We start from the raw sequence: 53,930 nt of genomic DNA, 5'->3' as shown, positions 1-53,930 counted from the left end.
TCCCCGCGCTCGGCCCCAACGGTGCGCCCGCCGCGCCGCGTCGCGACCGTGGCGCGGCCCGCAGGCCGCCGTGACATCCGCCTCCATCATCGTGCCAAGCGCCTCGATCCCTGCCGCAAGGCAGAACCGATCGAAGCTCGCCCGCACCTCTGCAAACGCTTCGTCCACAGCCCCAGTCGCCGGCGGACCAGCCGGTGTGATATCTCTCGTCATGGCGTTGCTCTCCTTTGTGGAATCAGCACCCCGAGCCTACCGGCTCAAGGCGGGCAACGCCGACCTCTTCAGAAATTCAACAGGACCCGGGACATCCACCGATAGCGAGTCATGCCCATTTGCCGTCGCGAAGATGACTATCCTCTTTCAAGATGTGCAAGGCTATCTCCCGGATGCAGATGTCTACCCGTCTCTCGCCAGAATACCGCGCTCATTTCTTCGACATGCTGCGGCAGAACGCCGTTGTGAAACGGCAGACACAACACTCGCGACTTCACCTCTTCCACATAAGGCGTCTCGCGAGTTGTATGAACCGGCCACCCCTTGTAGGGCCCGAAGTCCGTACAGATGGGATGGAAGTACTTTCTTGCAAAAACATTCTTCAGCTTTAGCTCAACGTAGAGATCGTCTCGTGTCCGCCCGAATTCTGTTGGATCAACGATCAAGTGATAATATTGCTCGGAATTCAGAACGCCAGGTTGTGCGTAAGGTGTCCTTATTCCCGGCAGGCCCTTGAGCATTTCGTTATAAGACCGGCGAAGATGCGCCCGCACCGAGCGTTCGGCGACAACCATCTTGAGATTGAGCAAGCCGATCGCACACTGCACCTCATTCATTTTCCCATTTATGCCGATCTCGACGACTTCCTCTTCATTCTTGATCCCAAAATTCCGCAAATAATATATTGCATCTCGATCTGCTTGGTTGCGGCTTGTGATCGCGCCACCCTCCATAGTGTTGAAGAGCTTGGTCGCATGAAACGAGAATACTGAAGCATCGCCAAAAGCGCCGATCGGCAGGCCGTTCACAGTCGAACCGAAAACGTGAGCAGCGTCATAGATCAAGCGCAGACCGTGCCGATCGGCGACACGCTGCAACCCATCAACGTCGCACACCGACCCATAGACATGAACCGCGAGGATCGCCGAGGTTTTCGGACTGATCGCTTTTTCGACCGAAGCTGGATCGAGTGTGAGCGTCGTCGGATCGATGTCGGCAAACACCGGTTTCAAACCATTCCATGAAATGGCATGCGGCGTCGCGGCGAAGGTGAGCGGCGTGGTGATCACCTCACTTTGCTGCGCCAAGTTCATCAGCTTGAGCGCGACAAGCAATGCAACAGTTCCGTTGTTGAAGAGCATCGCGCACGGAACGCCGAGATACTCCTCCAACGAGCGCTCCAAAGTTTGATGGAGCGGCCCATTGTTACTTACAGTTCCAGTCTTCCAAATCTGCTGCAAATACGGCTGAAGGTCATCGAGGTCAGGAAGGAGAGCTTTTGCGACATAAAGCGGCTCAAACATTTAGTCCCCCAAGACAATTCGGAAGCGCGCCCGTAGTGCTGTAACTCTGTCGCTTCAAGAACCCGTCGTACGCACGCAACAAATGATCTGTATCGGGATACTCAGTAAAAAGGATCCCGGCCCTGTTTCCTTGTCTTGCGAGAAGCTCATCGCCCATTTTTGCAATCGGAAAAAACGCGACGAATGGCGCCGATGGAAATGTGTAAAGACCGCCGAAAATCGACTTACTATCAGCTGTCACGGTGTGTCGAAGAATGTAGCGCCTGTTCATTCTACCCGGCGTGAACTCGTAACCTGCAGCGCACGCCGCATACTTCGCGGCATACGGATAGCCGGTCGCGTACTCAATCAAGAGCGAATATAAATCTCCGGGACATCGGCGGGTGACCTCTACAATGGATGGTCCCCCGTCGCTCATCAGAAACTGGGTATGCAGAAGTCCATCCTTCAGCTCGAGATGACGCGCGAGACGTTCAAGGCCATCAACAACGAGCTTGAATCCAGAGCTCTGCAGATCATCAACGACGTAGCTCGTGTCGACGGCATAAGGATTGGCCGACATACCTTCGCGGACGAAGAATACTTGTTCGAAGCTATAGGTCTTGAGGAACCCGCTGCAGCTGTAAAGAGGCCCATCTACCAACGTCTCAACAAGAGCCTCACCAGATCGACTTGCAGACTGAGCTGCAGCCAAAGCTGCCCGGAATTCGCCGACACTCTGTCCATCGAACACGGTGATGCCACGTCCGCTGAATGCATCAACGGGTTTGCAAATGTAACGCCCTTGGCGAGGGAACTGCGCGGCTTTTACCAATCGCGGAGCCGGCAGGTTTAGGAGCTCGCACACTTCGCGAAAAGTGCTTTTGTGCGACAGCGCGTAGTTGGCAGCAGCTGTGTCCAATGTGGTATTCTGACGCGAAACCTTCAAGCACGTCTCGAGTGAGATATCCGTGCACCCCGGCACAATCGCTTCGAATTTGAAGTAGTCGATCAATCGTTGCACGATCGCGGCGTCGCTGTAGTCTTCTTGAATCCACCGGTCCGCAGCCGCACGAGCCAAAAGATCATCGGGACGCTTACTTATCACCCATACGTCGTGCCCGGCTTCGATAAGCGCAGCGTAAATAGGCGCAGCACCGAATGCAGCATCTACCAAAAGAACTTTCATCCCCACGATTCGCCTGGTTATGAAGCGTCTGGCGCTATCTGCACAATCTCGCCGCTTGCGATCGAATCTTTCAGCGCTTGAACAACCAACATATTACGGTATCCATCTCGGGCCGACACGCGCGGCGACGCTTCGCCCCTTATAACATCTACAAAGTGATCGAGCTGCAGATGCAGCGGATCCGCACGATCGGTATTCTTCCTTTCAGATTGAAATTTACTCCACCAGGATGGCTCGGCGTTCTTCCTATAGAAACGAACGTGCATGCTCGGAAAATCTAACGAGCCGTTCGATCCGGCGAAGTGATAACAGTTGATATCTGGGTGGTGAGGGTAGCGAGGATTCTCCCCGCTTGTCATCTCCCAACTATTAGCACTAGCAGCAGCATCTGAGAGCAAAAACGTACCCAGCGCTCCATTTTCAAAACGCAAAGTGATCGCCACAGTATCTTCAACCTCGAAGCCGCGCATCTTGTTGGACGCATCGCCAAAAACACTGACGATCTCCCCAAAAAAGAAGCGCATCAACCCGACTTCGTGAATGAAATTTATCAGAATGGGACCGCCGCCGATGCGTGTCCGCCAGGGACCAGCTTCGAAGTAATCCTTTGGCTTGTAGAAGACGGCGCTTCCCTGCAGTGCGACGGGCGTCCCGAAGTCTTCCGACTGCAGAAACGACCGAGCTGTCTTCAGCAAGGGGCTGTACGTTCGGTGATGTCCGACTAGTACGGGTACGGCCTCGGCCTCAGCCTGCTCGGCAAGCCTTCGCGCTGACATCAGATCGTCCGTCAGCGGCTTCTCGATAAGAACCGGAATGCGGCGTGCGATACACGCTGATGCCTGTTCCGCGTGGTTGAGGTTTGGAGAGCTGATAATCGCCGCATCAAATCGCCGCGATTCAATCGCTTCCCCAACGCAGGAGTAGATGGGCACCCCCATCGAACTTGCGTACGATACGTTTTCTTCGCGGTCCGGTGCGACAACAGCTGCAAGGCTGCAGCCGGAATGCTTCTGCACAAGTTGTGCATGCTGCTGGCCGATCAATCCGGGTCCTGACAGCAGAAACTCGAGCGGTTGATCTTGGCGGCTTGATGTAATCATTCGACACCTAGAGCTTGATACCACCGTACTCGCTGGAAAGCGGCATAGGATAATAGTCGAAACGACGGTCCTTGAGCTGAAGTATGCGATTCAGATAATCTGACTTCGAGTAAAGCTGCTCGTAAATGCCCATCATCGACTTGTTCACGCTGTTGTAGAGTTCTGGTTGGCTCTCCAGGGTCCTGATGGTCATCACAATGTTGTCGATCAAATCCTGACTGGATGAAAAGAGATTCTTGAACTCTCGCATCTCACGGAACGGGAAGTACTCGTCGTTATATACGGCGAAGCCCACGCCCCCTTGATAGATCGGCTGCGCCAAGTAACCGTCAAAGCCCTCGCCGAATGTGAGAGAGAATCGACACCTCGTCGCGATATCCATGTATTCGTCAAATGTGATGCCACGGATCTCCTGCAGCCGGTAATCCGGCAGCCCCTCCTGCAAGGCAGCCAGCGCAGCTGCTCGCCAGGGGGCATCATCGGGTGAGTACAAAATCAACTTTTCCTTCTCAGCGAAGGAAATCGAATCATAGTTGCTGAGGTCCGTAAACGCGGGCAACAACATCGTAGGCAAATTGTAGCGATCAGCAAACGACTGCCCGAAATATGCGTGATGTGCCACCGACTGTGTGAGGCCATGACAGATAGCGCGGAGATCTTCGAACTCCTCTTTCTCCGGCATGACCTCCGTTTTTTGATTGAGGATATTTATGAAGAAACGCTGTCGGCTCTTGAGGTAAAACAAAAGGTCTGGATGTAAGCTTTCTACAAAGCTTGGCGCCGCGTATTCAGGTATCTGCAGATAAATTTCCTCGGCTCCATAACATCGCTGGATCTGCTCCAAGCGGAATACGTCTTCGCTATTCCGAAAATTGCGCTGCCTCGTGTACGTCACATCATATTTGTTCGGCCGGGTCATCAGAAGGACGTAGTAATCGTGCTTAAACCGGAGACCGTATAGGGCCCTGGCAATCGAGAAGAACGAGTAGATGCCTCCACTCATCTCATTGTGCTCGGGGACCACAATTACAAAGAGCTTTTTAGCCCTTTCTGCAGCGAGCGGGAACGTTTGATCTTGTGTCATGTGAAAAGCGCGCGCGTGCGCGGACGCGTTTCGATCGACAATTCGATCGACGAAGACTGGAGTTGTGGAGCCTAGGCGGCGCCCCTCCTTCATACCGTACTTTAAATAATGAAAGTACGGATTGATTCCGGCAGCGTTCACATCAGGGTTGTCCTGTAGATAGCCGCGCATGTCGAATCCCGGCGTTGGATCACGGCCTTCGCGCCAGCCGTGTCGCAGGAAGTGAAACAGGGGGATTATTCCCGCCGCCTTTACGTCCGGATTGGCGTTGCGGTACCAGTTCGAATCGAAATGAGGCCAAACCGCCAGCGCGTGACGCGCGAGCCGCACGCCACTCTTGAGTTTGCGGAACACTCCGTCCCCCTACCTGAATACAATGCGAGCGCAAATTATTCCGCTGGCGAAATGATCAGTGCTACTTCCATGATCATGCATCCTTCGCAATATCAATAATTGCTCTGAATACCGAAAGCTGCTCCGACCCGGGGTTATCTCAGAATTCGTGGGAGTGAGGTGGAGTCTGTGTCCGTGCAGCGCCCAGCTATCATACGGCGCGGGGGCCGAGCGCCGATCGGCGTTCAGATTTCACAACACGTATTTCGGACCGATGCCCGGTAGCTCCGCGGACTGAAATGTTGTACCTGCCTGATCGCACCGCGCGTTAGTTACGGTTGGCCGTTACGATGCGCCGAAAGTGCCTAACAATCTGCTGGGACGAAAAAATGCAGGTATGCCAAATGGAAAACGCCGCAAAAAAAGAAACTTCCGAGTTGGAGCGAATCACCAAAATTTCGGAGGAGCATGCTTTTTCTGTTCGGCAACTCATCGCCCAAAGGACGCGGCAATTCAAACTGTTCGAAGTTGCCGGCCACATGATTAGCTTCGACCCCTTGCCGGCGCTTGGCACCGTGCTTACCAGGGTCGAATCCAGTGAATCGCAATTTCTTCAAGACATTTGGGCGCTGCTGTTCAGTGGTGGGAAAAAGGGCGGATTCTTCGTGGAATTTGGCGCCTGCGATGGTCGGCTGATAAGCAATACCTTGCTGATGGAAAATCATTTCGGCTGGACGGGCATTCTCTCGGAGCCTGCAAGAAGCTGGCACTCGCAATTGAAGCGCAATCGAAAGTGCATCATAGACACGCGATGCGTATGGACACGGTCTGGCGACCAAGTGTCGTTCGGCGAATTCAGTGACGATAATTATCACACCCAATCTGCCATTATCGAAGACCAGACATCCACGATTGCCGCGAAATATTCGGTTGAGACGGTCTCCCTGGCCGATCTCCTTCGGCAACACAATGCGCCCAGACTGATCAACTTGATTTCAATCGATGTTGAGGGCGGTGAGTTCGGCATTCTCAAGGAATTTCCATTCGATGAGTACCGATTTGGATTCATGTGCGTCGAGCACATGCAGCCGGAACAGGAAGAGAATATCAAGGGCCTGCTTGGCCGGGCTGGCTACACTCAGGTGCTAAGACAGGTTTCCGGACATGATGGATTCTATGTTCCGGCGGAACGCGCGAAGCAGCTCTCATTGGACTGAAACAGAGGGGTGCGCGCTTCGCCCTATTTCAGGTCATCGAGACAGTCGGCCCCAAGGCCGGCCCCTTCCGGCACTTTTTCGATGTCTGAAGCATCGATGGCCTCACTGCCGTTTTCGCGCTTGTAAATGCCCAGGGATTCCGGGCCAATGTTGAAGCGAATTGATCATCGCGGAAAGTTGCTAAATTTGCATTTATCCAAAAGGTCACTTAACGCCTCTGCAATGAAGGAGAGCGAAAATCAAGATGTTGCTGGCTAAACAGAAATCGACAACGGTCTTTCCAAGTCCCCGTCCTCTTCGGATCACGGGCCGAAGGGGGGCCGGGGCATGGGCCGACGTCCTATCAGGAATCGAGCTGTGGAGACTCTGGGGGAGGCTCGGCTGGAACGACATCCTCCAACGTTACCGCCGCTCGCTACTCGGGCCGCTTTGGCTGACGGCAAGCATGGCAATTATGGTCATCGCTCTGGGCGTCCTCTACGCTCAACTGTTCCAGCAACGTATCGACGATTTCCTGCCGTATTTCTGCGTAGGCATATTGGTCTGGACTTTGATGGCGAGCTACTTGACCGAAAGCGGGACGCTGTTCACGGGATCCGAATCTTACATCAAACAGATTGCTCTGCCATTTTCCGTGTACGTCTATAAGTCCAGTTGGGCGAAGTTGATTATTTTCGCTCATAACTTCGTTATTTACTTCGGCGTTCAACTCTACTTTCGGATTTGGCCAGGGTCAGTCGGACTTCTCGCGCTTCCAAGTTTACTCATTGTGGCCGTAAATGGAACGGCTGCTAGTCTGACGATAGGAATGATTTCTGCTAGATTCCGCGATATTCCCCAGGTTATCGCGTCGGTCGTTCAGATCGTCTTCTTTCTTACACCTATATTCTGGAAGGCCGATTTGCTAAGGGGACGGCATGCTTACGTAATAGACTTCAATCCATTTTTTCATCTTGTGCAGGTCGTGCGCGCCCCCTTGTTAGGTGAGTACCCGACGGCAGCCAACTATTTTGCGGTCCTCTTGATCACTCTGATAAACGTCGGGAGCGCCGCTTGGCTTTTCTCTCGATTCCGAACACGTATCACGTATTGGATCTAAGCTATGGACCGGACGCAAGCGACTTATTCCGAGCCGCAAATCACGCTTCAACAGGTAAGCGTATCCTTTCCGATCTACCACGGTGGATCGCGCTCTTTAAAGAAACATCTGCTGTTTCGCGGAACGGGCGGACAGATAGCGACCGACGCGAATGATCGCATTGTGATTGAGGCATTGAAGAATGTCTCGTTTCAAGCTAGGGCGGGGGATCGCATTGCGCTGATCGGTAGCAACGGAGCAGGAAAAACCACACTGCTTCGCGCTATGGCCGGAATATATGAGCCAATTAGTGGAGAGGTCATCTCTTACGGGCGCGTCTCGCCAATGTTCGATATCGGCCTTGGAATCGACGGTGAACTGAGCGGATACGACAATATCCGTCTGCGCGGCATGCTCCTCGGGCTAAGTGCTAGCGAGATCGAAAGTTACATGCCGAACATTGTGGAGTTTACTGAACTTGGTGAATATCTGGACATTCCCGTTAGAACCTACTCGTCCGGTATGATGACGCGGCTGACCTTCGCTGTCGCCACATGCTTTGCACCTGAGATTCTTCTAATGGACGAGTGGATCATGGCTGGGGATGCTTCGTTTCTCGCCAAAGCTCAACGTCGCGTCGAGTCATTTGTCGAGCGAGCGAGCATCCTGGTTTTAGCTTCCCACAGTCTCGATATTTGTCGCCAATGGTGTACCAAGGCTATCTGGATGGATCACGGAGAAGTCCGGATGGAAGCCAAGCTAGAGGCTGTATTGCAGGCCTATTCGGAAAGCACGCTCACGCGGCGATGAGTCGGATGAGCCGCTCCATCCCTCGGTCTGTGTCCAAAAACAATCTCCGTGGCAATGTTGGCAGCAAACTCGTCGCGCGAACGACCTCCCTCGCAGCAGTATTTGCTTCAAACATCCGAACTTCGCGATTGAAGCCCGACGGCAAACGTTGGGTAAACAGGTAGCTTACCAATCGCAGTTCAACGATTTAACGCAAACCATTCTCGCGCCGAAAAGCCGTTGGCGTGACTCCAATCATTTTTCGAAACACGCGGTTCAGTTGGGATCCATCGCTAAACCCCACCGCGAGCGCCACGTCGGCAATGGATAGATCGCCTTTCAATAACATCTCTTTTGCAACGCTGATCCGCTCGGATAGGACGTACTGATAGGGCGAGCGCCCAACTGAGCTTCTAAATGCCCGAATAAAGTGGAACTGGCTCACTCCGACCAAGCTCGCCAGCTCGGATATCCCGATTCCTCTCGAAATGTGAGCATCAACAAACGCTTTGATGAGTTTCAATTGACGTGCAGATAAACCTCCGCGAACTGGGGTTGGTCGCGTGTGCTTTGGGTCAGCGGCGTGCCGCAGTTCCCATAAAAGCAACAGCCCGAGCGTCTCCGCATATGCATGATCGTCTAAGCCAGAGCCGTCTAAGACGCTTTGGAGTTTTTGGAGCGTAGCCTTAAGATTGTTATTCTCGAAATACAAAGATGGAGGGATATTTGAAATATCGCTTGCGTAGTGATTTGATTTGGGAGGGGCGAGATGGACTGCAAAGACCGACGACACGCGGCCTTTGAAACGATTCCAACCTTCCACGGAAGACCCGATCGGTACGAATGTTAATTTACCTCGGACGTCAGTAAGCGTCGAACGGCTTCCTCCGTTGATAGTCGTCTCCCCATCAGAGCGAACAAAATCATGCAGCGCTAGATAAGCTGCATCTCCCTTCACTCGGTAACCCAATTCCGTTGGCTGAATGCGAACAAGCTCGGCAGAGAGCCACGACCAGGACAGCCGTTTAACTAGAAATGGATGACGTGCGTCAGAGCATCGCTGATGCCACTCGATTTTAGCGACCGGTCCCAAACTGTTCCCCGAACGATTCGATCTTTTTGCAAAGTACCTACCAATAGTTGCTTCGAAATATCAAAAATTGATCAGAACATCAGAAGTTGCGGTGAAAGCTCGCTAACAAATGCACCATTGCCGACTTACAACTTGTACAAAATCGCTTTTCTTCCGCCAAAATAACTTCAACGTTAGCGCTCCTGTTGCCAATCGCAGGTCGGCCATGCTGTCGTTCCGGCGTCGCTGGAACTAAACGTCGTGCGTGATTCAGCGAACGCTCGCCTTCATCATCGCAAGCATCGCGGCGAATTAATACGGAGCTGACTTGTCCACGCCGTAGAGTTGTGTGGGGTATCGGCTCGAGAAGGATCTGCGTCTTCCGTCGCAAAAGAAGTCGCCGCGGCAAAGGCGCCGGCCGGATCCCTTGGCCAACGTCTTCGGCCTGGAGGTCGTGCCGATGCTGAAGGCGGCTCCCGGTGTGCGGCCCGTGGCTATCTTCGAGGAGATACTCCGACGCCATCCTGAGCTGGGCGCCGGAATCCGCCGCAGCCTGGAGCGCCGGATCCGCGCCTGGCGAGCAATCCACGGCGCGGAGCAGGAGGTCATCTTCCGCCAGACCCATGACGTGGGCCAGGTCGGCCTCTCCGACTCGATTTGGGCGAGCTTGGGGTCACCATCGCGGGCGTGCCGCTCGATCATCGCCTCTATCACTTCCGGTTGGCCTATTGCGGATTTGAACACGCCCATGTCGTGCTCGGTGGCGAGAGCTTCGTCGCATTGGCAGAAGGGCTGCAGAATGCCCTGTGGTCGCTCGGTGGGGCACCGCGGGAGCATCGGACCGACAGCCTGTCGGCCGCCTTCTCCAATCTCGACCGCAATGCGAGGGACGATCTGACCCGGCGGTACGAGGACCTCTGCGCCCACTACGGGATTCGGCCTTCCCGCAACAATCGCGGCACCGCCCACGAGAACGGGGCGATCGAGAGCTCGCATGGTCATCTCAAGCGCACGAGCGCCGATGCGCTGCTGTTGCGCGGCACTGCCGACTTCGATGATCTCGCCGCCTATCGGCTTCATCGACGAGATCGTCAGCCGCCGCAATGCCCGGAACACCAAGCGCATCGACCACGAGCGCGCCACCCTGCAGGCGCTGCCAGATCGCCGCACCTCGGACTACGAGGAGGTGATTGTCGGCGTGACGTCAAGCGGCGGCTTCACCTTGCGCAAGGTGTTCTACACCGTGCCGTCGCGTTTGATCGGGCACCAACTGCGGGTACGCCTTTACGACGATCGTCTCGACGTGGTCGTCGGCGGCACCCATCTCGTCACCCTGCCGCGTGGGCGGCCGCATCCCAACGGCAAGCACGACCAGATCGTCGATTATCGGCACGTGATCCATTCCTTGCGGCGCAAGCCCATGGCGCTGCTCAATCTCGTCTACCGTGATCGGCTGTCCCGCGCGATGCCTATCGCCGAACCTTCGATTCCTTGCGCGAACGGCTGCCCACAAGAAGGCCCGCCGGATCATGGTCGATCTGCTCGCACTGGCCCATGAGCGCGGCTGCGAGGCGTCGCAGTCGACATTCGCGCCGCTGGTCGTGGAATCGCGACGATCATCGACGGACATCCCCATAGCAGCATCGAAGACCTCATGCCGTGGCAATTCCGCAAAACGTCAAGCCAGCCTCAATAGGGTTGCGGATAAGCGCTTACCCTTAGCTCGGGTTGCGTCCGCTTTGGCGCCCCGACCAGTCGTGGTGTTTCACTGTTCCAGTCCCTGTCCCAGAAGAACGCGACGTGTCTCGGTCTGTCGAGGGGCATATTGGTTGTAGCTACCCGCTTTGAAGAGCCAAAGCGACCACCACGGGCTACGACTTGCGCTTGGCCCATGGTTTGCCGAACGCGCAAGGATGTAGAGCTATTCGCGCCCCCAACGCTGCCCTGCGTCACGTTCACTTGCCCCTGTAGGGGGGCAAATGTGACGTGACACGTGATTGGCGGCGTCACAGAGCGGCACTGTGGCGAGTTGTGACGTCTTGTGACGGCCAAACGAAGTCGCCCCAAATGCCTATAAAACCCGACTCTTTGAGCGTCACATGGATACGCTTGAATTCCTCGCGCCAGCTACCTTTCGGGTTAATGATCGAGTGTGCTTCGAGCTGACTACGCCACACGCCCATTGTGACGACGCTAGCATCTGCCGGTATTTGATCATCGACAGGCCGGGGAGTTTTGCTATCGGCGATGCATCCAAGCAGGACGCGCAATGCGGCGTCGGCCTTGGTCTTCTTCTTGCGATTGTTGACTGTGCTGGTGCGGATCGGCTCGCCAGGGGCTTCCGACGAAACAATCGCAGTGGTAATTGGATCCCCATCCTCATCCCGGCCGAGTTCGAAAGCTTCAAGCGCGAAGCGCGCGACCTCACGCTCTGGCTGATCATTACCCTTGACGACTTTCGCCACCTTGGTGGTCTTTCCGCTGATCTGCACCATGACGTCGACATCGCCGGCATGAGCGCTGCTGCCGCGCGCTCCACGACTTTCATCCTTTCCAGTATGTCCAACGAGGGCAATATGTACGTTGAGACAAGCGTGTACGCGCCGCAGATTGGCCGCGGCGCGGTTCTGGTCCCTGGCTTTGTCTTCGTCACCACCGCTTGCCGCAATAGCCTTAGCGTAGGTGTCGAAGATGATCAGTCCAACTGCGCAACCAAACTGCCGCTCAGCTGCCCTCACTGTTGAAACGATGATTTCAACACAGTGTGGATCGAGCAGGTCGACGACGGCATCGGCCACTGCGATCGGCAGGCCTGTCAAGCCGTCCCGCTGGCGATAGACACTCAGCCGGCGCTTAAAGAGGTCGCCCCGCTCCAATGCGAGCACTACCACCCCACAACTAGTTTTAACGCGATGTCCTCGCCAGTCGATTTTCGCGGCGCAATGGACAGCGATCTCGGTCAACAGCGCGGATTTGCCAGGGCCTGGAGGCGCGATCCAGGAAGACGTCTCGCCCAGTGCAACAATTCCCTTCAAAATCCATTTCTTATTGGCAAAGTCTCCGCACTTGTCGAAAAAGGTTAGCTTGAGTGGCTGCCTCTGAGTGTCGCCGGTTTCACTAGAAACCATGGCTGGCGGCGCGTCACCCGGGCGATGGTCAAGAGGCGCAATAGCTGCCGACTCGATGAAATTCAGCACAGCATCATTCGCGAGACCGTGCCGTTTACCCATCGCATGCAGGGCATCAACAATTTGCTGATGAAGCTTCGGCTCTACGCTGGCCGATGCGAGCCGCAGACTCTCAATTGCAGCGCGGAGAAACTGCAATGGCAACACCTTACGGTCGGTGCTCGCCAGCGTACGGTCCCAGCTCTTCAGAGTACGGCGCACCTCAAGCGGGACTTCCTCTACGTTTACCTCGACCTCGACACCTGTGGGGCCCCCATCCGGCGAAATTACACTCTGGCCGATCTTCCCGGTTCCAAGCGCAGCTTCGCTTTCCGAGTCGGAAGCAACGGCTTGGTCGATGGTGGTCGGAACGGCCTGGTCATTGTGTTGCAGGTCAAACGACGGAAGTTGATGTGCCGTGAGCGGACAGACGTAGTCCCCACCTTTCTCATCGGTAAGCTGAGCTGCGGATTGGATGGCCGAAAGCATTGATGCTGCTTTCCCGCTTACGCGGCGCCCAGGCGGCGCTTGGCCTCCTCGGCGAGCCGGCGTTCAATGTAGCCCTCGATGCTACGCCACAGGATCTTGCGCGAAGCACCAGCGCGGTAGCTCTCCAACTCACCAGAATTGATGAGCTCATACATTTTTGCGCGCCCGATCTTCAGGGCGATCATTGCCTCGTTCACGCTAGCAACGATTGAGCGCTTACTGCCGAAGGTCGGGCGGATCGCATCGTCAACATTTGATGACATCGAATGTGCTTCCTTGCTTTCGTTGGTTCGAACGTTCGAACGAACATCAAAGAACAACGGCGAATGAGGCGGAATATTGGGAAAATCGTAAGTTGGTCTCTCTATCACCAGGTACCGAGTGTTCGATATCAAGGCTCCGAAGCCACACCCGAACTGGTGCCGTCCCAGTACCGTACCGGTACGGTACTCGTCCCGAACTAGGGGGTACGAGTGTTGACCCAGTGCTAGCCTAGCGCTCGAGCCGACCCGCGACGAATGTCTTTGCCTGCATGATGCTTCGGGCAGAACCTCGTGATTTGACTGGGCGAGCATCGCACTATTGCCGCCGTCTAGGTTCAACCTAGATCCGCTGCGCGCCAGCCCCATACTTCGAGGATACTCCCTCCCCCGAAGTGCCTTGATAGCCTTAATTCCTTTGCTGTTCGGCTTGATAGCTACGGTTGAAAACTACGACCTGGGTCGCAAAGCAGCATCCCTCGTCGAGGGGCGCCGGAACGTCGGCTTTCGGGCCGGGAGCGGACTAAGCTTTCAAAACGCCGCCTGCCCGCTTGTGACGACGCTTAGCGGACACCCGGCGTGAGTGGCGTCGCCATGCTGGTGTTCTCGCTATCTGCACTAACTTCTTGTGCATCTGTTGGATGGGGCGTCAAACCTGCCCGCAGCCCAATCCCGCGCGCGATAGCTCGTCATCGCGGTTGTCACGAGCCTCTTACCCATTCGATGCCAGACCACTAGGTCAATCCATATCAAAAGGGAGCACGCACACGTCGCCAACGGGCCGCACCGGCAGGAGTGCATTCGGCGGATTAAGCTGAATGACGCTTGCACTCACCGGCCTTGGTGCGGGGCGGCGCACAACGAACACCACGCCCGAAATGGTTGCCCGCCTCCATACGACTCGACAGGCAAGCGTCTTATGAAGCCCGCTGAACAACAGGTCAAACTCGTTGGCGAATATGTAATAGGGCGCGGAACGGCAAGCGCCAAAGGCATTGATGTCGCGCACCACACACGGATGCACCCCCATAATTCCATCGAAGGAAAGCAAAGCCGGCACATTAACGATCTCGCGCGGCAGAGCGCGACGTTCCATTGACATTTCAATCATGGCGAGAACTCCGCACAAGCTTCTTCGCTTCAGTTGCCGGTCCCGCCGGACCTCGTCAAACAAGATAGTTCACGCAATCCGCCAGACAAGCAGTTCTGCTGCCTATTTAGAGTTGACTCTAACTCTTCTATAAATGCGAAGAATGGACGGTTCAAAAAATTGGCGCGATTGCCCCGAAGCGGAATCACTGTCCTCCTCAAGCACTAACTTTGCCCTTTAGGCAGAGACACTAGCCGCTCTTAGCGCATTGCAAGAACAATAAATTTTGAGGTGTATGCCACTTCTCGGGGTTAATCCGATGTCTGCTCGATTTGCAGATTTCGTTAGCTAGGGAGGATGCCGATGAAGTTCTTACTCGGAATTATATTTGCGTCATTTTTCACGTTCGCAGCAAACGCCCAAGACTCGCCGTTTCGGAAAGAAGTAAAGCGCGCAGATTTAACGGGTACAAATATGGAGGTCATCACCAGTATCTCCGAGATCAAGCCCGGCGACACTTCAACGCTCCATATCCATCATGGCGAGGAGTCATTTTATGTCTTAGAAGGCGGAACATTGAACTTCCGGACGGCAAACAGGTGCCCTTCCCAACCGGCATTGCTGCCGTAAATATTCGGGATACTCCGCACGGCGCCTTCAAGGTCGTTGGTGACAAGACAGTGAAGCTGCTGACGGTGCACATCGTCGATAAGGGCAAACCGCTTTATGACAGGCCGCCCCAAGTAGGATGATTGGACAGGGGCGCTCATCTTTTCTCATGGTGGGCGCCTCCGCCATGCGCGATGTCGCCACTTGGCCGCTTAGCCGAAGGGCTGCTGGGCGATCGCAACGTCGCCTCTTCGGGCTTTGATCGGACACGAGAAGGCTCGTCTCGGATCGTCGCCTTTAGCCATTTCGGAAGTCCTAGTGTGGTCCCCCTTCTCTGTGAGAGAATGGATCTAACATAACGTCGAGGAGAGGTATCGTCCGATGAAGCGCCGCGCCTTCGTTCTTGGGCTGGCGCTTGCGGCGGTTGTACCGCCGGTGAGCGCGCAGCAACTGCTCAAATTGAAGCGCATGGCCATGGTGTCCCCTGCCGCCCAAACAGCGGACATGACCGCCAACAGCAACACCGGTTATTACCGAGCATTTTTCCAAGAGCTGAGCCGATGGGTATACATCGAGGGCCAGAACATCAACATTGAGCGTTACTCGGGCGGAGGGGAAACTGCCCGTTACGCTCAGCTCGCGGCCGACGTAGTTGCAACACATCCTGACCTAATCGTTGCGACGGGTACTCCCATTGCAATGCAGTTAAAAAGAGTCACCCAGAACATTCCCATCGTATCACTGTTCGGCGATCCGGTTGCCATGGGAATTGTTTCAACGCTAGGCCGCCCCGGTGGAAATAGCACGGGAGCAAGCATCGATGCTGGATTGGAGCTTCACGGCAAACGTTTTCAACTGCTTGCAGAGTTGATCCCGAACCTTTCGAGAGTTCACTATCTCGCATCCGAGGCATACTGGGAACGGGCTGCGGGCGTCGGTGTGCGGTTAGCGGCGCGACAGGCGGGCATTCCAATTGTCGAACTCCCGTTGGGCCGCACTGTCTCGCAAGAAGCCTATCAAGACAGCTTCCGCTCGATCCAACGCAATCAACCAACGGCAGTCATGGTATCGGACGAGGGTGAGCATCTTGCACTTCGTCACACGTTGGTGGAGCTAATCGCGGCACAGCGCCCTCCCGCCGCCTATCCATTCCGTGATTTTGTCGAGGCCGGGGGGTTGATGTCCTATTCCGTCGATCTTTCCGATCTCTTTCGCCTGATGGCGTCGCAAGTTGCTGACATTTTTAGGGGCAGGAAGCCGGCTGAAATCCCGGTGCACCAGCCAACGAAGTTCGAGTTGGCCATCAATGTGAGGACTGCCACGGCGCTTGGCCTCGACCTGTCACCATCCTTCCTTGCACGGGCGGATCAGGTGATCGAGTAAAGCCTCCGTTTTGCCGGGCTGGAGAGCGAGGTGGGTACCCTCGCTGCCGGGGTCGCTTGAAGTCGTATTCTGTCGGCACTCAGAGGCAAACCAGACGCTGATGCAAGCGTGGCGTCTACCGCCGCTTGTGACCCCATTTCGGACATCAGCCCTCAGGCACCCCAGCCGTACGCATGCCCTCGTAGATGCGCTCGCGCCCGGCAAGAAAAGTTGGATGGTCACTCGGCGCATTGGCACGAAAGCGACGCAGCGTGAAGGTCGGATCTAGCGTAAGCCCCACTTTCGCCGCAACTCGCGCTTCCTCCAAACGTCCCAACTGGGCCAGCGCGGCGGCAAGGTTGAAGTGTGCAAAGGGCATATTGCGGTTCGTATCGATGCTCCGACGCAGCCAGACAACTGCCTCCGTGTAGGCACCGAGAAACGATTTGGCGTTACCTGCGAACATCATCCACCAAAAGGCGCCGATATCCCGAGGGGACAGTCGGAGAGCCTGTCTGATATGCCCCTCGGTTTCTGCGGCACGACCGATGTAATTCTTGCCGACGCCAATGCATGCGTGCGCATAAGCCAGATTTCGATCGAGTGCCAACGCTTGCTCACATTCAAGAATACCTTCCGCAGCCCGATTTGAAAGAATTTTGGCAACGCCAAGGAGTGCAAGCGCGCCGGCGTCACGTGGAGACAAGGACAATGCTTTGACCAGGCTCGCCTCTGCGGTCGCAAGGTCCGCGGAGCGGTCGTCAGCAAGAAAACCGCCAACCATGGTCAGATCAACCAGGGCCATCGATACAAGCGCAGGAATATTGCCGAAATCGAGCGACAGGGCACGCTCGAAAAAGCTCCGTGCTCGCAATAAATTCTCGGCAGTGTGCCCCTTATTGAAGCTCGCTCGCCCCAGGAAATACAGGTCCATCGCGTCAGGATCGAGTGTCCTTTCTGATCGTCGTGCCTCTGCAGCCAGCAGCTGCGCCTCCAGTGCTTGAGCGAGCCGGGAGACAATTTCGTCCTGCATATCGAACAGATCGGCCACGGGCTTGTCGAACCGTTCGGCCCAGAGATGATGACCCGCTTCCGCGTCGACCAGTTGCACATTGACCCGAAGTTGATTGCCGCTGCGCTGCATCGAGCCTTCGAGCACGTAGCGGACGTTCAACTCGCATCCGATCATCCTGAGATCGACCGCCTTGTTCTTGTAAGTGAATGCAGTATGTCGGCCGATGACGAACGAGCCGGAGATGCGCGACAAGTCCGTTGTCAGACTCTCGGTCACACCATCGACAAAGTAGTCCTGCCCAGGATCGTCGCTGAGATTAGCGAAGGGCAACACAATGATGGAAAGGCGGGGCGGTGAAAGTGCGTTTGATCCTGCCCGCGGAGACAGCGTCGCTGTGCCGAACCCATCCAGAACCACAGCATAGGCTCGAACCGGACGGTCGATGTTTTTGAGGTTCTGTTCACCAAGATCGGCGAACCTGTCGCCAAACTTTCCCTGGACCTGATCGTAGACAGCCGAAGAGATGCAGATACCGCCGGGTGCTGCGACGCTCTCAAGCCGTGCGGCGATATTCACCCCATCGCCAAAGATGTCGTGGGGCTCGACGATGACGTCACCAATATTAATGCCCACCCGAAAAGCGATGCACCTGTCTTCCGGGGCGCCGGCGGTAAGTTCGCGAACGCGCGCTTGGAATACAATCGCAGCCCGAAGAGCTTCGACGGCACTCGGAAACTCTGCGAGAAACCCGTCGCCAGTGTTCTTCACGACACGCCCGCCATGTTCGGCGATGACGGGCCTGACGCCTTGCGCGAGCAGCGTTGTTAGCTTGGCGTGCGTGGCCTCTTCTTCTTGGTGCATAAGTCGAGAATAACCGGACACATCGGCCGCCAATATCGCCGATAACCTGCGTTCGATCCGATCTGGCCGATCTTGCACCATGGTCGACAAATCCCGCTTGGCACGTTTGTGTGCCGATGAGGGAGGATACCACCTCAGGGCGAAACGGCCATTTGGCTTGTCAGGCTTGAAACGGCAGTTGCACTGACGCGATTTGCAGGAAAGCGAATTCCAGTCTGGAACGCCTCCTTGTGGCTCCCTTAGCTGAAGGTCGCCTGAACCCTCGCGCGTCGGCTTTCAGACGCAAACCCGACGACAATCCGGCATCGCGTCTATTGCTGCTTTTGACCCGAAGCCGCCATTGTTCGTTCGAGGACAACCACTCAACGCGAAATCAACGGTTGGCGAGAAATTCCAACGTGACCTTATTAAAGACCTCTGGATTCCGTGTCTGCATACCGTGCCCTGCATTCGGTATCACAATTGTCGCAGGAAACTCCCGGCACTTCCGCATTTCATTGTAAAAAAACTCGAACTTCTTTGGACTTTTATCTAACCAAATTCCTTGACGTCGGCACATGTGCTGATGGGGCGGCCTTTGTCCCCCAAGGCCGAGTAAATGTTTACCAACACGATCTCTTTCGCGGGTTCGGAATACTTCGCCCATGTGCCAGGGCCGCCGAACATATCAATGAAGATCTTCGCAGCTTTGGCTGGATCTCCAGTTTTCAAGTTTTGCTGCAAGGTCCCGATGACCCGTTTTGTGAAATCCCCGGCTTCTTTGGCCTCGGCCGTCTCGGACACCGGCATTTCGATACTGCCATCCGGCAGCACCAACGTTCGAATAAGCTCGGCGTGCGATTTCGCCACTTCGACTGCAACCGCCCCACCGCGCGAGTGTCCAACGAGGTGCACCTTCCCGAGGTTCAATTTTTTGATCAACGCAGCGACGTCCTCGGCGTGTTGTTCGATTGAAAAATCGGTGCCAGTGCCATCCCAGCGTTCCGGGTAAAAGTGTCTTAGGCTGACCGCAACCACCCGGTAACCGGCACTAAAATCGCTGAATTGGGCGTTCCAAATCCGGTAATCGCTCGGCGAGCCGTGCACCAGCACGATGGGTGTACCTTCACCCGCGTCCCGATAGGCCATGGGATAACCATTGATGGCCTCCCATTTCAGTTCCGATGGAATGGGCCAGTTGGGCTTGACCTCTTGTGCCCACAGCAGTGTGCTCGTGCAGGCGGCAAATAGAAATGACACCACGATGCGGCGCATTGAACTTCCTCCTCAGGCAGGTCTCCGAGAGGACTGGTTTGCCACCAGCATAGTTCTCCACAACGCGCATGGTAGCAAGCGATAAACCCAAGCGCGCGTATTTTCCTTGCCTCATGTGAGTCCGGTTGTGCCCATCGGCGAAGTAGCGGCGCACCTGGTTGAGATCCGCTTATCACGGCGGACTAGATTTGCTCAGGTTGAGTTCTTCGCATTTTGACCTGAACCGCACTTCGGTCGCTTTCAACGCGGCGCGAACTCCGGGGGATCGCGGCTCCGACGGTATCCGGTAACGGCCGAAATGTGGCGCTTGCCGTGCCCACTCGCCTATTTCTTTCCTCTTCTCCGCCCAGCTTGGAGCGCGTTTCGTATCCACGATTGCCGCAAGGGCCCTTGGTGCTGAAGAGAGTTCGTTGCGTCCGGTGGAGCAAGCGATGCGTACGGAATTGTCCTTTCAGCGCAAGCTGCGTCGCATGCTTGTTGCTGTCGCCATCGTTGGCCCCGTGGCGCTGACGCCCGAAATGAGTGCGGCCGAAGGCTTGCTCGATTTCTTTTTCGGTGGCGGCCAAAAGCAACAGCAGCAGTCCTCGTCTTTCAGCAACAATTCGCAATCACCACCGCCGCGGCCGGTCGTCGTAAGCGCGGGACCTGCCTTCTGCGTGCGCAGTTGCGACGGCAAATATTTTCCGCTGATGCGCGGCGCGGCATCGTCGGCGCAGATGTGCCAAGCCTTTTGTCCGGCAAGTCCGACCAAGGTTTTCTTCGGCTCCAGCATCGACAGAGCCTCTACCGCAACCGGCGAACGATACGCCGATAGCGAAAACGCCTTCGCTTATCGGAAGGCCCTGCGAGCCGATTGCACCTGCAACGGCCACAATCCCGCCGGTCTTGCGTCAGTCGATCTCGCGATGGACGGTTCATTACGCTCGGGCGACGCGGTCGCTACCACTGACGGGCTCGTCGCCTATTCCGGCATACGGATCGGCAACAACCAGAACCCAGAGTTCACTCCGTTAGCGTCTTCCGAGTTGACTCGCACGCCGCTTCCGCCGGCGACCATCACGCCGAAGCCGGTGCCCGCGCGCGACTAGCGCGTAGATGCGGATTGATGTGCAATCAAGTCCGACGATCACCTCTTGCAAAGCTTCTTCCGTTGTTGCCCCATCGCGTCCGTGAGCGCAGCGCAGCGACATGTCCGGACTCCGGCGCAAACCGGAAGTCACCGACTGAAGTCAACCGGACCCGATTGACCCGCAAGGGACATTCCTCTGCCGATTGATTGGCGGAGTTGACTACACAGATTGTCTCAGCAAGCCCGAGAGGCGGCGCGCATTACCGTGTTTGGGGTCGGCGGTACCGGTGGCAATGCCGTGAACAACATGATCGCGGCCGGGCTGCAAGGCGTCGACTTCATCGTCGCCAATACCGATGCACAGGCGCTTAGCATGTCGAAGGTCGAGCGTCTCATCCAGATGGCAGATGGGCACGCGGCAAGGTCGGTGAAGGCAGCGGGCGATAGCGGCTGGTTAGGTTTGCGTGATTAATGGGAATCTCTACGTGCTGTGCTGGAGGAGCGTCCGCGCGGCCTCTGGTGCTTTTCGGCTCTGGGCCGATGTGACCGGGCCCAGAGGGGTAGGTCAGGCTTCTGGCGCGGTCACCCTCGCGGACCGCCGCTGAACTTGCACACGCGACGCCGCGGATTTCGCAACTTTTTTTGCACTTTTCTGGAAACCTACGGCGTAGCGCGCCGCACTGTGCGACCGGAAGTTAAGGCGGGCCGGCCGAGAGACCTAAGCGTCCCCCCAACCCACCCTACAGGATGCCGCGGGCACGCATGGCTTCACGCCGACGTTGGGCTGCCTCGTTGTTACTGCATGCCCGGCTAATCTGGGCCGAGGTGCCGTTGCCATACACGCCGAGCCCCTTGCCCATAAACGCGCGCTTCCGGCGCTCAGGTCGAAATGGTGTCTTGGTGTTCATGACAAAACAAAGCCCGGCCGGAGATCGAGTCCCCGGCCGGGCCTTGTTGAAGACTGAGCTGTTGGAGAAGGACGGCCCAGTGATCAACACGATGAGCAGGCTCGCCCGCGCCTTCCTTGATCTACGTCAAGGCACCCGTATCAGAAGGCGCGCTCGATTCCCCCGCATGAAGAAGCCAGACTTGGCATTGTGCGCCACGGTCCAACGCAAGGAGCAAGCCATGATAAATCTGAAAGTTCTTGGCGCGGTCATTATTGCGGCATCCGCCCTGTCCAGCTCTGCTGCACTGGCTCAGACGGCTCTCTCCAATCCGGACGAATGCCAAGCTGAATTCGCCAACTGCACGGGTCTTGGAACCGGGACTACCCCCGTCTATCGATACCGGCGAACGGCGTATCGCCATCATCCGGTGGCGGCGGCCGCTACCGTCGGCGCCTGGGGCAACTCCTACGCCATGTCCGGCGGGATGGGGTACGGCGGCGGGATGGGGTACGGCCAGAACGGCTGGTACGGCAACTGGAGTTCGTATGCTACCCGCAACGGCATCACCTGCAGGCCCGGCACCAATTTCAAGGGTGCTGACGGTCTCCAGCATCTCTGCCAATAGGTGATCCGCTAGAGGCTAAATCAGGCGGGCCCAAAATGGCCGTGTGACTTTTGGCCCCAAACCCGACACGCATCCTGTCGGGTTTGGCATCCTAGGGGCAAAGCGGACGCTATTGAGTACACATGTTAAGCCGCAGCCTGCTCATCCCCGCCTATGGCCGCGTTCAGCGCAGCGACCGCCGCACGAACCTCCTTGCCCGCCATCCTTGCCGCATATTGGCCTGCAAAGCCGAGATATTCGCCTATCTCGCTTAAGGTGCTGTCGGACGACGCCATGTCGAGTATCGCGCACACCTTGTGGCGCAGCTGGCCGCGCAAGGTCTCGGTATCCAGCGCGCGAGCCAACTCCCCTTGGGCATCCGGCATCTCAGCATCCCAGCTCCCGGTGTCGGCCTTGTCGCTTGCCCGATGCCGAACCTCGCCGAACCGTTCTTCGGGACTGACCCAGGCGTGCCCGTCCCAGATCTTAACGAGCTTGTTGCCAATCCAGCGTGCCCGTTTGTTTTCGACCGCCCAAATCAGTTGCTTCGCGCTGACGTCCACCATCTCGCGGTCCATGTTCGGAAGTACGGGCTGCTCGCCGCTCTCCGTATCCGCCTCATCTGGCACCTCATTGTCGTTGGCGGCCATGCGCGGCGGAGCGTTCAAGTCTCGCCAGAGCCGGAGGCCGAAGAACGTAGTCTCATCCCCCGGCCCGCTTGGCCCAGGTCACGCAGGGTGACTGTGCCTTGTGCGCGGCTTGCGTAGCTGGTGCGCTTTCCAGCCAGGCGCGGCGGGCGGCAAGGTCGGTGAAGTTCTCGGCCTGTATCGGGCCGTTGTCGTTTGCTGGTGTCATGAGTCATCGATGTGGCGTGCTGTATCTGGCCGCTTTCCGCGCTCTTGGTGTGGCCTGTGGCTGCACACTTTTAGGAAATCGGCCCCATGGCCAACGCGATCAAGCGCTTACCTGAGAAAACAGGCGCCGAGGAAATCAGCGTCTTCTTGGGTGGAATTCCAACCCGTCTACCAACGGGGTTGGGTGTTCCAACCCAACGGGGGGTATAAGGGGGTTGGAACACACACCCCGTTGGCACCCGTTGGTAGGGCGTTGGTAGACCGTTGGAAGCCTAGTCGGCGGCCATCCGTTTCTGCCGAATCTCGTCTTCGACCACCACCAATCGCTCGCGCAGTCTTGACGGTGGCCCCTCCTTGACGACCGCGATCTTCTTTTCCGCAAACAATCTCGCCATCGACTCTTCCAGCGACCTCTTGCTCGTTCCCCCGCGTTCCGGCATGGCGGCCATCACGGTCGGCGCATATGTGTTGCTCCTTGAAGACGACACCCGCCTGCCGCTTCCGTTAATTGAGGAAAGCATCCTCAAGAACACCTCGTCGGCATGGTTGGCCAACAACGCCGCGTGGGCTGTCGGCTTGCCGTCGTCAAGAATGAAAGCACCCTCATGCCAGCGTAGCTTGGTCTCGGCGCCCTTCTTGCCGTAGTTCGCTTTCATGTTCTTCAGCAGACGCAGATCCTCGTCGGTCTTATCGGGGGTGAAATACAGCCTCGATCGCACCGAGTTGTTCCACGCTGTCGACCCGGAGAGGCCGGTGCCGGACTGCATGCCTTGCACCGATGGGTGCGATAGCAGGAGCACGGCCAAATCACAGTCCATCGCAAATCGCCGCAGCATCGAGACGAAGAAGCGAACTTGCTTGCGGTTGATCTCGTCACCGCCGAATACGTCTGCCGCCGTATCGAGGATCAAAAGCTTTGGTCTGAATTCCGTGAGCAGATCCGTTATCCGTTGGGCCAGGCCAGTAAGCTCAAGCTCGCGGCTTCGGCGCTTTTCGGATACCAGTTCAGCATCCTTTCCAGCCATAGGAATGACCCGCATGCCCCCCTTCAGGTCGGCAAAGGTTCGTCCCATAGCGGTTAGAATGTCATGGCCACGCCGCTTAAGCTCGCCCTCGTCATCTTCCGCGGCGAGGTAGACCACTCGCCCTTGCGCCGGCCTGTACTCGATCGTTTCGACACCTAGCACTCCGGCCAAGCCGATCTGATAGGCCAGCAGACTCTTGCCGGTGCCGCCATCACCGGAAAGCAAGGTGACCTGCCTGTTGGGAATGAGACCCTCCAGGTACCATTGCCGCTCCGGGATTGCCTGCCCCTCCCAATCAGAGGGGTCGATTATCTTGATATCGTCGGCGTGATTGTCATTGGCTGGAGTCGGTCGGGACGATGCTTCGATGATTTCGCGTGCGGCGACGCCCTGCATCACCCAGCCCATGATCTTGGGATCGATTTCCTCGAACGCGGGCGCGTTAGCCGTCATGCCGATCGGCGGCAGTGAGGCGGGTTCCTTGAAGACAAACGGAGTCGCGGTGAAGGGTCTAGCTGTCATGATGGCTACCGCCCCCCGCTGTTACTGCCGCTTTCGCAAGCTCGTTGGCAATGTCGATGTCGAGCCGGCAGCCCTCGCTGAAGACGCGGTAGCTGCCATCCGGCTTGCGGATGAGAGAAAGATCGAGGAGACGGACCCCGGGAGTCACCTCAGCGTCGAATACGGCCATGCGCCGTCGCCCGCTACTAGCGGGGCGGTAATCCAAAATTTTCAAAGGGAGTATCCAGGTAAAAGTGGAGGCAGGTAGTACGCGCTGAAGCGCGTTCTATGTCAGCTGCGCCATTGGCGCGGTGCTCTCGGCATAAGGGCCGATCGAGCGGGCTGTTGCTAACTAGTATGCTTTTGGACCGCCGATACCAAGGATGGCCCTGAACAAATATGGCGCCCGGCACACCAAAGCTGCTGGGAAAATTATGGGGAGGCGTCGTAAGTGGCCGCTCTTTGTTCCCCTAACGCAACCTAAAAGAGATTTATCTGGTTGTGCGGTTGTGTTTGCGTCACAGCCAAGTCCCGAACGCATGCGGAACGCCTCGAACCATTCCGGGACTTTTTCCGGGACTCTGCGTCCTCAATCCCGACCTTTTGCCCAGTTTTGAGCGGTTTTTGTTCGCAGCGCCTCCAATGGCTACGTCAAAAAATGCTAAGGTTTCAATAGCTTTATGGGTGGAAACACGTCTCAAGCATTTGGCGCGTTCAATCTCTGAAAGCTCGGATGCACCAGCGCTTCCGGCGCGACCGCCAGCACGATCAGCGCGGCCACAGCCAGCGTGCGGAAGGTGATGGCGCGGCGATCGACCATCACCGCGATCAGCACCACCGCCGTCATGAAGAACGACCTTTGCGTGGCGACCTCCGCGCCCGATAGCAGCAGGTAGAACGCAGCGGCGACCAGCGCCGCGGCCGCCGACCATTTCTTGATGGCGAAGCCGGCCGCCAGGCCCGGGATCAGAGCGAGCAGCGCGCGCACCGCGAAGAACACGACACCGGCAACGACCGCCATGTGATAACCGGAGATCGGTCAAGAAAAGATTTTATATAGGAAATACAGCGCGTTATGACGCCTTTGCTTCCAAATGTTCCGGCGCGGGAAGCAGATGGGAAGCGGCAATGACGACAATTGGCCTCGGCGCGATAGTTGGGCGCCACCTCGAGCAGCCCTGCTCGCTCCTCCGGCATGGTCGCGTCGGCCGCCAGCTCAATGCAAAGCCGCTCGAACTGCCTGAGCTCGTCGATGATTTGCTGATCCCGCCCCATGATCGGCATCAGACTCCGGAACCCTGGTTGCCGTTTAGATGCACAGCCGGTTAAACGGGTCCCGCTTCAACCAAGCCAGGAAATTCCATGACTAAAGTGCCCGATTACGCCACCGAGTTTGCCACCCTTGAGAAGACCATCGAGTTTGTCGCCAGCTGGGGCGGCAACGCAGACTATTTTCGGATCGAGGCTCTCCGCTATGAAAGCGGGGGCTATACAACTCACGTGTACATGCGACGACCATTCGCGATGAAAGACGCGATGACCATCGAGAACAGCCGAAAAATTCAAGAAGAGGCAGACCGCTACGTTTGGGTGAATTTTCCAGACGCACCATCTTCGCACGGAAAGAGTGCGGACGAAGCTTTGAACCTGCAGATGGCGCTGCTCAGCGATCGCCTGAAACACTCGTAGGCTTGAGCGCTAAGGGGCGCGGGACCGAAGCCCCGCGCCCTGCTTCCGGACGGTCCCGCGGCGCACCAATTTGAACTTTAGCGGAAGATCCGCGTCTACTTGTTGGGGGAAACTTCGAAGAAGCAGGAGGGTCCCGATGAGCACAGAGGCCACCAAGCGCCAGGAGAGCGTCATCCAAATCGCGATGCTCCTAGCGGAAAAGAACGGCTACCCGACGGACGCCTGGCGCCTATTCGAAGCCGAGGCGGATGCTGCCCTCAAGAAGATGGAAGAACACCAGACGCCAGAACGGGCGGCATGACCTAGCGGCCTCCTAGGCGCAGGCGCGGGACCGAAGGGGGTGAACTTTTCCACACCCACGACGCGCAGTAGCTCGCGCGCGTTCTGAACCACTAGTAATCGACAATTTGACTCTTGCCGGCGCCGCGGTTCGATGGCGGCATGCCCCGCCCTGCTCGACGCCACACGCCCACGCACCCCGACGGCCGACCGCTAAAGATCACGTTCGGCGAGATGCGCGAGATGGGCATGCGCGGCGTACTGGTCTATTGCCATTGCGGCCATCACATTGCCATGGACGCGGACCGCTGGCCTGACAGTGTAAGGCTCTCCGATCTCGAGCAGCGCTTCGTCTGCCAAGGCTGCGGTAGCCGGGGCGCCGATGTTCGGCCTGACTTTGCCCCTCCCAAGATGGGGACCAGCGTATAACGCCCGCCAGCGTGAACCAGGCGCATACGAACAGACCACTAAGCCGAGTTATCCTTCAGCTCCGCTAGAACGGCAAGAGACCGGCATCAGCCAGGTTCAGGACGCCGATAGCGGCGAATGCAAAGTAGAGTACAACCATCGCGAGATTCATTTCGCGCTCCAATGCTGCGGATCAAAGCATCGGACTTTATGGTTAACGATCTCCTAGCAAGAGGCTGCCCGCCAGTGTGAACCGGCGGGCCCACATCGTTATTTCTTCAAGCAAAGACCAACCGTCGGTGTCGTCCCGCACTTCGCACCGTCCGCAGCACCGCCGCTGGGGCAGAACACGGACACCAGCGTTTCGCTGCTGTCGCAATTGACTGCGCCATCAGCCTGCACCGCGCGGATACTTACAGTGCCGGGCTCTCCCTTATCTCCCTTGTCACCTTTTGGCCCTTGCGGCCCCTGAGGCCCTTGTGCGCCGGCTGGTCCCTGAGGACCAGGAACGCCTTGAACACCTTGGGCGCCCTGCGGACCGGCCGGACCTTGCGGGCCTGGATCACCCTTGGGTCCGGGCTCTCTGCCACATGCTGCAAGTGCAAGAGCGGCAGCCAGCGCGACCGCCGTTATCATTTTGTGCATTGCGATCCTCCCAATAAACCGCACCATTAAACTGGTCGACGGAGAGCACCGCAATAGAGAAGCCCGCCGACGGTCCGCCGGCGGGCCTCGAGATTACCGCTTCAGCCGGCGGCGGTGCGTCATCAGCCGCTGCCGGTCGCGTTTTCGGTGGATCCTGCGGCGGCGCTTCATGCTCCGGGCTCCTCGCGCACCCGGCGCCTTGGATGTGCGGTCAAAAACTCCTCGTCCTGCTGGATCGCCGTCTCAATTTGCTCGTCCGTGAGCTCGGTGTATCTGTGCTCCTTTGCCGCCAATGCCTTTCGTTTCCATGCAACGTCGGCCATTCGCCAAGCGGGGGTAAGAAGCTGTTTGGCAACCGCCGACCTGAAGAGCCGGACCAACAACATCCAACCCTCCTTATCGTGGTCGTGCTCCTCTTCCAGCGCGCCTTGAGGAAAGGCTCCCCAGAGGCTTGCGCTCTCGATGGCGCTGTGCAGCTTCATCCGGGCAGACCAATACCGGGTGCGCGCCTCGGCTGCGTACCAAGCATCCCGGCGTTGATGGCGCAAACGCACGTTTCTGGCGGTCTCGGTCTGCGGCGGCTCTTGCTCCCAGCGTAATTGCCGTCGCTTGTCCCGCGGCGTCATCTCGACTTCGGCGACGTTTTGGGCGGGCATGGCGCGAGCAACTCGCCGCGCGGACAGTTCGATGATGTTGCTCATGCCCGCACCCCGCTCTGTTCGATCGCCGCGGCAAGGCAGGTGCAAAGCGTCTGCACAGAGGCCATGCTGTTGCTGTCATCGAGCCCTGCAGCCATTTGCCAGTCTTCCAGCGTCGCGATGTATTTGAGCAACGCGACCACGCCGGCAATGGTTGTCGGCCTGTAGCTGAAAATGAGGTCCATTTGCTCGAACAGCGCGGCGGAGGTCCGTGACGCTTCCTCCTCGGCGTCCCAAAGGTCGGGGTCATCGTCCTCAAGAGGCGCCCTCCATTCCACGGCAGCCGTGTATTCGACGGAAAGCGCCTTGTAGCGCTCGATCGCCGCGTAGACGGGATCGGGTACCGCCGCGGCGGCTGGCCATGCAACGGGAAGCACGGCCAGTGTGCCGAGCATGATCCGGCGGGATAGGCCCTCAGCGGGCTTGCGGGACTCGCTGGTGCGTTCGGGGTTTTCCCGATGTCCGGTGGCGGGTTGAGGCGAAAACGAATCCACGGACTCCGCTCGCGGCGGAAACATGGGTCTTTCGATGGTCATGGTGGTTGGTCCAGGTTTTGGGCTTATCAAGGCCCGTGCTCGGTGTCAGACCGGGCAGCCGGGGGTTGATAACCAGCCTGGACGACTGGCCGGCAGCGCCTTTAAGGGTCGCCCCTCTGGACATAGCGCACCGCCCCCGGCCATAATGGCCAAGTTGGTGCGCCGCCAAGCGCTACCGATGAGCGCCTGAGGAAACCCGCCAAGGTCTCCTACGCGCAATCAGGCAAACCCCGCCAAGGGTCGCCCTAGTCCAAGTCCGGGTTATCAAGCCCACGGACATGCTGCACCTGATTTGCTTTAAAATCCACTCCCGATTCGGGAGAAAAAATCGCATGCAACCTAAGCCGACAAACCAATTTGACTATAGCTCCAGCGCGTTCCGACCTCGCGGCGATGGCGTGGCGTCTGCATGGGTCAAAATATTAGAGCACAACGGATCAGAGAACGTCCGAAGCAAATTAGCTAGCCTCGAAGCGCGGATTGGACCAGGCGCCGCTATTCCGATCGGAACTGAATCGGCTTTCACGGTCGGTTTCGCTCAAGAATGGTTGGCATGGACTGATCGACAAAAGGCCGCCGCCGAGCAACGTCGTAACGACGCGATGAAATGGGCCACCATTTGGGCGGCAATCGCGGCGGGCTTGTCTGCCCTAGGCGCGATCGCTCAGGCGGTTGTCGCGGTTGTGGCATACCTGAGGCCGCCACATTGAATAACGTGAGCGAAGACGCTGATTTCATAATCAGCGCCGCCTCGCGGCTCGCCGGGATTGCGAAATTAGCCGCCATATCTTTTGGTTTGGCAGATGGTGTGAACGAGGCCATGAAGGCCGGAGGTGAGCGGCTTAACGACTACGCTTGGGTTCAAGCATCCAGGGGGTTTCAGGACGGCGCATTGATGATTGCCGTGATCCGATCGTGCATCGTGTTAGATGCGGACCCCAAAACGGTAAGTTTTCAGGGAGTCTATAAGCGTCTTAAACTGCCTGCTGTGCAGCGCGCCCTTATCGATAGGGTCTATGACGGGCATGAGGAATCCCAAACAATGTTTGGTCCGCCACCAACTGAGATGGTCGATCAGTTTCTCGCGACGTATCGAGAAATAAATTGGGACGTTCACTCGCGGTTGATCCATTTCCGCAACTATGGTGTTGCGCACCTGTTGGATCGGAAGAATTGGAAGTCGATCACCTATGACGAAATGCGCGATCTCGTTTCGTTGGTCGTTCGCTTGGGCGACAAGCTGATCCAGCTTTGTCACCTGCCCCTTCCGCCGATCGACGACACGGTGCGCGAGTACACTGATTTCGCCAAGCAGGCCCTTGCCAAGGATTGACTGCGACCAGTCCCAAAGTCCGCGGGTTATACAATCACCCCTGGTGCCACCCCCATCGTCGAAGATCGCCTCGTCCAGCGACACCACACTCCTCGTTCGAACGACAGGCTTGGACACGGGACATCCCTCGCCTCCACAAAGCGCGTGATTGCGCTCGCGGAGCCGGCTTCCTGAGTCGCGGCCGGTCAAAGGCTCAAAGGTGCCGATCCACCTGTTGTTGCACCGCGTTTTGCTTGTGCTCGCGCACCGGTTGCGCTTGGATGCGATCGGCTCGGGGGGAATCATGCGCAATCTGACATTTGCCGCGTTTGCGGCTTTGATCTTAGCTGCCTGTTCGTTCGATACGATCAAGCAGGGAATGAACGATCTTAAGGGCCAGCCAATCAGTGCAGCTATCGCCAAGCTAGGCATTCCCAACGACGAAAGAGAGATCGCGGGGCAGAAGGTCTACACTTGGTACAGCAGCACATTTGATGAAGGCACTCAGCTGCAATGCAAGATCCGAGTGATGATGGCTGGGCAGGTGATCGACAAATACGAGTTTGAAGGCAACAATGGCATGTGCGCGAGATATGCGGCGAGACTCCGCAGCTGATGCCAGAAGCCCATGCGCCGGCTAGTCGAGCTGGGGCTCAAGAGGCGTCCTCACGGCGGCTTTCGCGCCGTCGCTATTTTGCTCGATCCTTAAGCCTTGGAACACTCACTCCCTCAGTTCGATTACCAGAAAGAGCGGGAATGGCGCATTGGACATTTTTCGGAAAGCTTCATCCGGAGCGCATTCCGATCAGTCTTGGAACGCCTCTAGAAGGAAAGGCTGTGCAGCCGTTCACCGGCTTCGCGTTCAACTTTCGGTTGGTTGTGCATTCAAGCCAACTGATCGTCGACCTTTGGTTCGAAACAGGGAATTTGGACATATTTTCGCTACGAAATTTGGCGGCGGATATTGCTCGATCGTTCGCCGATCTGGTTGGCTATTTGAATGGTCTTTATTTTGACGTAGAACTCCACTCGGCTGTGGAACAGGCAACCAAATCCTGGCAAGTTTTCGGAATTGATATCCCTGTGCTGGCCGCGCGGAGGTCTGCTGCAGATCGCGAAATAAAAACTGATCTTTTGATTGCAATCGGCGAGAGCCCTGCGGCCGACATGGTACTGTCCGACTTTCGGAGAGCCATGAGGGATCCCATAGGATCCGGCTTCTATTGCTATCGAGCAATCGAAACAATGATGCAGTCGATGAAAATGAACGATGCTGAAAAGGACGCTATAGGTTGGGAGAAACTGAGGTCAAACTTGAATGTTGATCGAAGTGCGATCGACTGGATAAAGCGCCATGCTGACTTACCGCGGCACGGCAAACCTTCCGGAATAAGCGATGCCGATCGCGCTACAGTTTTTGAATTGACAGACGAGATTATCAAGCGCTTTCACGCCTTTCTGTTGGGCGGAAAGGTACCGCTGCCTGCGAACGAGTTTCCGGCTTTCAGTGCACACCCTCAAAGCGCCGAATCCTAACTCTGCTCTTCCGGATGCACCCAACTCTCACGATCCACTTTTTGTTTCAGCCGCAGCCCTCTACACGATCTCGGGAGTCGCATTGCGAGACCGTTCAATGACTTGCGCTGACGAACGCACGCGCCGGCCGCGGGATTAACACGGCGCGGATTTGGTGATTCGATGCTGGCCTTCAGGGGGCTAGAAAATGATCTACGTGTTGATCGTTGTCATCGCGCTGGGATTCGTCGCCACCGTTTGGGCCATCATGCGGATTGAGAAGGCATTGTTGAAACAGCGGGACGATGCGGTCAATTTCCCTTACGTCCCGCTGCCCTGAGCGAGACTGCCCCACACGATCAGTTGTAAATGTGTGAACGCGGTCCCCATAATCTTGCCCACTCTCCGACCTCACATTTGGGGGCTGCAGGACAGTCTGCAGGGAAAGCGCCCACCGGGGCGTGAACGTGAGGCCAGGTCATTCATGGGAATAATCATCGCGGGCAGTGCGGCGGTGGCCGCTACCGCCCTTTGGATCCGGTTCATCGGACACATCGAGAAGGCAATGAAGGAGGCGGACCGGCGCTAGGGCACGACGCCGGCCAGTCAGACGCTACTGCGTCGCCGTTCCCATGTTGTTGCCGGTGCCGCCATTGACGTTTGAAGCTGAGCTAGCGCCGCTTCTATACCGATTCTGGGAAACGCCTGTGTTCGACGATGCAGCGGTCAAATTGACCGGTGTCGCGCACTGGCTGAATGAATTCCCGAGAATGATGCCGTTAGTCCCGGCGGAGGCGATGCAGAACGTTCCGGTCGGGGAGCCAAACAGGTTGAAGTTGTTCCCGATAATGATCGGATCAAGACTGCCTGCTCCCGAAATCAATACGCCTGAGTTTCCATTTCCGGCAGTCGTGATGGTGCTCGACATCAGCGTGAAATCGAGAACGGGCTGGTTTAGGTTGATTTGAGCGCCGCCCGCGCCGCAATTGAACTGGCTGTTCGTGAAATTCAGGAGCACGTTGGTCCCGCTGGCACCGTTCGCGAGGACGCAATTATTGCCAACCGCACCGTTGAAGTTGCACGCTTCGCAGGTGATCCCCTGCCAATAGCTTCCAAGCAGCATGCCCATGACGTGATGATTGAACGACGAGCGGGCGATATTGATAATCGTGGCGTAGGATCCCGTACCGGAATCACCTTCAATGTTTATTCCGGTCCCGCCTCCGGCTGACGCTGGCGCCTGATGAGGGCCGTAAGTGTTGGTGTTGCTGATGTCGATGGCGGCCCAATTGTGGATATAGATCGCAGTTGACCAGTAATGCAGCGTCGGCGTGCTGGTGCCGATGTCGTCGCCGTGGATTTGGATGTTGGAAATGTCGGATTGATAATATTGCCCATTGTTCGCGCCGACGCCGACAAAATGCAGGGCCGTACCGCTGCCAACCTGGGCCGTCGAAAATGTCATGTTCCTGATGTGGAACGTGTTTTGCGTATTCGATGCCGTGAGCGTGATGCCGCCGCTGGCGTTCGGCCAATGCAGGATTGAATTGACTGCGCCGTCGCCCTCGATCGTAAGAGAGAACCTGGCATTTGGCATGGTCTTAGAGACCGCCGAGGTGAAGTTATAGGTCGATGCCGCGGCCGGGAAATAGATGCAGCCGCCGGTCGCCGGCAGTGCGCTATAGGCATTCGAGAACGCCGTGTCATTCGCGGTCGCGCCATCCCCAGCGCCGCCGAAAGCCGTGATGTTGAGGCATTGACTGCGCCATGAGGCGTCGCCGTTGGTCACACTGTTCTTGACCAGCGTCTGCCCCTGCGTGCCGCCCGTCGGGACTGCAGTGGCGAAGGTGCCGTCGGCGCGGAGGAAAGTGGTCGTACCGCCGCCAGATGCCGGGACGCAGCCCTTCAGGGAAGTCGTGAAGGTGTTGCACAGCGTCGTGAGTTGCGTGGCATTCAGCGACGCCATCAGCGCGGTGCTGCCGGAGACGTTGCCGAGCACCGTGTTGTTCGGGACCGTGCCCCACATTTGGGCCGACAACGTCGCGAAAGGGATGGCCTGCGCGGGGCCAGGACTCGTCCCGGTTCGTCCCCAGACCGTATTGGCGGGGAGCGTGGGCCCGGTCTGCGCCGCGGCAAGCGCCGGCAGCAGGGCGAGGAAGGCGAGCGCGCTGGCGAAAAGCCGTTTCATCGACGATGTCTTTCCAAGCGCCAACTCCGCATGCTGCGGACGATGGCCCGGCTCCGTTCAGGGAGGCCGCTGAAAGACGTTCACGCCGATGTCCAAAGGCGGGGCTGGTTACGGAAAGCCCGATCCGAAACTCGCTTGAGGTGCGAGCGACCTACTCACTCATACGGCAGGTGTTCTGCCTGCAACAGGTTTTTGAACTTGTCCTCATCCAATCCCGCCAACTTGCGCAACGTCTGAGCCACGCATCGCCAGCGGTCATTCTGAAAATTCAACTCGCGCAACTTCTCGCGCGTTGTCTTCAGTTCTCGCTTGATGCCGAGAAAAGCCGATGTTTGCCTATCGTCCATTCTCAACCCCGGAAATAAGTGGACCGGACTTTCTCCCCGCGCGCCGGTCCATGGCGCGGATGAAACGGGCATCGCTGGCCTTGGAGCTCTCAAAGTTTGACGTCGACGCCGGCGGCCGCGACCCACGGAGCGGTCTCGATAAAAAGACGAAACGCATTGAGCGCGATCAGCGCGTCCTTTTTGTTCCAGCCCGCCCCGTCGAGGATGCGAAGCTCGATACCGGCGCCGGCGCTCGATGCCGTGCCCGTGGTGAAGTCGCTTTGTTTGAAACCGGTGAGGCCTCGGTTCAGTGCGATGAAGTGATCAGCCATGGTTTGTCCCCTCAGTTGATCGCTGCGATCGGCAGCGGACGAACGCGGCGGCCGATAGGCATGAAGCCTTGAGGTAAGCGCGCGTGCAGTTGAACTTCGCGCATCCAGTCCTGACTGGCGCGTGCCGCAACATTCTGCTCGGGGCTGAGCTCGACCGTCACGGTCTGCTCTTCGTTCGTTTTCGGATCTATGATGTCGATCTGATAAATCATGCCGCTGTCTCCACTTTGACGCCGTTCACGAGCACGGCGTTGATGATGCTCATCCGTTTTTTGGCCGCGAGGTCGCCGCCGAGATAGGCTTCCACGAATTCTGCGCTGCCCATCAGCTCGCGCTTCAGGTTGGCAACGGCCTGATACTCCTGCGCCGAGACCTTCTCGCCGGAGATGAACTGCTTGGTGACGCCGTCGTCGATCGCCATTTCGCGGAACATCTCGACGGTGCTCGCCATCTCGCGCTGAACAGTGTTGCCGAGCTCGGGTGCTTTGCCGCCCATGATCGACGCCACGACGTCGTCAGCAGCGCCGCCATCGACGATCGCACCTGTGAGCGCCTTGAATTCCTTCACCGCGGCGGGATCGGAGGTGAGAAAGCGGTCGACCCACCCCTTGTCACCGGTCAGCGCGTTCATCTGGGCCTGCGCGTCAGTCGCGGTTCCCTGTGCGGGCGCGAGTGGCTGTGGAGTTGTGTCAGCTGAATTGGTCATGCCGCCAGTCCCTCAATCTCACTGCCTGCCTGATCGAACACATCGGAAATCTTGTTGAGCCGCGAGACCTTCTCCCCGTCGGGCAGGTTGGCAGCCGCGAGAGCGCTAAACGCTTTGGCGTAAGCAGCCTCTAGCTTCTGTACAGCGGCGAAGCTGCGTCTGCTCGCGTCGCGATCGACCATATCGAAATCGACGGGAGATTTGATGATGTCCCTCATGCTGCCTCCGAAATGTGAGATTTCAGCGCGTCAAACCGATCGCGCAGGAGTGCGACGAGGTATGCACCAGCGCGTCGGAACGCGACCGCTGCAGGCTCGATAGAAGGTCGATCGTGCGCCAACATCGCGTGTGGCGGCCGCGCGCCGGGCAGAAATGCGTTTGGCAAGCCGTGCTTGAACATCTCTCCCGCCAGCAGCGCGTCGATCGAGACCGGGTTCGAAACACCGCCGACCATGATGTCCACCGACTTGACGTCGATCGGGTGAGGAACGATGCCCGTGGGAAATTGCTGCTGCATGTCTTCGGCCAGCTGCCCGAGATTGACGCGCAACTTCGCCGCCTTCTCAAGCAGATCGGACAGCTCGACACCCACCCGGGCCCACTCCTCCGCGGTCGCCGCGAATTGACGCAATTGTTGGTCACGTGCTGTGGCCTGGTCGGCGCGCTCGGCCTCGGCGTCTTGGCGTAGCGCCAGGCGCAACGCGGACTGCAGCTCTGCCACAGCCGTTCGGGCCGCCTCGATCTTGGATCGGTGTCCCGCCAGCTTGTCAGCCGCGCCCGCCTTCCGCTCAGCGGCATCGAGTGCGAACACGGCGACCTGCTCCTCGAGCTCGGCCAGCGCGCCGAGGGCGCAATCCAGCTTTTGCTGTACCGGCGGCGCGCGCCGCGCCGGCGCTTCGGTCTGGGGCAACGGGTACTCTGCGGCCTCTTCGCCGGACTTTCTGCGGAACATGGTCATAATCCTCACGCGGCTTCGCTGTGGTGCTGGTCCGCCTGCGCCGCGGCAACGGCATCCTCAAGGCGGCAGCGGATCCAGTCGGACACCGTGCGCCGCTCGCGGGCCGCCAATTCCTTCATGCGCTCCTCGAGATCAGGCTTGATCCGGGCGCCGATCATTCTCGTGTTGTTTGCCATTGTTGGCCTCTGTCAGGTTCGTGCCGTCAGCATTCGGCGTGATTTGCGGATCGCTAGCAACGCACCACAATGTTTCCGGAGGTGGCGCCGCTGCGGCCGTCTTCGCGTTCGGCCGCCGTTTCCGAGGCCGCCAGCGCGCGCGCACGCGCTCAACCCGGTCGGGGTCCTCCATGATCACGGCAAAGCCGATACGCAGCCCCAGTGCGTCCAGAACCGCCTGGAGCGACATTTCGCCAAAGCCCCTCACCGGCGGGTCGGCAAGCAGTTTGCTTACGTAGCCGCCTTGCAGGCCCGTGATGCCATCCAGCGTGTCGTGGCTGAGGTCGAGCTCGTCGCGGCGGTCGCGCACGACCTGCAACAGCTGCTCGCGTGATGCGATGATGCGCGGCTTCATGTTCAGCAATGACCGACGAAGTTTTCGGAGAGGACGCCGCCGATTTTTCCAGGAGCCGCCGCGAAAGACAGCGAGCACATGAAATTCGGCAAGGAGCGTGGAATTTCCCCCACCCCCCCTCGATCCTGGATTTTGGCGAGCCAAACCGTGGGGATCTGACAGACCATCGGCCGGCTGCCTCGCGCGGGCGTCTGCTTCCAAGAGTGTTGAAGTTCATGAGAGAGCGCGTGCGAAAAACCCTCGCCGCTCGACGCCACATGATTGGGACAAAGCGGATGACGATCGCAGTTGAGCAGCGCAATCAGCACCTTGCCGATCACCAGCGATGGGCCATGCGGCGGTGGGAAGCGCCCGGGAAGCGCCCGCCCCGTCAACTGCGTTCGTAACAAGTTACTCCGGCGGCCATGTGAGCGCATAATGCACCGTCGGCCGGCGCTGATCTCGGCGTTACTTCGTACATGCCGACAACGAGCTGCTTTCCGCCCTTCCCTTCCTTGAGCGGCCGGAACGCCTAGCCGCGCCCCAGCGGCGTTGGGCGCTTCCAACGCTCGGGGGGTATGGGGGGTTGGAGAACAGGCGTTGGCAGTACCGTTGGTACCCGTTGGAAGGGGTGTTGGCAGGATAGTTGGCAGGGGTGTTGGAAGCCTCGGGAGAGCGTTGGTAGGGGCGTTGGAAGCCGGGAAACTACGGGTCATGCCGTCACCCGCTCGATGTGTTGGCGTCGCTTGCTGGGTGATCCGGTGTCGACATTCCTGATCACACCGCGGGCGAACAGGCGCTCCATCGCGTTGCGGAAGGCGTCTGAGGTGATGCCGGTGGCTTCCGGGTCCAGTACGAACTCCGCCGGTGCGCTGCCCTTTGCCGTCTTGGCGTGGACGGGACGGCCCTGGGCGAGGCGCTTGTCGAGCAGGCGTAGGAATAGCTCCTCGATGTCGCGGTCGACTGACGCGCGATAGGGCGAGCTCTCCCCGGCCATGGCGGTGGTGAAGGTCAGGCCGCCCCAGCGGAGCGTCACCTTCTCGCCGGATCGGCCGTAGTTGCTCTTGGTGACGGCCAGCGTGCGCTGGTCCTGGTCGTCCTTGTCGGGGTCGGACAGGTGCAGCATCGAGCGCACAGAGTTCCGCCAGTCCACGCTGTTGGCGGTCCCGCTTCCGTCGGCCATGCCGCGGACGCTGGGATGGTCGAGCATCACGATGGCGACGTCGTTCTCCCGGGCGATCTTTCGGAGCATGGCGAGGAACGCGCGGACCTGCCGGCGCGCGATCGCCTCGCCGTCAAACACCGCGGCGATGCTGTCGATCACCACCAGGCGCGGGCGCCTATCGCGGATCCAGCCTTCCAGCCAGTCGAGCAGAGGAGCGCGGGACAGGCGCCCATCACCACCGGCGTGCACTAGCCACGTGCTCTCGAGGTCCGGGAAAAGCAGATGGAGGTCGGTCAAGCCGTGTGGGTCGATGCACCGGTGCTTGGCGATGCGCTCGACGCGGTCCCGAATGTTGTGCTCGGGCTCCTCGCAGGACAGGAATAGCGCCGGGCCGTTCTCGATCGTGCAGCCGAGCCAGTCACGGAGGCCCGCGGCGGTGTGGACGAGCAGCTGCGTGACGATCTCAGTTTTGCCTGATCCGCCGTTGCCGGCCAAGATCGTCAGATCTCCGCACGGAATACGCCCGCTCGCCAGCCAGCGCTGTTGCTCGGCCGTGGTGCCCTTCCACACTGCCGGCGTGATCGCAGCATAGGCATGCGGCGCTTTGGCCACCGTGCCACCGGTCCCAAGCTCAACGACGACGATCCGCTCACCGTCGGCGCCTTCTGGATATGCATCCGGAAAAGGGACGTCGGCAGACGGCGCATCATTTTCGCGCTTGATGAATCCTCGATGGCCGAGCTCCTCGAAGGATTGGTAGGCGATCGCTCGATTTGCAGGGCTCACCATCACGCGGCCTCCAAAATCTGAAGCAGTATTGGCGCATCGGCGGGGTGATTTCGGAGCCATGTAGTCAGCCGCTCTTGATCGCCGAGGCCAAGCAAATACTCAAATGCCCACACGGTTGAGTCCGCCGGCTTGTATGTCGCAGGCTTCTTCACCTCCGAGGCCGCCACTGGCGGCATTTCGCCAGTCCAGCGCCACCGGTCGCGCGGGTCCGCCAATTCCCATTGCATCACGAGCGTCGCCGCATAGTCGGAAGGCATATCCGGCTCGATCTCCGTGCAGGCCAACTCTTGCTCAACCTCCGCAGCCACGATGTTGCGGAAACGAGCGAAAGGCGCCGCGATCAGCCGCTGAACTTCGTCCTGGCCAACTGCCGCGACTAACCCGGATTGCTCGGCAAATTCTTGGAGCGGATCGATTGCGTCGGCGAGATGTTCGAACTGGTACTCGTATTCGAGATAGGCGCGGATCAGCGCGCGCGTTTCGAGCAGCCAGATCGCGTCTTCCAGCGCTTTTCCATCGAGGGTTTTTGCTGGCGCGTTCATTCGGTCTCGCCTCCGTCGAGGAGGCCGAGCTCCTGCGCTTTGGCGAGCGCCTTGTTGATCGCATTTTGTAAATCCGACAAGCGCGTCACCTTCATGGTGATGCCTTTGGCTGTCGGATGGATTTTCCCTTCCTTGTCGTGGACGTGCTTCCTCAGATCAACGAGCGTGTGCCCCTTGAACGTTTGCAGCGTCGTGGTGATCACGTCCTTGCGACGATTTGAAAAGAACCGGTCGACAACGACGGGCTCGATCAATTCGGGGTTGCGAGCGCCCATGATCAAGCCGCCGTCTCGATCAAGCGCGACGCCTGCCAGCGGCGGTTCTCTGCGACGGTCACGCCCTTGCGGCGCTCGGAAAGTTTGATGAAGGTGGGACCCGTGCCCGCGGCAATGATCCGCTGGCCGGTGCTGAGTGAAAAGCCGTTCAGCTTGCACCACTCGGCAAATGATAGGACGCGATCGTCTTCCATGGGATAGTCCTCGACGTTCTTGCTACGTCAGGACTATCCGGGAGCGGCGGCGCCGCGTCCGGTGAAGTGTACTAGGGGATTCCCCTACTTTGCGTCACCTAGGACTCTCGCCACCTCAGCGAACAGCGCGTTGCGCGAGTAAGTTCCTGGAGCGCCCCACCCATATCCACCCAGAAAAGCGTCGTTCAATTCGGCGATAAACGCTTGAAACCAAGTCGGTGGCTCGTCCTCGTATACCCTCCCAGTCGCTGTTGGTTTTAGCCCCGCCTCGATGCAACATTTCGCGATCGCGCGAATGAAAACTTGTGGAGAAGGAGGCGGCATAGCAGGCTCCATCGAGCTAAGGATTGCGAGACGTCGCTCGGCATCATTCGCCAAGGCTTCGAGCCGATCGCCTAAATCGCTCAATGGGCCCCTCCGATCGTCGTGCATCTCTCTTACGGTAGACCAGGCGATTGCCGCCGCCCTAAGGTGCCTGCAAAGACTTTCCAGCGGGCTCGATTGCTTTCCTGCTGGTTTCCGCAGGGCCGCTGCTGTCGCGGCGCCCTCGGCTAGCAGTCGAACGGCACTTAGGTAGCTGTCGCAACTCCTTTGAACGGCGGCTTTGAATGCCCCGTCGCGGTGATCGTCAACTCGGGTGGGGATCGGAGCTTTCGCTCTTTCCCACGCGAGGTCAGAGAACGTCTGATTCACGATGCGCGAATGCCCTGCCGGCAAAAGCACAGACCGAACCTTGGGACGGCTCGGAACCTTCACTGCACGATCGCGAGCAGGTGCGCCTCCCACTTCCGAAACGCCTCGGCAATCTCGGGACCGTAATCGTGGTGATCATAGACCCCACCGATACCGGACTTATGGCCAGCATGATTCAGCACCAGCTCGGCGACGTGCGGAAGGACGCCGAGCTTGCCCATTCGAGTGCGGACTGTCCGACGGAGGTCGTGCAGCCGCCATGGCGCCAATGCCTTCTTTTCGCCGGCGATAATGCGCGCGTTCAATGCGAGAGTGTTGTAGGACCAGGCATTGAAGCCGTTTGCGCCGCCTCCGAACAGGGTATCGCGGCTGTTCCGCCGTGGGATCGATTGGACGATCTCCAGCGCGGCCGCCGTCAACGGGAGCTCGTGCGCCCGCTTCGCCTTGGTTCTCTCCCTCGGCAGTGACAGCTTGCCGTCGGCGAGGTCGAGTTCATCCCACCGCAGACCGCCGATTTCGTCCCGTCGACAGGCGGTCAGCAGCAGCAGCCGGACGATCTTCCCGAAATCGTCGTCGAGGCAGTTCCGCCAAATGATGCGGATCTCCTCATCGGTCAAAACCCGATCTCGAGGCTCCTTTCCGCGGATAGGGTTCTCCGTCCCGATCACCGGATTGGCCTTCGCCAACCCTTGGCGCATGCACCAGGAGAAGAACGCCAGGAGCGCGCCGCGCGCCCGCGCGGCTGACGTCGGCCCATGGTCCCGAACCAGGGCGCGCAGAAGGGAGGCGATCTCCTCGAAGCTGACCTTGCTGACCGGCTTCCGCTGGATGGGCTGGCAGTGCCGCCGCAGGTAGCGCTCCTCGGCGATGTAGGTGTTTGGCCTCACTCGCGGCTTCTGCGCCTCCAGGTACAGTTCCACGGCTTTCTCGAATGTCTGGGCGTCAGAAGCCTGGTCGACCCGACGCTTCTCTTCCTCTGCGTCAGGGTCGATGCCGAGCTCGATCTGGGCGAAGCGCTTCCGGGCGATGCCGCGGGCGTCCTCCAAGTTGACCTTTCGGACGTCGCCAAGGCTCTTGCGGCGCTGCTCGATCCCGACGCGATACTGGACCACGTAGGACGCCTTGCCGGGCCGGAGACGCACGCCGAAGCTTGGCAGGTCCGGGTCCCACGCGATGTGATCCGACTTACCGGCGGGCAGGCTAAGCCGACGCACGTAGGTGTCGGTGAAGCGGACGCGATCGTCGGAAATCTTGAGCATGGGAAGCAGTCCATCCTTTTTGGGAAGCACCGGGGACGCAAACCGTTGACCAATTGTGACCGCGGGTGAACGAAGCCGCCACGTGCTTCTTGGCCTAAGCCGTTGAAAACTGTGGATTAAGAAGCGTCGTGAATGCTTCTGACCGATGAGGCTATCTGTTAACCGGAGATCGAGAGCACGTGGCCGAGGCCGGAGATGAACATCGCGTCATTGACGGGCGTGGTGATCGCATCGCGCCGCCCGGTGAGCAGCGCGGTCGCGATCGCCCGGTTGTCGCCGTCGAGCGTCGCCCGGATGCGGGCATCGATCGCATCGCGCAGGCCTTGCATGAAGGCCGCGTAACGCAGCCGCAAGCCGGCGGTCTCAGGCGGCGCCGCCACCGTGATTGCGCCCATCGCGAAGCCGGAGGCGCCGATGCCCTGGAAGAACATGTCACGCGAAAAGTCGTAGCTGCCGGGCCGCACCGGCGCGAGCGGCGGCATCAGCCGCGCCTTCAGCTGAACGAAGCTGCCGACCTCCGGCGCCGTGCCCTTGCGGACCGACAGGCGCACGCGCTCGAGCCTGACGTCGCTGCGCTGCGCCTCCATGGCGGTGACGCGCAGCACGAAGCGATCTGTGCGCTCGCGGATATCGCGGGCCTCGACGAAGCCCGACAACGATACCGAATAGAGCGACTTTGCCAGCACCGGGTGGGCGATGCGTGCCGTCTTCCAGGTCGCGACGGCAAAGCCGGCGGCGACCGCCGCGATCATGATGGCCGGGGCGAACAGCCGGCTCCGTCGCAACAGAGCCGCGCCGAGCAGGAGTGCGATGGCGGTCGTGGCAACGACCCACAGCACCGGCTCGTGATCGGCGGAGAAATAAAGCGCGATGCCGCAGCCAAAAGCCACGGGCACCCACGGCAACAGCCGCCCGGCGCCGGCCTCGGCGCGTAGCCACGCGCGCAGGGTCTCGGCCAGCGATGTCCAGAGGTCGAGGCCTGCAGGCGCGAGGCCGCCAGCGGACGCGGCGCGGCCCGCGGGCCACGTCCCCGCAATCCCCTGCGACCGTACTGGCCGGCCCGGCTCCGCCATTCCCTGCACTCGATGATACGCAACGAAGGCCGAAGCTACCGGAACGTGCAGGCGGGCGGATAGCGGTACGGATCAGGAACGAAAGGGTGCGCCCCCTACTTTTCCTCTTCCATCGTCACGGCGACATCGGCCTTGGCCGACAGCCGGATCTTGTTGCCCTCGATGTCGGCGACGAGACCCTTGTCGATGAAGTGGTGGTGACCCTTGTGGCTGCCCTCGCCGCTGTCCTTCTTGGTCAGCTTGATGCGATTGCCTTCGACCTTGTCGACGGTGCCGATGTGGACGCCGTCGGCGCCGATGACTTCCATATGCTCTGCGATGTTCTGCATGGTGGGTTCCTTGTTGGGCCCACCCCAACGCGCGAGGTGCACATTCGTTCTCTCACGAGAATGACGAAGCCGTGTGCCCCGCTGGTCAGATCAGCGGCGTCTGCGACGAAGCATGGTGATTGACGATCTTCCAGTCACCGTCTTCGCGGATGATGACCCAGCTCATCTTGACAACAAGATCGGGGCGTTCGCCGGCGAAGTTAAACGAGATAGTTGCGGCGATGTTGATCAGATCAGGACCGGCCTGCGCAGCATTCACCTCGGAAAACACCGCGCTCGGCTGGCGCCAGCGCGGCAGGCCGTTGAAATAGTCTGCGACGCCATCCCTGCCCCGATAGAGCTTTGGGTTGGAGCCGAAGAAGAAGGCGTTCTTAGAATACAGAGACGAGAGTGCCGCGGCGTCGAGCCTTGCGAAGCCGGCGCGCCATTTCGCGATGATGGCGGAAACGGTGGCGTCGGCTTCGTCGCTCATTGTGGTCCCTCAGCCTTTGGCAACTTCCTTCGCGAACGTGTCGCGCAGACCGATGGTCCTGGAAAATACCGGCTTGCCGGGCGTCGAGTCCTTGTCGCGCACGAAATAGCCCTGGCGCTCGAACTGCATCGGTTCGGTCGAATTGCTCTCGGCGACCGATGCTTCGATCCGGGCGTCAGCCAAGATCTCCAGCGATTGCGGATTGAGGTCGGCAGCGAAGTTCGAGGCGTCCGGGCTCGGATTGGCAAATAGCTGGTTGTAGATGCGGATTTCCGCGGGCACGGATGTTGCCGCCGACAGCCAGTGCATGGTGGCCTTGACCTTGCGGCCATCGGGCGCGTTACCGCCTTTGGTCGCGGGATCGTAGGTGCAGCGCAGCTCCACCACCTCGCCGGCATCGTTCTTGATCACGCCGGTGCATTTGACGAAATAGGCGTAGCGCAGCCGCACCTCGTTGCCCGGCGACAGACGGAAGAACTTTTTCGGCGGGTTCTCCATGAAGTCGTCCTGCTCGATATAGAGCTCACGGCCGAACGTGACCTTCCGGGTGCCGGCAGAGGGATCGTCCGGATGGTTGATCGCCTCGAGCTCCTCGGTCTGCCCTTCCGGATAATTCTCGATCACGACTTTTAGCGGCTTCAGCACCGCCATGCGCCGCTGCGACGTCCGGTTCAGTTCCTCGCGGATGCAGAACTCGAGCATGCCGACGTCGACGACGCTGTTGGCCTTGGCAACGCCAATGCGCTTGACGAACTCGCGAAGGGCGGCCGGCGGCACGCCGCGGCGGCGCATGCCCGCCATGGTCGGCATACGCGGATCGTCCCAGCCCGCGACATGGCCCTCACGCACGAGCTGGGTCAGCACGCGCTTGGACAGCAGCGTGTAGGTCAGGTTCAGCCGCGCGAATTCGTACTGGTGCGGCTTCGACGGAACCGGCAGCTTCTCGATGAACCAGTCATAGAGCGGCCGGTGATCCTCGAACTCCAGCGTGCAGATCGAGTGCGTGATGCCCTCGATCGCGTCCGACTGGCCGTGCGCATAGTCGTAGCTCGGATAGATGCTCCACTTGGTCCCGGTGCGCGGATGGTGCGCATGCAGGATGCGGTACAGCACGGGGTCGCGCAGATTGATGTTGCCCGCACCCATGTCGATCTTGGCCCGCAGCACGCGCGCGCCGTTCGGGAATTCGCCCGCCTTCATGCGGCGGAACAGGTCGAGGTTTTCATCCACGCTGCGGTCGCGGAAGGGCGAGTTCTTGCCGGGCTCGGTCAGCGTGCCGCGCGCAAGACGGATCTCCTCCTGGGTCTGGTCGTCGACATAGGCGAGCCCGTCTCGGATCAGCTGCTCCGCCCATTCATAGAGGCGGTCGAAATAGTCCGAGGCGAAGAACAGGTTCTTGCCCCAGTCGAAGCCGAGCCAGCGCACGTCTGCCTGGATGGAATCGATATATTCCTGCTCTTCCTTGACCGGGTTGGTGTCGTCGAAGCGCAGATGGCAGCGGCCCGGAAACTCCTGGGCGATGCCGAAATTGAGCGCGATCGACTTGGCGTGGCCGATATGGAGATAGCCGTTCGGCTCCGGCGGGAACCGGGTCACGATCTCCTTGTATTTGGCCTGATCGAGGTCGGCCTGGATGATGTCACGAATGAAATCGCGCCCAACCTCGTTCGCCACCGGTTCTGTCATTACGAAAATCCTGTAGGGAAATCAGCGGCCCTTCTGCCAAATTCGAGCCCCTAGGCCAAGCCCCATGCCCACCGTCCGGTCAAACTTCGGCGATTCTGGCACGCACGCGCTCGATGAAGGCAGCCCGGGATGCCAAGGTGGAGCGATCCATATCGTAGTGCGCCAAATAGAACGACCGAACGCCGGATCCACACATCGGTTTCAGTGCCCTAAGCAACACCTTGCGGCCGGGGTCTTGCATGACGATCCGGCTCAACCACCACGGTGAGCCGTAGCTCGTCACAACGCCGAACAAGCGGATGTTGGTCAGCAGCGGCTTGATGCGCCCACCCTTCAGATCGTGGGCGAACGCCGTACCCGGCGCCCAGACCCGGTCGAAATAGCCCTTGAGCATGGCAGGCATCGAAAACCACCAATGCGGAAAGCAGAAGATAATGCCGTCGACGCGCCGTACGTGCTCGATGAGGCTCGCCACCGCGTCCTCTGCATAGGGCCCGTGATAGTAGCTGCGCCGCTCCGCCTCGGTCATCTCCGGGGAAAACCCCTCGCGGTAAAGGTCAGTCGCGATCACTTCGTGTCGAGTTTTCAGCGTCTCGACGATGGTATGGAACAGTGCATGGTTGTAACTGTCCGCGAGCGGATGGCTATGAACGACCTGGATTAGCATTGGCACAATCTCCCGCGCCTATGATACACGGTCGCCAATCAGCCACCTCCCTTATCCCGCGCGGTCAATGAACACCTCTCCCGTCGTCACCCGCTTTGCTCCCTCGCCGACCGGCTTCCTCCATATCGGGGGCGCGCGCACGGCCCTGTTCAACTGGCTCTATGCGAAGAAGCACGGCGGCAAGATGCTGCTCCGGATCGAGGATACCGACCGGGAGCGCTCCACGGAGGCGGCGATCGGCGCCATCCTCGACGGGCTGAAATGGCTGGAGCTCGGCTGGGATGGCGATGTCATCTACCAGTTCAGCCGCGCCGCCCGCCACCGCGAAGTCGCCGAGCAGCTGCTCGCCGAGGGCAAGGCCTATCGCTGCTACGCCACCGCCGAGGAGCTCACCGCGATGCGCGAGAAGGCGCGCGCAGAGGGGCGCACCCGCCTCTATGACGGCCTGTGGCGCGACCGCGATCCGGCGACGGCCCCAACCGACGTGAAGCCGACCATCCGGCTCCGCGCGCCCCAGACCGGCGAAACCGTGATCGAAGACCAGGTCCAGGGTCGCGTGGTCTGGCAGAACGAAAACCTCGACGATCTCGTCCTGCTGCGCGGCGATGGCAACCCGACCTACATGCTCGCAGTGGTGGTCGACGACCACGACATGGGCGTCACCCATGTCATCCGCGGCGACGACCATTTGATCAACGCGGCCCGCCAAAAGCAGATCTACGACGCGATGGGCTGGACGCTGCCGAGCATGTCTCACATCCCCCTGATCCATGGCCCGGACGGTTCGAAGCTCTCCAAGAGGCACGGCGCGCTCGGCGTCGATGCCTACCGCGCCATGGGATACCTCCCGGCCGCGCTCCGCAACTATCTCGTCCGGCTCGGCTGGAGCCATGGCGACCAGGAAATCTTCTCGACCGAGGAGATGATCGCAGCCTTCGACCTCGCCAGCGTCGGCCGCGCAGCAGCGCGCTTCGATTTCGCCAAGCTGGAAAACCTCAACGGCCACTACATCCGCAATGCCGACGATCAATCACTCGTGAAGATGTTCGAGGACGTGCTCGACCACGTCGTGCCCAGCCGCGACGAGATTAAGGCCAAGTTAAACGACGCCACGCGCGCGCAGCTCCTGAAGGCCATGCCGGCCCTGAAGGAGCGCGCCAAGACGCTGATCGAGCTGATCGACAGCGCCTATTTCATCTTCGCCGACCGGCCGCTGGAGCTTGATCCAAAGGCGGCAGCGCTGCTGACCCCTGAGAACCGCAAGCTGATCGGCCAGCTTCATTCCGCGCTGGAGAAAGTCGAGACGTGGAGCGCGGCCAATGCGGAAGCCGCCCTGCGCGCCTATGCCGAGGAAAATAGTCTCAAGCTCGGCGCGGTCGCCCAGCCGCTGCGGGCGGCGCTGACCGGACGGACGACGTCGCCCGGCATATTCGAGGTCTTGGACGTCCTGGGACGCCAGGAAAGCCTGGGCCGGCTTAAAGATCAGGCCAGGGACTAGGCCAAGAATCGGGGCCAAGAACCAGGCTACGACGTAAGTCGACCATGCGTGGCGCCATCTTGCAGCGCACACAGCAATAATATACCCATCTCACCCGTACCTTCTGGAACATCCGGCCTGCCCCGCGATATCTCGTCGGGGCCTCCGGGTCCGGCCCGTTTCACCATACATCGGGGACCTCTGATGGACGCAAAACCAAGCAATAAGACCGCCACACTGACGGTCGGAAACAAGAATTTCGATCTTCCGATCCACAGCGGCAGCGTCGGGCCCGACGTCATCGATATCGGCAAGCTCTACGGCCAGTCCGGCCTGTTCACCTACGATCCCGGCTTCACCTCGACAGCGAGCTGCCAGTCCAAGATCACCTATATCGACGGTGACGCGGGCGTGCTGGAATACCGCGGCTATCCGATCGAGCAGCTCGCCGAGAACGGCGACTTCCTCGAGACCTGCTATCTGCTGCTGTTCGGGGAGCTTCCCACCGCCGCGCAGAAGAAGGATTTCGACGATCGCGTGATCCATCACACGATGGTGCACGAGCAGATGGCCCGCTTCTTCCAAGGCTTCCGCCGCGACGCCCATCCGATGGCGATCATGGTGGCGGCTGTCGGCGCGCTCGCCGCGTTCTATCACGACTCAACCGACATCAACGATCCGAAGCAACGCATGATCGCCTCCATGCGCATGATCGCCAAGATCCCGACGCTGGCTGCGATGGCCTACAAGTACACAGTCGGCCAGCCCTTCGTGTATCCGAAAAACTCGCTGAAGTTCGCCGAGAACTTCCTGCACATGTGCTTCGCCGTGCCGTGCGAGGAGTACAAGATCAACCCGGTGCTGGCTGACGCGCTGGACAAAATCTTCATCCTGCACGCCGACCACGAGCAGAACGCCTCGACCTCGACGGTGCGTATCGCCGGCTCCTCCGGCGCCAACCCGTTCGCCTGCATCGCCGCCGGCATCGCCTGCCTGTGGGGCCCGGCGCATGGCGGCGCCAACGAAGCAGCGCTGGCAATGCTCGCCGAGATCGGCTCGGTCGACAAGATCCCCGAATTCATCGCCAAGGTGAAGGACAAGAATTCTGAAGTCCGCCTGATGGGCTTCGGTCACCGCGTCTACAAGAACTACGATCCGCGCGCCAAGATCATGCAGAAGATGTGTCACGCCGTGCTCAAGGAGACCGGCCATGGCGACGATCCGATGCTGAAGGTGGCGCTCGAGCTCGAGAAGATCGCGCTCAGCGACCAGTACTTCATCGACCGCAAGCTCTACCCGAACGTCGACTTCTATTCGGGCATCACGCTGAAGGCGATGGGCTTCCCGGTCTCGATGTTCACCGTGCTGTTCGCGGTCGCCCGCACCGTCGGCTGGATCAGCCAGTGGAGCGAGATGATCGAGGATCCGCAGCAGAAGATCGGCCGTCCGCGCCAGCTCTACACCGGTGTCACCAAGCGCGACTACGTCGCGATCAACAACCGCAAGTAAGGTCGAGCCCATCACGGCTTTCGAAGCGGCGCCATCTCCGGATGGCGCCGTTTTTGTTTTGCGCCGACACAATCTTGCTGCCGCGCACAACAACAAGTCGGCGCAATGCGTCGGCGATCGCTTGACAGCCGAAATGCTCCGCGCGCATTCTTACACTAAGTAAGAATGACGACAGGGATGGAAATGCCGGAGCAGCCGAGAAGTCGGCGGCAGACGCGTGCTGCCATTTTGACTCATCTGCTTCAGTCAGGCGGGTCGTTTCGCCCGCCGCTGGCCAAGGCCGTGCGCCTGTCGGAAGCGAGCCTGTCGCGCATCCTGTTCGACCTGAGGGCCGAGGGCCTGATTGAGGAAGTGCGGCGCCCTGCCCCTTATGTCGGTGGCCCGACCGGCCTCGTGTCGCTCGATAAAGCGGTGGCGCTCGCGGCGTTTGAGCTGACCACCCAGCGGCTCAGCGTCGGCGTCGGGGGCCTGTCGGATGAGCTGCGCTATACCGGGCAAGTGCCGCTGCCGAAGACGCCGACCGTCGCGGCCGTAGGCCAGGCGTTTCGCGAGGCGATGACATTGCTGCGCGAGTGGACGCGGCGCCGACGCATCCCCCTCGCACAGATCGGTGTCTCCATTCCGGGTCTCAGCCGGCTGGGCGCGCCAAGCAATCCGATCATTCCCTGCGACATCGGGCGTATCAACGAGATGTTCGGCGAGGCGTTTGCCGGGGTGCCGGTCGAGTTCACCAATTCGGTCGTCGCGCACGCCATCTTTCACCGCTGCCGCACGGAGAATTATCCCTTCAGCGGCGCACATCTCTTCGTCTTCGTCGGCCAGGGCGTTGCGGGCACCTGGATGGATGATCCGGTCGAGGACGATGCCCTCCAGCCGGTCGAGCTCGGCCACATGGTGTTCGAAGCCGACGGACCAATTTGCCGCTGTGGTCATCATGGCTGCGTCGAGGCCTATACGTCGCTTCCCGCCCTGGCCGAGCTTCTTGGCGTCGCGGAAGCCGAGTTGCTTCAACTCGGCAGCGAATGGGTGACCGCGATACCGCTCTCGTCGCGCGTGCGGCAGGAATTGCGCCAGCGGCTGTTCCGGCTTGGACTTGCGATCGGCAACACGCTGAACGTGAAGCCATGCAAGGGCGTCGCGATCAGCGGCTGGCCGTCGCTCCTCGCCGAGGACGATCGCAGCGCGCTCGTCGAGGGGATCGACGCCTGTCTGTTGGGCGGCCGCAATCACGCGCAAGTGTCGCTCGCTTTCGTACCGCCGTCGAATGGCAACGATCCGCGAGCGGCGCTGGCATTCGCGGCTTTCTGTCTCGCTTGCCGCGGCGGCATGCCGGCCGCATCGATCGAGGCCGCCTGAGATATCTGATGCCGCGCTGCTCTCGCGCGAAAGAGTTCACACCGGGAGGAACTTGCCATGCCGATCACGACAACAAGGCGCCAACTGCTCGCCGGATCCGCTGCTGCCCTTGCGCTGCCGGCCTTTGCCCGCGCGCAAGGCGCGATCAAGCCGCGTCTGACTGCGATCTCGCAATGGTCCGCAGGCAGCGATGGGGCCGCCATCACGGCGCTCGGCAAGAAGTTCGAAGAGAAAGGCGGGGTTTGGCAGCACTCGCCCGTCCCCGGCTTCACCACCGAGATGATGAACAAGCTGCGTGCCCAGATCATGGCCGGCGATCCACCGGCCTGCTCGCAGCTCAAAGGCCCCGAGATTGCGGCCTGGTCGAAGATTGCCCCAACCGTCGATCTCGATGCCGTCGTCGCTGCCGCCGGCTACGAAAAGGTTGTCGCGCCTGACCTTGCAAAATTGCACAAACCGGGAGGCAAGTGGATTGCACTGCCGTTGCAGATCTACAGCACCAACATGCTGTTTCTTTCCAAACGCGCGATGGACAAGGCCAAGGCTGACAAGGTCCCCGTCACATGGGCTGAGTTCAACGACCTCGCTGAGAAGATGAAAGCAGGCGGAGTCCCCTATCCCATCGCCAACGGTGGCACCCGCCCGGACGACGGCCAGAAATTCGAGGCCGCTTTGGCAGGCATCAGTCCCGCCGCATACCGCGCAGCCATCATGAATCTCGACAAGAAGGCCCTGGAGGGCCCCGAGATAAAGGATGCCTTCGTACAGGTGCGCAAGATTGCCGACTGGATGGACCCCAACGTCGGCGCCCAGCACTTTTCGACCAACCTGAAGCGCTTTGTCGAGGGCGACATGGGCATGATGATCATGGGCGGGTGGGCGCAGGGCGTCTTGCGCAACGCCGGCTTTAAGTTCGAGGACTTCATGATCGCTCCGGGCCCGAGCGACAACAGCAAGCCGGTCTTCCTGTTGAATGCCGATGCCTTCATATTCTGGCAGCGCAAGGAGGCAGATCTGCAGGCCGGCCAGACGCTGATGGCCCAGCTCGTGATGGATCCAGCGATCCAGACCATGTATTCGCAGATCACGGGATCGATCCCCGTGCGCACCGATGTCGATCTGTCGGGCGAGGGCTGGTCGGACGGTCAACGGCGGACCGCGGCAGCCCTGAAAGACGCGATCGCCAGCAATCAGGCCGTCCTCAGTCTTGCGCACAACATGGCGCAGGAAAACGGGATGACCGCAGCGATGATCGACGTGATCACGGAGTACGTGAAGAACAAGACGATCAAGCCTGAGCAAGCGGCCATACGCCTCGCCGAGGCCGTCGAGAGCTCACGTTGACGATCGCCGTCTCGACAACACCGGGCCGGCCGGCGGCCTCTGACTGGGTACGCCGGCTGCCCGAATATTTGACGATCTGGGTGCCGCTGCTGATGTCCGCCGCGCACCTCATTGCGTTTACGCTGTGGACGATCTGGATATCGTTCACACCGTCCACTCTGGTCCCGGTCTCGGGCTGGGTCGGTTTGCGCAACTATTCTGCGGTTGCAGCATCGCGGAACTGGCAGATTGCCTTGGACAATCTGCTGCTGTTTGGCAGCGCCTTCGTGTTGCTGAGCCTGGCGTCCGGCCTCATCCTTGCGATCCTGCTCGACCAGCGTATTCGCGGCGAGAACCTGCTGCGGTCGATCTTCCTCTATCCTCTGGCGGTGTCATTCGTGGTCACCGGCACGGTCTGGAGTTGGTTGCTCAATCCCGGCCTCGGGATCCAGAAGCTGGTTCGCGACCTAGGCTGGATCTCGTTCCGGTTCGACTGGCTGATCGACCGCGACATGGCCATCTGGACCATTGTCATCGCCGCGATCTGGCAATCTTCCGGTTTTGCCATGGCGCTGTTCCTGGCCGGCCTCCGCTCCGTCGACGCCGACCTGATCAAGGCCGCGCAAATCGACGGCGCCGGACCGATCCGAATGTACCGGCGCGTCATCCTGCCGACCCTTTGGCCGATCACCATCACCGTCATCGTCATCCAGCTGCAGTTCGCGATTTCGACCTTCGACCTCGTCCGCGCACTCACCAACGGCGGTCCCGGGATCGCCACCCAGCTGCCGGCCCTCGTCGTCTACGACCTCATGTTCCAGCGCAGCCTGCTCGGACGGGGAGCGGCGGCGGCAGTGCTCATGTTGCTCATTCTTCTTGCGGTCTTGCTGCCCTATGCAGCGTGGCGTTACGTCCAGCGGCGGCGGGCGATCCATGCGTGAGCGAACCTTCGCGCCAGGCCGGATCCTGATCTATCTCGTCGTCTCGCTGGTCGCTGCGGCGTGGCTCGCGCCATTGGGCGTCGTCGTGCAGAACTCGCTCCGTAGCAACGAGGAGATCGCGCAGGCCTCGATGATCGGCTGGCCGAAACAATGGGCATGGAGCAATTACGCCACCGCCTGGAGCGGTTTCTGCGTCGCCGAGACCTGCGCCGGCATCCGGCCGTACATGCTGAACTCCGCGCTGGTCACGATTCCCGCGACGATTTTCTCGACCCTGCTCGGTGCTGTCGCCGGTTACGCCATTTCGCTCTGGCGCTTTCGCGGCGATAGCTGGATCTACGGCATCGTGACTCTTGGCCTCTTCCTTCCCCAGCAGATGCGCCTGCTTCCCTGGACCATCGTGTTGCGCGATACGGGCCTGATGAACACACTCACGGGCCTGGTCGTGATCCACACGATCCAGGGACTCTCCTTTACCGTCTTGTTCTGCCGAAACTACTACACTGCGATCCCGCCGGATTTGATAAGAGCTGCGCGCATCGATGGCGCAGGGTTCTTTCGTATTTTCTGGCGCATCATCCTGCCGCTCTCGCCGCCTATTCTGGTCGTCACCGTGATCTGGCAGTTCACGCATATCTGGAACGAGTTTCTCTACGGCGTGACATTCACGACCGGTCAGCAGCAGCCGGTCACCGCCGCGCTGATCGCGCTATCCGCCGCGGTCGCCGACATTCCGCAGCATGGCGTGCAAAGCGCGGCGGTGATGATCGCCGCCTTGCCGACCCTGCTGATCTATCTGATCGGCGGCAAGTATTTCGTGCGCGGCCTCACCGCCGGCGCCGTGAAATGATCGGATCGTCATGGCAGCCCTAAGCATTCGCGCCCTGTCCAAGCGTTACGCCAATCTGGAGGTGCTGAAGGGCATCGATCTCGACATCGAGAGCGGTGAATTCACCGTGCTCGTCGGCCCATCCGGCTGCGGCAAGTCTACGCTGCTCAACATCATCGCCGGGCTCGACCTCCCGAGCTCAGGCACCGTGGAAATCGGCGGACGTGTCGTCAACGACATTCCGCCGAAGGACCGCGACATCGCCATGGTGTTCCAGTCCTACGCGCTCTATCCGTCGATGACGGTGCGCCAGAACATCACCTTCGGCATGGAATGCCGCCACGTAGCGAAGGCGGAGCAGGAAAAGGCGCTGGCGAATGTGGCAAGGCTGCTCCAGATCGAGCCGCTACTCGGCCGCAAGCCGTCGCAGCTCTCCGGCGGCCAGCGCCAGCGTGTGGCGATGGGCCGGGCGCTGGTGCGCGATCCCCTGCTCTTCCTGTTCGACGAGCCGCTCTCCAACCTCGACGCCAAGCTGCGTGTCGAGATGCGAATGGAAATCAAGCGTCTGCACCAGCGCATCGGCGCCACCATCGTCTATGTCACCCACGACCAGATCGAGGCGATGACGATGGCGACGCGCATCGCCGTGATGCATCGAGGCGTGGTGCAGCAGTTTGCCGATCCGGACACCGTGTATCGCTATCCCGCCAATCTGTTCGTGGCCCGTTTCATGGGTTCGCCGCCGATGAACACGATGCCGGCACGGCTGGAGGCTGACGCCAGCGGGCCGGTGGTCGTGATC

59 protein-coding genes and 3 pseudogenes (2 of these 62 cut by a window edge) are annotated in these 53,930 nt (G+C 59.4%); 24 read left to right on the top strand and 38 right to left on the bottom strand.

The window, feature by feature from the left end:
• From BRA1253DRAFT_RS40320 to BRA1253DRAFT_RS40300, 5 genes are all read right to left on the bottom strand, one after another.
• Nucleotides 1–213, bottom strand: partial view of an IS256 family transposase gene (locus BRA1253DRAFT_RS40320; RefSeq protein WP_007603751.1) — the 5' portion only. The gene continues 1,062 nt to the left of window position 1, outside the view; the window shows 213 of its 1,275 coding nt (coding positions 1–213); its start codon is at nt 211–213; the stop codon falls past the left edge of the window.
• Between the two features lie 137 nt (nt 214–350).
• Nucleotides 351–1,517, bottom strand: a complete 1,167-nt coding sequence (locus BRA1253DRAFT_RS40315) for a DegT/DnrJ/EryC1/StrS aminotransferase family protein (protein WP_007603750.1) — start codon at nt 1,515–1,517, stop codon at nt 351–353.
• Nucleotides 1,510–2,685 (bottom strand): hypothetical protein, encoded by a 1,176-nt coding sequence (locus tag BRA1253DRAFT_RS40310; RefSeq protein WP_007603749.1) that lies wholly within the window; start codon nt 2,683–2,685, stop codon nt 1,510–1,512. Before BRA1253DRAFT_RS40310 ends, BRA1253DRAFT_RS40315 begins: the two co-directional genes overlap by 8 nt.
• A 17-nt stretch (nt 2,686–2,702) precedes the next feature.
• On the bottom strand, nt 2,703–3,785 hold the full coding sequence (locus BRA1253DRAFT_RS40305; protein WP_007603748.1) for a Gfo/Idh/MocA family protein: 1,083 nt from the start codon (nt 3,783–3,785) through the stop codon (nt 2,703–2,705).
• A 7-nt stretch (nt 3,786–3,792) separates the two neighbouring features.
• On the bottom strand, nt 3,793–5,223 hold the full coding sequence (locus BRA1253DRAFT_RS40300) for a hypothetical protein (protein ID WP_007603747.1): 1,431 nt from the start codon (nt 5,221–5,223) through the stop codon (nt 3,793–3,795).
• A 383-nt stretch (nt 5,224–5,606) separates the two neighbouring features.
• On the opposite strand from BRA1253DRAFT_RS40300, the gene BRA1253DRAFT_RS40295 reads away from it, so the two are divergent.
• The 3 genes from BRA1253DRAFT_RS40295 (at nt 5,607) to BRA1253DRAFT_RS40285 (ending at nt 8,307) form a co-directional block, all read left to right on the top strand.
• Nucleotides 5,607–6,419 (top strand): FkbM family methyltransferase, encoded by an 813-nt coding sequence (locus BRA1253DRAFT_RS40295; RefSeq protein ID WP_007603746.1) that lies wholly within the window; start codon nt 5,607–5,609, stop codon nt 6,417–6,419.
• Between the two features lie 244 nt (nt 6,420–6,663).
• Nucleotides 6,664–7,518 (top strand): ABC transporter permease, encoded by an 855-nt coding sequence (locus BRA1253DRAFT_RS40290; protein WP_007603744.1) that lies wholly within the window; start codon nt 6,664–6,666, stop codon nt 7,516–7,518.
• Nucleotides 7,519–7,521: 3 nt separating this feature from the next.
• Nucleotides 7,522–8,307 (top strand): ABC transporter ATP-binding protein, encoded by a 786-nt coding sequence (locus BRA1253DRAFT_RS40285; RefSeq protein ID WP_007603743.1) that lies wholly within the window; start codon nt 7,522–7,524, stop codon nt 8,305–8,307.
• A gap of 187 nt (nt 8,308–8,494) precedes the next feature.
• Here the strand turns inward: BRA1253DRAFT_RS40285 and BRA1253DRAFT_RS40280 are convergent, their stop codons facing one another.
• On the bottom strand, nt 8,495–9,244 hold the full coding sequence (locus BRA1253DRAFT_RS40280; RefSeq protein WP_245286063.1) for a helix-turn-helix domain-containing protein: 750 nt from the start codon (nt 9,242–9,244) through the stop codon (nt 8,495–8,497).
• A gap of 469 nt (nt 9,245–9,713) precedes the next feature.
• Between BRA1253DRAFT_RS40280 and istA the strand changes: the two are divergent.
• A pseudogene (istA, locus tag BRA1253DRAFT_RS40275) lies at nt 9,714–10,932 on the top strand (IS21 family transposase); the annotation flags it as partial.
• 432 nt (nt 10,933–11,364) lie between these two features.
• On the opposite strand, the gene BRA1253DRAFT_RS40700 reads toward istA, so the two are convergent.
• The 3 genes from BRA1253DRAFT_RS40700 to BRA1253DRAFT_RS40695 form a co-directional block, all read right to left on the bottom strand.
• The gene (locus BRA1253DRAFT_RS40700; RefSeq protein ID WP_007603739.1) at nt 11,365–13,014 is read right to left on the bottom strand and encodes an AAA family ATPase; all 1,650 of its coding nucleotides are present in this window, start codon (nt 13,012–13,014) and stop codon (nt 11,365–11,367) included.
• Nucleotides 13,015–13,031: 17 nt separating this feature from the next.
• Nucleotides 13,032–13,277, bottom strand: coding sequence for a helix-turn-helix domain-containing protein (locus BRA1253DRAFT_RS40265; protein ID WP_007603737.1), 246 nt, complete (start codon nt 13,275–13,277; stop codon nt 13,032–13,034).
• Between the two features lie 736 nt (nt 13,278–14,013).
• Nucleotides 14,014–14,385 (bottom strand): hypothetical protein, encoded by a 372-nt coding sequence (locus BRA1253DRAFT_RS40695; protein WP_007603732.1) that lies wholly within the window; start codon nt 14,383–14,385, stop codon nt 14,014–14,016.
• A 342-nt stretch (nt 14,386–14,727) separates the two neighbouring features.
• On the opposite strand from BRA1253DRAFT_RS40695, the gene BRA1253DRAFT_RS40255 reads away from it, so the two are divergent.
• Together BRA1253DRAFT_RS40255 and BRA1253DRAFT_RS40690 are read left to right on the top strand one after the other, a co-directional pair.
• Complete coding sequence (locus tag BRA1253DRAFT_RS40255) at nt 14,728–14,994, top strand: hypothetical protein (protein WP_245286062.1); 267 nt, start codon at nt 14,728–14,730, stop codon at nt 14,992–14,994.
• Nucleotides 14,995–15,354: 360 nt separating this feature from the next.
• A complete protein-coding gene (locus BRA1253DRAFT_RS40690; protein WP_007603730.1) occupies nt 15,355–16,356 on the top strand; it encodes an ABC transporter substrate-binding protein in 1,002 nt (333 codons plus the stop codon).
• 145 nt (nt 16,357–16,501) lie between these two features.
• On the opposite strand, the gene BRA1253DRAFT_RS40245 is transcribed toward BRA1253DRAFT_RS40690, so the two are convergent.
• Both BRA1253DRAFT_RS40245 and BRA1253DRAFT_RS40240 read right to left on the bottom strand, forming a co-directional pair.
• Nucleotides 16,502–18,292: an adenylate/guanylate cyclase domain-containing protein gene (locus BRA1253DRAFT_RS40245; RefSeq protein ID WP_007603728.1), complete on the bottom strand. Its 1,791-nt coding sequence runs from the start codon at nt 18,290–18,292 to the stop codon at nt 16,502–16,504.
• 450 nt (nt 18,293–18,742) lie between these two features.
• Complete coding sequence (locus tag BRA1253DRAFT_RS40240; RefSeq protein ID WP_007603725.1) at nt 18,743–19,465, bottom strand: alpha/beta fold hydrolase; 723 nt, start codon at nt 19,463–19,465, stop codon at nt 18,743–18,745.
• A gap of 431 nt (nt 19,466–19,896) precedes the next feature.
• On the opposite strand from BRA1253DRAFT_RS40240, the gene BRA1253DRAFT_RS40235 reads away from it, so the two are divergent.
• From BRA1253DRAFT_RS40235 to BRA1253DRAFT_RS46415, 3 genes are all read left to right on the top strand, one after another.
• Entirely contained in the window at nt 19,897–20,553 is a 657-nt protein-coding gene (locus tag BRA1253DRAFT_RS40235; RefSeq protein WP_007603723.1) for a DUF2865 domain-containing protein, read from the top strand.
• Between the two features lie 210 nt (nt 20,554–20,763).
• Nucleotides 20,764–21,006 (top strand): hypothetical protein, encoded by a 243-nt coding sequence (locus tag BRA1253DRAFT_RS40685; protein ID WP_088941266.1) that lies wholly within the window; start codon nt 20,764–20,766, stop codon nt 21,004–21,006.
• Between the two features lie 425 nt (nt 21,007–21,431).
• Complete coding sequence (locus BRA1253DRAFT_RS46415; RefSeq protein WP_371261363.1) at nt 21,432–22,049, top strand: hypothetical protein; 618 nt, start codon at nt 21,432–21,434, stop codon at nt 22,047–22,049.
• A 125-nt stretch (nt 22,050–22,174) separates the two neighbouring features.
• Here the strand turns inward: BRA1253DRAFT_RS46415 and BRA1253DRAFT_RS40225 are convergent, their stop codons facing one another.
• From BRA1253DRAFT_RS40225 to BRA1253DRAFT_RS40210, 5 genes and pseudogenes are all read right to left on the bottom strand, one after another.
• A complete protein-coding gene (locus tag BRA1253DRAFT_RS40225; RefSeq protein WP_007603716.1) occupies nt 22,175–22,678 on the bottom strand; it encodes a hypothetical protein in 504 nt (167 codons plus the stop codon).
• A gap of 52 nt (nt 22,679–22,730) precedes the next feature.
• Complete coding sequence (locus tag BRA1253DRAFT_RS44155) at nt 22,731–22,883, bottom strand: hypothetical protein (RefSeq protein WP_157158696.1); 153 nt, start codon at nt 22,881–22,883, stop codon at nt 22,731–22,733.
• A gap of 271 nt (nt 22,884–23,154) precedes the next feature.
• Entirely contained in the window at nt 23,155–24,429 is a 1,275-nt protein-coding gene (locus tag BRA1253DRAFT_RS40220) for an AAA family ATPase (protein ID WP_007603715.1), read from the bottom strand.
• Nucleotides 24,419–24,598, bottom strand: a complete 180-nt coding sequence (locus BRA1253DRAFT_RS42565) for a hypothetical protein (protein WP_007603714.1) — start codon at nt 24,596–24,598, stop codon at nt 24,419–24,421. Before BRA1253DRAFT_RS42565 ends, BRA1253DRAFT_RS40220 begins: the two co-directional genes overlap by 11 nt.
• A gap of 531 nt (nt 24,599–25,129) precedes the next feature.
• Nucleotides 25,130–25,444, bottom strand: a pseudogene (locus BRA1253DRAFT_RS40210) (ComEC/Rec2 family competence protein); the annotation flags it as partial.
• A 326-nt stretch (nt 25,445–25,770) separates the two neighbouring features.
• Here BRA1253DRAFT_RS40210 and BRA1253DRAFT_RS40205 point away from each other — a divergent pair.
• From BRA1253DRAFT_RS40205 to BRA1253DRAFT_RS40200, 3 genes are all read left to right on the top strand, one after another.
• Nucleotides 25,771–26,097: a hypothetical protein gene (locus BRA1253DRAFT_RS40205; protein ID WP_007603712.1), complete on the top strand. Its 327-nt coding sequence runs from the start codon at nt 25,771–25,773 to the stop codon at nt 26,095–26,097.
• A 136-nt stretch (nt 26,098–26,233) separates the two neighbouring features.
• A complete protein-coding gene (locus BRA1253DRAFT_RS44845; RefSeq protein WP_007603710.1) occupies nt 26,234–26,398 on the top strand; it encodes a hypothetical protein in 165 nt (54 codons plus the stop codon).
• 140 nt (nt 26,399–26,538) lie between these two features.
• Nucleotides 26,539–26,805: a hypothetical protein gene (locus tag BRA1253DRAFT_RS40200; RefSeq protein ID WP_007603707.1), complete on the top strand. Its 267-nt coding sequence runs from the start codon at nt 26,539–26,541 to the stop codon at nt 26,803–26,805.
• 791 nt (nt 26,806–27,596) lie between these two features.
• Here the strand turns inward: BRA1253DRAFT_RS40200 and BRA1253DRAFT_RS40190 are convergent.
• Together BRA1253DRAFT_RS40190 and BRA1253DRAFT_RS40185 are read right to left on the bottom strand one after the other, a co-directional pair.
• Entirely contained in the window at nt 27,597–28,130 is a 534-nt protein-coding gene (locus tag BRA1253DRAFT_RS40190) for a hypothetical protein (RefSeq protein ID WP_007603698.1), read from the bottom strand.
• Nucleotides 28,127–28,663 carry a hypothetical protein gene (locus BRA1253DRAFT_RS40185; protein ID WP_007603696.1) on the bottom strand — a complete coding sequence of 179 codons (537 nt, stop codon included), beginning with the start codon at nt 28,661–28,663 and terminating at the stop codon, nt 28,127–28,129. Before BRA1253DRAFT_RS40185 ends, BRA1253DRAFT_RS40190 begins: the two co-directional genes overlap by 4 nt.
• 278 nt (nt 28,664–28,941) lie before the next feature.
• On the opposite strand from BRA1253DRAFT_RS40185, the gene BRA1253DRAFT_RS40180 reads away from it, so the two are divergent.
• The 5 genes from BRA1253DRAFT_RS40180 (at nt 28,942) to BRA1253DRAFT_RS45965 (ending at nt 31,830) form a co-directional block, all read left to right on the top strand.
• Complete coding sequence (locus BRA1253DRAFT_RS40180) at nt 28,942–29,373, top strand: hypothetical protein (RefSeq protein WP_157158694.1); 432 nt, start codon at nt 28,942–28,944, stop codon at nt 29,371–29,373.
• Between the two features lie 5 nt (nt 29,374–29,378).
• Nucleotides 29,379–29,996, top strand: a complete 618-nt coding sequence (locus tag BRA1253DRAFT_RS40175; protein ID WP_245286122.1) for a hypothetical protein — start codon at nt 29,379–29,381, stop codon at nt 29,994–29,996.
• Nucleotides 29,997–30,195: 199 nt separating this feature from the next.
• The gene (locus BRA1253DRAFT_RS40170) at nt 30,196–30,591 is read left to right on the top strand and encodes a hypothetical protein (protein ID WP_007603691.1); all 396 of its coding nucleotides are present in this window, start codon (nt 30,196–30,198) and stop codon (nt 30,589–30,591) included.
• On the top strand, nt 30,591–31,511 hold the full coding sequence (locus BRA1253DRAFT_RS40165; protein ID WP_007603689.1) for a hypothetical protein: 921 nt from the start codon (nt 30,591–30,593) through the stop codon (nt 31,509–31,511). Before BRA1253DRAFT_RS40170 ends, BRA1253DRAFT_RS40165 begins: the two co-directional genes overlap by 1 nt.
• A 187-nt stretch (nt 31,512–31,698) precedes the next feature.
• On the top strand, nt 31,699–31,830 hold the full coding sequence (locus BRA1253DRAFT_RS45965; protein WP_007603688.1) for a hypothetical protein: 132 nt from the start codon (nt 31,699–31,701) through the stop codon (nt 31,828–31,830).
• Between the two features lie 273 nt (nt 31,831–32,103).
• Here BRA1253DRAFT_RS45965 and BRA1253DRAFT_RS40155 read toward each other — a convergent pair whose 3' ends face one another.
• From BRA1253DRAFT_RS40155 to BRA1253DRAFT_RS40065, 20 genes and pseudogenes are all read right to left on the bottom strand, one after another.
• Nucleotides 32,104–33,678, bottom strand: a complete 1,575-nt coding sequence (locus tag BRA1253DRAFT_RS40155; RefSeq protein WP_007603684.1) for a hypothetical protein — start codon at nt 33,676–33,678, stop codon at nt 32,104–32,106.
• 155 nt (nt 33,679–33,833) lie between these two features.
• Nucleotides 33,834–34,025 carry a hypothetical protein gene (locus BRA1253DRAFT_RS40150; protein WP_035994829.1) on the bottom strand — a complete coding sequence of 64 codons (192 nt, stop codon included), beginning with the start codon at nt 34,023–34,025 and terminating at the stop codon, nt 33,834–33,836.
• Between the two features lie 89 nt (nt 34,026–34,114).
• Nucleotides 34,115–34,336 carry a hypothetical protein gene (locus tag BRA1253DRAFT_RS40145; protein ID WP_007603679.1) on the bottom strand — a complete coding sequence of 74 codons (222 nt, stop codon included), beginning with the start codon at nt 34,334–34,336 and terminating at the stop codon, nt 34,115–34,117.
• Between the two features lie 11 nt (nt 34,337–34,347).
• The gene (locus BRA1253DRAFT_RS40140) at nt 34,348–34,548 is read right to left on the bottom strand and encodes a hypothetical protein (RefSeq protein ID WP_007603678.1); all 201 of its coding nucleotides are present in this window, start codon (nt 34,546–34,548) and stop codon (nt 34,348–34,350) included.
• Nucleotides 34,545–35,042 carry a hypothetical protein gene (locus BRA1253DRAFT_RS40135; RefSeq protein ID WP_007603677.1) on the bottom strand — a complete coding sequence of 166 codons (498 nt, stop codon included), beginning with the start codon at nt 35,040–35,042 and terminating at the stop codon, nt 34,545–34,547. The genes BRA1253DRAFT_RS40140 and BRA1253DRAFT_RS40135 overlap by 4 nt, the downstream gene beginning before the upstream one ends.
• Entirely contained in the window at nt 35,039–35,260 is a 222-nt protein-coding gene (locus tag BRA1253DRAFT_RS40130) for a hypothetical protein (protein WP_007603676.1), read from the bottom strand. Before BRA1253DRAFT_RS40130 ends, BRA1253DRAFT_RS40135 begins: the two co-directional genes overlap by 4 nt.
• Nucleotides 35,257–35,994, bottom strand: coding sequence for a hypothetical protein (locus BRA1253DRAFT_RS40125; protein WP_007603675.1), 738 nt, complete (start codon nt 35,992–35,994; stop codon nt 35,257–35,259). The genes BRA1253DRAFT_RS40130 and BRA1253DRAFT_RS40125 overlap by 4 nt, the downstream gene beginning before the upstream one ends.
• 11 nt (nt 35,995–36,005) lie before the next feature.
• The gene (locus BRA1253DRAFT_RS44150; RefSeq protein WP_157158693.1) at nt 36,006–36,158 is read right to left on the bottom strand and encodes a hypothetical protein; all 153 of its coding nucleotides are present in this window, start codon (nt 36,156–36,158) and stop codon (nt 36,006–36,008) included.
• The gene (locus BRA1253DRAFT_RS40120; RefSeq protein WP_007603673.1) at nt 36,133–36,570 is read right to left on the bottom strand and encodes a hypothetical protein; all 438 of its coding nucleotides are present in this window, start codon (nt 36,568–36,570) and stop codon (nt 36,133–36,135) included. Before BRA1253DRAFT_RS40120 ends, BRA1253DRAFT_RS44150 begins: the two co-directional genes overlap by 26 nt.
• Before the next feature lie 2 nt (nt 36,571–36,572).
• The gene (locus tag BRA1253DRAFT_RS40115) at nt 36,573–36,890 is read right to left on the bottom strand and encodes a hypothetical protein (RefSeq protein WP_035994823.1); all 318 of its coding nucleotides are present in this window, start codon (nt 36,888–36,890) and stop codon (nt 36,573–36,575) included.
• Nucleotides 36,891–37,261: 371 nt separating this feature from the next.
• Nucleotides 37,262–38,503: an AAA family ATPase gene (locus BRA1253DRAFT_RS40110; RefSeq protein WP_007603670.1), complete on the bottom strand. Its 1,242-nt coding sequence runs from the start codon at nt 38,501–38,503 to the stop codon at nt 37,262–37,264.
• Complete coding sequence (locus BRA1253DRAFT_RS40105) at nt 38,503–39,045, bottom strand: hypothetical protein (RefSeq protein ID WP_007603669.1); 543 nt, start codon at nt 39,043–39,045, stop codon at nt 38,503–38,505. The genes BRA1253DRAFT_RS40110 and BRA1253DRAFT_RS40105 overlap by 1 nt, the downstream gene beginning before the upstream one ends.
• Entirely contained in the window at nt 39,042–39,299 is a 258-nt protein-coding gene (locus BRA1253DRAFT_RS40100) for a transcriptional coactivator p15/PC4 family protein (protein WP_157158692.1), read from the bottom strand. The genes BRA1253DRAFT_RS40105 and BRA1253DRAFT_RS40100 overlap by 4 nt, the downstream gene beginning before the upstream one ends.
• A gap of 23 nt (nt 39,300–39,322) precedes the next feature.
• Entirely contained in the window at nt 39,323–39,514 is a 192-nt protein-coding gene (locus BRA1253DRAFT_RS40095) for an AlpA family transcriptional regulator (RefSeq protein WP_007603667.1), read from the bottom strand.
• 752 nt (nt 39,515–40,266) lie between these two features.
• A complete protein-coding gene (locus tag BRA1253DRAFT_RS40090; RefSeq protein ID WP_007603665.1) occupies nt 40,267–41,466 on the bottom strand; it encodes a site-specific integrase in 1,200 nt (399 codons plus the stop codon).
• 161 nt (nt 41,467–41,627) lie between these two features.
• Nucleotides 41,628–42,539, bottom strand: a pseudogene (locus BRA1253DRAFT_RS40085) (ComEC/Rec2 family competence protein); the annotation flags it as partial.
• A gap of 95 nt (nt 42,540–42,634) precedes the next feature.
• The gene (locus BRA1253DRAFT_RS40080; protein WP_007603663.1) at nt 42,635–42,868 is read right to left on the bottom strand and encodes a DUF2171 domain-containing protein; all 234 of its coding nucleotides are present in this window, start codon (nt 42,866–42,868) and stop codon (nt 42,635–42,637) included.
• 85 nt (nt 42,869–42,953) lie between these two features.
• Entirely contained in the window at nt 42,954–43,340 is a 387-nt protein-coding gene (locus BRA1253DRAFT_RS40075; RefSeq protein ID WP_007603662.1) for a nuclear transport factor 2 family protein, read from the bottom strand.
• Nucleotides 43,341–43,349: 9 nt separating this feature from the next.
• Nucleotides 43,350–45,026, bottom strand: a complete 1,677-nt coding sequence (locus tag BRA1253DRAFT_RS40070) for a glutamine--tRNA ligase/YqeY domain fusion protein (RefSeq protein WP_007603661.1) — start codon at nt 45,024–45,026, stop codon at nt 43,350–43,352.
• 79 nt (nt 45,027–45,105) lie between these two features.
• Nucleotides 45,106–45,693 carry an NAD(P)H-dependent oxidoreductase gene (locus BRA1253DRAFT_RS40065; RefSeq protein ID WP_007603660.1) on the bottom strand — a complete coding sequence of 196 codons (588 nt, stop codon included), beginning with the start codon at nt 45,691–45,693 and terminating at the stop codon, nt 45,106–45,108.
• 67 nt (nt 45,694–45,760) lie between these two features.
• Here BRA1253DRAFT_RS40065 and gltX point away from each other — a divergent pair, with 67 nt between their 5' ends.
• From gltX to BRA1253DRAFT_RS40030, 7 genes are all read left to right on the top strand, one after another.
• Nucleotides 45,761–47,191, top strand: a complete 1,431-nt coding sequence (gene gltX / locus BRA1253DRAFT_RS40060; RefSeq protein ID WP_007603658.1) for a glutamate--tRNA ligase — start codon at nt 45,761–45,763, stop codon at nt 47,189–47,191.
• A gap of 183 nt (nt 47,192–47,374) precedes the next feature.
• Nucleotides 47,375–48,679: a citrate synthase gene (gene gltA, locus BRA1253DRAFT_RS40055; RefSeq protein WP_007603656.1), complete on the top strand. Its 1,305-nt coding sequence runs from the start codon at nt 47,375–47,377 to the stop codon at nt 48,677–48,679.
• A gap of 177 nt (nt 48,680–48,856) precedes the next feature.
• Nucleotides 48,857–50,035, top strand: a complete 1,179-nt coding sequence (locus BRA1253DRAFT_RS40050; RefSeq protein WP_198288333.1) for an ROK family transcriptional regulator — start codon at nt 48,857–48,859, stop codon at nt 50,033–50,035.
• A 57-nt stretch (nt 50,036–50,092) separates the two neighbouring features.
• Nucleotides 50,093–51,379 (top strand): ABC transporter substrate-binding protein, encoded by a 1,287-nt coding sequence (locus tag BRA1253DRAFT_RS40045; RefSeq protein ID WP_007603651.1) that lies wholly within the window; start codon nt 50,093–50,095, stop codon nt 51,377–51,379.
• Entirely contained in the window at nt 51,376–52,299 is a 924-nt protein-coding gene (locus tag BRA1253DRAFT_RS40040) for a carbohydrate ABC transporter permease (RefSeq protein WP_007603650.1), read from the top strand. The genes BRA1253DRAFT_RS40045 and BRA1253DRAFT_RS40040 overlap by 4 nt, the downstream gene beginning before the upstream one ends.
• Nucleotides 52,292–53,149, top strand: a complete 858-nt coding sequence (locus BRA1253DRAFT_RS40035; RefSeq protein ID WP_007603649.1) for a carbohydrate ABC transporter permease — start codon at nt 52,292–52,294, stop codon at nt 53,147–53,149. Before BRA1253DRAFT_RS40040 ends, BRA1253DRAFT_RS40035 begins: the two co-directional genes overlap by 8 nt.
• Nucleotides 53,150–53,159: 10 nt before the next feature.
• Nucleotides 53,160–53,930, top strand: the 5' portion of a protein-coding gene (locus BRA1253DRAFT_RS40030; protein WP_007603647.1) for an ABC transporter ATP-binding protein. It continues 339 nt past the right edge of the window; the window shows 771 of its 1,110 coding nt (coding positions 1–771); its start codon is at nt 53,160–53,162; its stop codon lies beyond the right edge, outside the window.

The organism is Bradyrhizobium sp. WSM1253 (assembly GCF_000244935.1).
Lineage (GTDB): Bacteria > Pseudomonadota > Alphaproteobacteria > Rhizobiales > Xanthobacteraceae > Bradyrhizobium > Bradyrhizobium canariense.
Note: the sequence above shows the minus strand (reverse complement) of the source record. Positions and strands in the feature narration are given on the sequence as shown.

Excerpts from the sequence above, each read along its gene's own strand:
- BRA1253DRAFT_RS40315 (WP_007603750.1), bottom strand. The coding sequence starts at position 1,517 with ATGTTTGAGCCGCTTTATGTCGCAAAAGCTCTCCTTCCTGACCTCGAT.
- BRA1253DRAFT_RS40310 (WP_007603749.1), bottom strand. The coding sequence starts at position 2,685 with ATGAAAGTTCTTTTGGTAGATGCTGCATTCGGTGCTGCGCCTATTTAC.
- BRA1253DRAFT_RS40305 (WP_007603748.1), bottom strand. The coding sequence starts at position 3,785 with ATGATTACATCAAGCCGCCAAGATCAACCGCTCGAGTTTCTGCTGTCA.
- BRA1253DRAFT_RS40295 (WP_007603746.1), top strand. The coding sequence starts at position 5,607 with ATGGAAAACGCCGCAAAAAAAGAAACTTCCGAGTTGGAGCGAATCACC.
- BRA1253DRAFT_RS40290 (WP_007603744.1), top strand. The coding sequence starts at position 6,664 with ATGTTGCTGGCTAAACAGAAATCGACAACGGTCTTTCCAAGTCCCCGT.
- BRA1253DRAFT_RS40285 (WP_007603743.1), top strand. The coding sequence starts at position 7,522 with ATGGACCGGACGCAAGCGACTTATTCCGAGCCGCAAATCACGCTTCAA.
- BRA1253DRAFT_RS40700 (WP_007603739.1), bottom strand. The coding sequence starts at position 13,014 with ATGCTTTCGGCCATCCAATCCGCAGCTCAGCTTACCGATGAGAAAGGT.
- BRA1253DRAFT_RS40265 (WP_007603737.1), bottom strand. The coding sequence starts at position 13,277 with ATGTCATCAAATGTTGACGATGCGATCCGCCCGACCTTCGGCAGTAAG.
- BRA1253DRAFT_RS40695 (WP_007603732.1), bottom strand. The coding sequence starts at position 14,385 with ATGATTGAAATGTCAATGGAACGTCGCGCTCTGCCGCGCGAGATCGTT.
- BRA1253DRAFT_RS40255 (WP_245286062.1), top strand. The coding sequence starts at position 14,728 with ATGAAGTTCTTACTCGGAATTATATTTGCGTCATTTTTCACGTTCGCA.
- BRA1253DRAFT_RS40690 (WP_007603730.1), top strand. The coding sequence starts at position 15,355 with ATGAAGCGCCGCGCCTTCGTTCTTGGGCTGGCGCTTGCGGCGGTTGTA.
- BRA1253DRAFT_RS40245 (WP_007603728.1), bottom strand. The coding sequence starts at position 18,292 with ATGGTGCAAGATCGGCCAGATCGGATCGAACGCAGGTTATCGGCGATA.
- BRA1253DRAFT_RS40240 (WP_007603725.1), bottom strand. The coding sequence starts at position 19,465 with ATGCGCCGCATCGTGGTGTCATTTCTATTTGCCGCCTGCACGAGCACA.
- BRA1253DRAFT_RS40235 (WP_007603723.1), top strand. The coding sequence starts at position 19,897 with ATGCGTACGGAATTGTCCTTTCAGCGCAAGCTGCGTCGCATGCTTGTT.
- BRA1253DRAFT_RS40225 (WP_007603716.1), bottom strand. The coding sequence starts at position 22,678 with ATGGCCGCCAACGACAATGAGGTGCCAGATGAGGCGGATACGGAGAGC.
- BRA1253DRAFT_RS44155 (WP_157158696.1), bottom strand. The coding sequence starts at position 22,883 with ATGACACCAGCAAACGACAACGGCCCGATACAGGCCGAGAACTTCACC.
- BRA1253DRAFT_RS40220 (WP_007603715.1), bottom strand. The coding sequence starts at position 24,429 with ATGACAGCTAGACCCTTCACCGCGACTCCGTTTGTCTTCAAGGAACCC.
- BRA1253DRAFT_RS42565 (WP_007603714.1), bottom strand. The coding sequence starts at position 24,598 with ATGGCCGTATTCGACGCTGAGGTGACTCCCGGGGTCCGTCTCCTCGAT.
- BRA1253DRAFT_RS40205 (WP_007603712.1), top strand. The coding sequence starts at position 25,771 with ATGACTAAAGTGCCCGATTACGCCACCGAGTTTGCCACCCTTGAGAAG.
- BRA1253DRAFT_RS44845 (WP_007603710.1), top strand. The coding sequence starts at position 26,234 with ATGAGCACAGAGGCCACCAAGCGCCAGGAGAGCGTCATCCAAATCGCG.
- BRA1253DRAFT_RS40200 (WP_007603707.1), top strand. The coding sequence starts at position 26,539 with ATGCCCCGCCCTGCTCGACGCCACACGCCCACGCACCCCGACGGCCGA.
- BRA1253DRAFT_RS40190 (WP_007603698.1), bottom strand. The coding sequence starts at position 28,130 with ATGAGCAACATCATCGAACTGTCCGCGCGGCGAGTTGCTCGCGCCATG.
- BRA1253DRAFT_RS40185 (WP_007603696.1), bottom strand. The coding sequence starts at position 28,663 with ATGACCATCGAAAGACCCATGTTTCCGCCGCGAGCGGAGTCCGTGGAT.
- BRA1253DRAFT_RS40180 (WP_157158694.1), top strand. The coding sequence starts at position 28,942 with ATGCTGCACCTGATTTGCTTTAAAATCCACTCCCGATTCGGGAGAAAA.
- BRA1253DRAFT_RS40165 (WP_007603689.1), top strand. The coding sequence starts at position 30,591 with ATGCCAGAAGCCCATGCGCCGGCTAGTCGAGCTGGGGCTCAAGAGGCG.
- BRA1253DRAFT_RS45965 (WP_007603688.1), top strand. The coding sequence starts at position 31,699 with ATGATCTACGTGTTGATCGTTGTCATCGCGCTGGGATTCGTCGCCACC.
- BRA1253DRAFT_RS40155 (WP_007603684.1), bottom strand. The coding sequence starts at position 33,678 with ATGAAACGGCTTTTCGCCAGCGCGCTCGCCTTCCTCGCCCTGCTGCCG.
- BRA1253DRAFT_RS40150 (WP_035994829.1), bottom strand. The coding sequence starts at position 34,025 with ATGGACGATAGGCAAACATCGGCTTTTCTCGGCATCAAGCGAGAACTG.
- BRA1253DRAFT_RS40145 (WP_007603679.1), bottom strand. The coding sequence starts at position 34,336 with ATGGCTGATCACTTCATCGCACTGAACCGAGGCCTCACCGGTTTCAAA.
- BRA1253DRAFT_RS40140 (WP_007603678.1), bottom strand. The coding sequence starts at position 34,548 with ATGATTTATCAGATCGACATCATAGATCCGAAAACGAACGAAGAGCAG.
- BRA1253DRAFT_RS40135 (WP_007603677.1), bottom strand. The coding sequence starts at position 35,042 with ATGACCAATTCAGCTGACACAACTCCACAGCCACTCGCGCCCGCACAG.
- BRA1253DRAFT_RS40130 (WP_007603676.1), bottom strand. The coding sequence starts at position 35,260 with ATGAGGGACATCATCAAATCTCCCGTCGATTTCGATATGGTCGATCGC.
- BRA1253DRAFT_RS40125 (WP_007603675.1), bottom strand. The coding sequence starts at position 35,994 with ATGTTCCGCAGAAAGTCCGGCGAAGAGGCCGCAGAGTACCCGTTGCCC.
- BRA1253DRAFT_RS44150 (WP_157158693.1), bottom strand. The coding sequence starts at position 36,158 with ATGATCGGCGCCCGGATCAAGCCTGATCTCGAGGAGCGCATGAAGGAA.
- BRA1253DRAFT_RS40120 (WP_007603673.1), bottom strand. The coding sequence starts at position 36,570 with ATGAAGCCGCGCATCATCGCATCACGCGAGCAGCTGTTGCAGGTCGTG.
- BRA1253DRAFT_RS40110 (WP_007603670.1), bottom strand. The coding sequence starts at position 38,503 with ATGGTGAGCCCTGCAAATCGAGCGATCGCCTACCAATCCTTCGAGGAG.
- BRA1253DRAFT_RS40105 (WP_007603669.1), bottom strand. The coding sequence starts at position 39,045 with ATGAACGCGCCAGCAAAAACCCTCGATGGAAAAGCGCTGGAAGACGCG.
- BRA1253DRAFT_RS40095 (WP_007603667.1), bottom strand. The coding sequence starts at position 39,514 with ATGGAAGACGATCGCGTCCTATCATTTGCCGAGTGGTGCAAGCTGAAC.
- BRA1253DRAFT_RS40090 (WP_007603665.1), bottom strand. The coding sequence starts at position 41,466 with ATGCTCAAGATTTCCGACGATCGCGTCCGCTTCACCGACACCTACGTG.
- BRA1253DRAFT_RS40080 (WP_007603663.1), bottom strand. The coding sequence starts at position 42,868 with ATGCAGAACATCGCAGAGCATATGGAAGTCATCGGCGCCGACGGCGTC.
- BRA1253DRAFT_RS40075 (WP_007603662.1), bottom strand. The coding sequence starts at position 43,340 with ATGAGCGACGAAGCCGACGCCACCGTTTCCGCCATCATCGCGAAATGG.
- BRA1253DRAFT_RS40070 (WP_007603661.1), bottom strand. The coding sequence starts at position 45,026 with ATGACAGAACCGGTGGCGAACGAGGTTGGGCGCGATTTCATTCGTGAC.
- BRA1253DRAFT_RS40065 (WP_007603660.1), bottom strand. The coding sequence starts at position 45,693 with ATGCTAATCCAGGTCGTTCATAGCCATCCGCTCGCGGACAGTTACAAC.
- gltX (WP_007603658.1), top strand. The coding sequence starts at position 45,761 with ATGAACACCTCTCCCGTCGTCACCCGCTTTGCTCCCTCGCCGACCGGC.
- gltA (WP_007603656.1), top strand. The coding sequence starts at position 47,375 with ATGGACGCAAAACCAAGCAATAAGACCGCCACACTGACGGTCGGAAAC.
- BRA1253DRAFT_RS40050 (WP_198288333.1), top strand. The coding sequence starts at position 48,857 with ATGGAAATGCCGGAGCAGCCGAGAAGTCGGCGGCAGACGCGTGCTGCC.
- BRA1253DRAFT_RS40045 (WP_007603651.1), top strand. The coding sequence starts at position 50,093 with ATGCCGATCACGACAACAAGGCGCCAACTGCTCGCCGGATCCGCTGCT.
- BRA1253DRAFT_RS40035 (WP_007603649.1), top strand. The coding sequence starts at position 52,292 with ATGCGTGAGCGAACCTTCGCGCCAGGCCGGATCCTGATCTATCTCGTC.